Origin of the sequence: Streptomyces sp. NPDC018031 (assembly GCF_044327625.1) — a bacterium.
GTDB lineage: Bacteria > Actinomycetota > Actinomycetes > Streptomycetales > Streptomycetaceae > Streptomyces.
Genome location: NZ_JBIRFT010000007.1, coordinates 1 through 57,139 on the forward strand (window position 1 = coordinate 1; position 57,139 = coordinate 57,139).

Sequence of the window (57,139 nt, forward strand, 5' to 3'; positions counted from 1 at the left end):
ACACCGCGCCGGCACCATCAAGGACCTCGCCGCCGAGGTCGGCGCCTCCCTCACCTCCGGCGCCGTCATCTGCGAGATCAAGGACTGACCCGGCGGACGTCCGCCCGGAGGCGACCCCGGGGCGGCCCGGGGCCGCCTCCGGCAGGTCCGGCCCGGCCCCGCCGCCGCCGGCCGGGGCGAGTGGGGCGGCCGCCGTGCCGCCGCCCGGGCCCCGCAGGGGTACCGGGCTCAGCTCTTCAAGGTCCGCTGGAGGAAGTCCAGCACGGTGGCCGCGTACTCCTCCGGATGCGTCTTGACGCCCAGCAGGTGCGGGGTCCCGGGCAGCACCCGCACCTCGGCCAGCGGATAGCGCCGGGCCAGTTCCCGGACCCCGTCGGCCGGGATGATGGTGTCCCGCTCGCCGGTCAGGAACAGCAGCGGGGTGCTCCGGTACGCGCCCGAGACCGGCGGCGGCCAGCTCGCCCGCAGCATGGCGACCGCCAGCGAGGCGAACACCTTCCCCAGCACCCTGCCCGACGGTCCGCGGCGCAGCGGGCCGGGCACCGGCAACGCCCCGGAGGCGAGGAAGTTGCGCCACAGCGGCCGGAGGTCGGCGGCCGGCCCGCTGTCGAACAGCAGCGCGTCGACCGGGCACTCCGCCGCCCGGCGGAGCATGTACAGCGAGGGGAAGGTGGAGATGGAGAAGCCGTAGACGGCGACCCGGGCGGCGGCGTACTCGGGCCGCCCGCGCAGGTACCGGACCACCGCGATCACATCGTCGGTGTGCCGTTCGCTCATGTTCCAGAACGTCCGGTCGGCCAGGCTCCTGCCGTGGTTGCGGTGGTCGAAGAGGGCGACCGTGTACCCGGCCTGGTGGAGCAGTGCCGCCTGGGCGAGGCTGGCGGACTTGCTCAGTCCCAGTCCGTGCCCCATCACCACCACCCGCTCCGGGTCCCCGGGGCAGAGCCACAGATGGATGCCGCGCCCCTTGCCGCCCACCGGAACCATCACGTCCGTGCTGTCGATGCCCAGGTCCGAAGGCGTCTTGTGGTGCCGCTTACGGGGTGGGTGGAAGACGAAGTAGGAGAGGAAGGCGCCGTACAGCGGGGCCAGCGGCAGCGCCAGCACCGAGGCCACCGAGGTGAGCGGGGACTGCGCGGACGAGCCCGCCGAGCGCCCCTTGCGATCCGTCGCCATGTCGTCACGACCCCCATCGCGGTTGAGTCCGGACGCGCGTGATCGTAGCCGGGTGCTCACGGAAACGGAGCCGGAGCGACCGGAACGTGTTCCAGGTCACCGCCCCGCGGTGGCCACCTCCGTCCGTCCGGTGACCCGGCGGCGGCGCGTCGGATGGCCGCATCGCCCGGGGCCACCGGCCCCCGTCCGGCCGGGGCGGCGGCGCGTCGCGTGGCCGCACCGGCGGGGCCGGACCGCGCCACCCGGCAGGTTCCTGACGGGGCGGAGGGCTCGCCCGGCCGCGCGGTGCCGCTCTACGCTCGCTCCTGACGGGAACGGGAAAGCGGTACCGGAGAGTGCGGGGGTGGCCGAGTCGTGCCGTTCGACAGTCCGGCGGGTTCCTCCGGCACCATCCGCCCGGCCCCCGGCTCCTGGGGCCCGGCCGCCCCGCTGCCCGGCCCGCGCGCCCTGCCCGGCCCTGGCGAGGTCGCGGTCTGGCTGCTCCACATCCCCGGCTCGGTCCGCGCCGCGGCCGACCGGGACGGGGTGCTGGACGCCGAGGAGCGCGGCCGCGCCGCCCGGCTCCGCGACGGCACGCACCGCGAGCGCTACCGCGCCTCCCATGTGGGCCTGCGGATGCTGCTCGCGGGCTACCTGGGTGGCGATCCGGCGGACATCAGGTTCGTCCGGGAGCCGTGCGGGATGCCGGAATGCGACGAACCGCACGGCCGGCCCGCCGTGGCGGGCCACCCCGGGCTGCACTTCTCGATGTCGCACGCCGCGGACGCCGCGCTGTACGCCGTGGCCGCGGACGCGGTCGGCGCGGACATCGACGCCCTGCGGATCCGGCGCGGCGGCGCCGCTCTCCTCGGCCACCTGCACCCGCTGGAGCAGGCGGCCATCGCCGCCCTGCCGGAGGAGCTGCGGGAGGAGGCGTTCCTCGGCTGCTGGGTGCGGAAGGAGGCCTACCTCAAAGGCATCGGCACCGGGCTGCCCGGCGGTATCCGGAGCAACCACGTCGGCCTTCCCGCCGGGCTGGCTCCCGGTGGCCCGCCCGGCCCGGCGGGCTGGGCGATCACGGACGTCGAAGCGCCCGACGGCTACCGGGCGGCGGTCGCGGTCCGCACCCCGGAACCGGCCGCCGGCCCGCCGGTCGTCACCCTCGGCCGGATGCGACTGGCCTGAGCGGTGTTCCTGAGCGTTCGGCCGCCCGGCGGCCGCATCGGGCGGGGTACCGGCGCCGGAAGGCCCCCGAGGGCGCGCGGCCGGGCATGACGACAGTGGGCGTCCCCGGAAGACCGGGAACGCCCACTGTCGTTCTGCAAGGTGCGCCGCCAGGGACTCGAACCCCGGACCCGCTGATTAAGAGTCAGCTGCTCTAACCAACTGAGCTAGCGGCGCCGACTGCCGATTACCGCTTCGCGGCTTTCGACGAGGTAAATACTACCTGCTCTCCCAGAGTGCTCCTGACCGCCCGCCGCCCGCCGCCAGAGACCGGGCCGTCCGGCCCCGGCGGCCCGGTCTAGGGCGCCGGGCCGCCTCACGGGTCCTTGCCGATCCGCCCGGGCCGCCCTGCCGGGGCCCAGCTCCGGGCCATGCCGCACCCACCGGCGGGTCGTCTCCCGTCCCGGGCGGTCGTCTCCCGCCCCGGCGGATCGCCACCGTCCCGGGCGGTCGTCTCCCGTCCCGGGTGGGTCGTCTCCCGTCCCGGGTGGGCCGGGCGCTCCCCGGTGCCTCGTCGGTCGGCCCGCCGCGGTCACATGGCCAGCGACAGCAGCACCGGCCCGGCCTCCCGGTTCAGGGTGTGGGCGGCCTGGCGCAGCCGGTGCGCGTGCTCGACCGGCAGTGACAGGGCGAGGCAGCCCACCGACTTGCCCGCGGTGATCGGCACCGCGGCGCAGACGGTGCCCACCGCGTACTCCTGCAGGTCCAGCACCGGGACCGTGGCGGGCTGGCTGTCCAACTTGCTGAACAGCACCTTCTCGCTGGTCGTCGTCCGTGAGGTGAGCCGCACGGTCTTGTGCCGGGACAGGTGGTCGCGGCGGCTGTTGTGGTCGAGCTGGGTGAGCAGGCACTTCCCCGCCGCCATCGCGTGACCGGCGGAACGGAAGTCGAACCACTCGTTCACCTTGGGCGTGCGCGGGCTGTCGGCGTACTGCGTGATCTTGATTTCGCCGTCGATGTAGCGGCTGATGTAGACCGCCGCACCGAGGGAGTCACGCAGGGAGCCGAGGGTCTGCTGGAGCTTGTTCTCGATGGCGGCCTTGTGACCGGGGCCGCCGCCCAGCAGGGCGAGGGAGTCACCGCCCACGTAGGCGCCGTCCAGCACCTGCTCCACATAGCCCTCGCGGCGCAGCATCCGCAGCACCGGTGCCAGATGGGTCGCGGGCAGCCCGGTGCGCCGGGCGATCTGGGCGTCGGTCACCCCGCCGGGGTGGTCGGACACCGTCTCCAGTACGCGCAAGGCGTACTGCACCGAGTGGAGCGGCGCGGTCGGCTCTGGCTTGAGCGCCACGGTTTCCCCCTAAGAGGTTGTTACCGCTTGCGTCGTCGCCGGGGCCGTGGGGTCGCGGTCGGCGATTCGGCCGCTGCCACTCGGGACTACCCCGGCGTACTACCAAGGTAGCGGCCAACCGGGGCATCAGGCGCGGGTGTTGGACATATTGGGGACACGCTCCGGGCCTGTAACCAGGTACGCACCCCCTTGGCATATGCCAGAGTCACGAGACTATCGAAGCCCTGTCTACAGCACCGCCCCAAGGAACTCACGGGTGCGCTCGTGTTCGGGATCGGAGAAGATCTTTTCCGGCGTTCCGCTTTCGATCACCCGGCCCGCGTCGAACATCAGCACCTCGTCGGAGATGTCCCGGGCGAAGTTCATCTCATGGGTGACGCAGAGCATCGTGATGTCCGTGGTGCGCGCGATGTCCCGCAGCACATCGAGCACCCCCGCCACCAGCTCCGGGTCCAGCGCCGAGGTCACCTCGTCCAGCAGCAGCACCTTGGGCCGCATGGCCAGCGCCCGGGCGATCGCCACCCGCTGCTGCTGCCCGCCGGACAGCCGGGTCGGGTAGTCGTTGCACTTCGACCCGAGCCCCACCAGGTCCAGCAGCTCCCGGGCCCGCTCCTCCGCCTCGTCCTTGTCCATGCCCAGGACGTTCACCGGGGCCTCGGTGACGTTGCGCAGCACCCGCATGTTGGGGAAGAGGTTGAACTGCTGGAAGACCATGCCGATCTTCTTCCGCACCTCCCGGTTGTGCTTCTCGCTCGCCGGCACCAGCTTGCCGCGCCGGTACTCGTGGGTCAGGCACTCCCCGTCCACCGCGATGGTGCCCTCGTCCGGCTTGATCAGCGTCATCAGCAGCCGCAGGATCGTGGTCTTGCCGGAGCCGGACGGCCCGATCAGGGTCACGTGCTTTCCCGGCGAGACCGAGAAGCACAGGTCGTCCAGCACGGTGTTCCCACCGAAACGCTTGGTCACCTGGTCGAAGCGGATCAGCTCCGGCTCGGCTGCCTCCGGGTCGGTGCCGGTCCGGTGGCCGGTGAGCGGGGCCGGACCGGACCGGGCGGCCGGCTCGGCGGCGGGCGGGGTGCCGGGACCGGCGGGGGTATCCGGGCCGGTCGGCATTTCAGGGCGAATGGGCTGGTCAGTGGCCAAGACGACGCTCCAGGACTCGCAGCAGAAGGGATGCCGGATAGGCGATGAGGATGAAGGCGACGCCGACCATCGTGTACGGCTCGACGTACTGGAACGACGACGCGCCCTCGGCGCGCGCCGTCTGCAGCATGTCGACGACGCCGATCAGCGCGAGCAGGGGTGAATCCTTGAGCATCGCGATGACGTAGTTGCCGAGGGCGGGCACGACCCGGCGGATGGCCTGCGGCAGGATCACCGCGAACCAGGTGCGGTGCTTCGGGAGGCTGAGCGCGATGGCCGCCTCCCACTGCCCCTGCGGCACCCCGTCGATTCCCGCCCGGTACACCTCGGCGGTGTAGGTCGAGTAGTGCAGCCCGAGCGCGATCACCCCGGTGGTCAGCGCGGAGAAGGTGATGTCCCAGGTCGGCAGCACGTAGTAGAAGAAGAACAGCTGCACCAGCAGCGGGGTGTTGCGGATGAACTCCACCACCCCGGCCACCGGCCAGCGCACCAGCCGGGTCGGCGAGCGCAGGGCCATCGCCCACACCAGCCCCAGCGTGAAGGAGAGCAGCGAACCGAGCGCGGTCGCCTCCAGTGTGATCAGCAGCCCGTCGAGCAGCTCGGGGAGGAAGTCCCGAGCGACGTCCCAGTTCCAGTTCACCGGCCACCTCCACGGGCCTGGACCGCTCCGGCGGGGACCCGGGCCGGGCGCCGACCGGGTACCTTCCGCTCACCGGAGGCCCGCTTCCTTTCGGGTGCCTGCCCGATGCCGGCCTTGGCCCGGCGCTCCAGCAGGCGCATCAGCCGGGTGAGGACGAAGGCGAGCACGAAGTACAGGCCGAGCACGATCGCGTAGATCTGCAGGCTCTCGCCGGTCGCCAGCCGGGAGAGCTGGGCCGCGAAGGTGATGTCCGCGACGCTGACCGCGGAGACCAGCGACGTCGCCTTGAGCAGCTCGATCAGCAGATTGTTGAACGGCGGGAGCATCTCCGGTACGGCCTGCGGCAGCAGCACCCGGCGCATCCGCTGGGCGGGGGAGAAGCTCAACGCGATGGCCGCCTCGTGCTGGGCCGGAGCGACGGCACGGAGGGCACCGCGGACGATTTCCGCGCCGTACGCGCCGTAGGCCAGGCCGAGTGCCAGCACCGCCGCCCACATCGGCAGCAGCTGCGTCTCGAAGGCGAGCGGCATGACGAAGAACAGCCAGAACATCAGCACCAGGGCCGAGGTGCCGCGGAAGACCTCCACATAGAAACCGGAGAGAAAGCGGACGATCCACAGCCGCGAGGTGCGGGCCATACCGACCCCGAACGCGACCACGGCCGCGAAGACCGCGCTGAACACGGTCAGCTGAATGGTGATCCAGATGCCGGGAAGAAGCCAGTGTTCCCACAATCCGACGGTCATGACCTACACAGCTCCTCGGCGGTGAGATCGGTCATCTCGGTCTCGGCGAAGCCGAACGGACGCACGATGCGCAGCAGCTCGCCGCTCTTCTTCAGCTTGCGCAGTTCGACGTTGAAGGCATCCCGCAGCGCGGTCTCCTCCGGCCTGAACGCGAAACCACCGGCCCCGATGTCCGGCTTTCCGTCGACCATCGCCTGGAAGGGCTCGGTGGGCTCGGTCTTCCGGCTGCCGGTCTGCTTGATCACGTTGTGCACGGTCACCCTGGTGCCGGCGAACACGTCGACCCGGCCCTGCTCCACCGCGAGCAGTCCGGCCAGCTGATCAGGGAGGACGGCGATCTCGTCGCGCTTCACCCCGGCGTTGACCGCGTAGTCGATCTGGGCGTAGGCGGTGCCGCTCGCCATCTTGGCCCCGGTCCGCACGATGTCCTTGTAGGTGCGCAGACCCTTGGGATTCCCCTTGGCCACGATGAACGCGTCCAGCATCTTGTAATCCGGATCGGAGAAGATCACCTGCCGGCAGCGCTCCGGATTGATGTACATCCCGGCCGACACCACGTCGAACTGCTGGGAGCGCAGTCCGGGAATGAGTGAGCCGAACTCGGTGGGCACCGGCTGCACACTCTCCACGCCCAGCCGCTTGAAGATGACCCTGGCGATCTCCGGCGCCTCACCGGTGAACTCGCCGTTCTCGTCGATGTACCCGAAGGGAATCTCTCCGGCGATTCCCAGCCGTACCGTGCCCTGCGACCGCAGCCGCTCCAGCAGATTGCCCCCGTCCTTGGCGTCGGCGCTGGACACCCGGGTGCACCCGGCCATACCCAGCACCCCCAGGGCCGCGCCGCCGGCCAGCAGCGACCGGCGGTGTATCCCGAATCCGTCTTTCCCTCGTGGTGGAGCCATGGGCGCGCGGCTACCCGGGTTCCTGGAAGTTATGCGGATGGATTCCAGCCCCGTGCGCCGAACGGCTCTGCCCGCGCCGTCGCGTCGGGTGGCAGCGCCTCCCGGGCGGCTTCGGCCCGTCAGGTGCCCGCGGCGGGGCCCCGCTCGGGCCCGGCGACACCGGATCGGCGGCCGCGGAACGGGGATCGGAGCGGCCCGGGGGGCCAGGGCCCGTCCGGGTCTCGCCCTCGGCGAGGCGCACCGGAGGAGGGGGCAGGCCGAAATCCTTCGTCCGAGTGTCCGCCGCACGGGTGTCCGCCGACCGGGTGTCCGGCCGCCGCCCGGATGTCCGCCCCGGGACTGCCGACCGGGTGTCCGCCCCGCCGCTGCCGACCGGGTGTCTGCCGCCTGGGTGTCTGCCCCGTGGCTGCCGACTGGGCGCCTGCCGCCTGGTGTCCGGCCCGCGGTTGCCGATCGGGTGTTGCTGCCTGGGTGTCCGGCCGCGGCTGCCGATCGGGCGCCGCGGCCGGTGGCGGCCGAGCGGGCGTGCCGGCTTCGGCGGGCGCGGGGAGCGCTTCCCGCGACCGCTGCCGCCGACCGGTCGGTACCGCGGGGCGTCGGCCCGTGCTCGGGTTCGAACAGTGGCTGACCGCCATGCGCGGCCCGGACCCGGCGGCCCGGGAGGTGTACGTGCTTCGGACCCGGTGGCCAGGGGGCGCGTCGCGGCCCGTACGCGGCGCCCGGCGCCCGGCCCGCGCGCCGCGACGCGCCGCTTTCGCCACCGCACCGGACCGGCGACCGGGTTCACCCGTTGGAGCACGCCGTCATGTTGACGCCGGTGCCGCGCCCGCCCCGGGGTCCGGCGAGGCACGGCCGGTCGGGTGGCCCCCACCGCGTACGGGGGACACCCGCCGGGCCGCCGGGTTCGAGGACCCCCGCCGGGCCACCGGTCCGGCGGCACCCATCGGCCCGGCGCGCGCGGTGGCACCCGCCCAGGCCACCGGGTTCGGCGGCAGCCGCCGGCCCGGCGCGAACGGCGTCGCCCGCCGCGCCACCCGGGCGGCGCCAACTGCCGGTTTGGCGCATCCGGTTGCCGACCGACGGGACACCTGATCAGAGCAGTAGAGTGCGACTGTGGCCAGAGTCGTCGAACTGATCTCCTACCCGGTCAAGGGGTGCGCCGGAGCACCGCTGACCGAAGCGATGCTGACCCCGGCCGGACTGGCGCACGACCGCAGCTTCATGGCGATCGGCGACGACGGGGTCTTCCGCAGCCAGCGCAAGGACCCCCGGCTCGCGGTGATCCGCCCGGTGGTCGACCCGGCCGGTGACCGGCTCACCCTCCGGGCGCCCGGCATGGAGGAGCTGACCGTTCCCGTCGACCAGGACTCCCCCCGGCGGGACGTCGTGCTCTTCGGCAGCCCGTACCAGGGCATCGACCAGGGCCAGGCCGCCGCCGACTGGCTCTCCGAAGTGCTCGGCGCGTCGAGCAGACTGGTCCGGGTGCCGCCGGAGCACGACCGGCGAACCGACGGCCTCACCCCCGGCACCTGCGGCTACGCCGACAGCGGCGCGGTCCACGTCATCTCCCGCGCGTCCCTGGACGAGCTGAACCGGCGGTTCGCCGAGAACGGCGACGACGTCCTCCCGATGACCCGCTTCCGGCCGAACATCGTGCTCGACGGCTGGGACGAGCCGCACCGCGAGGATCTGGTCCGCAGGGTCGGCATCGGCAACACCGAGCTGGGCTACACCAAGCTCGCCATCCGCTGCGCCGTGACCCTGGTCGACCAGGACAGTGGCGCCAGGACGGGCCCGGAGCCGCTGCGCACGCTCGCCCGCTACCGGCGCGCCGCCCAGGGCGGGGTGGCGTTCGGAACGAAGTTCGCCGTGTTGCGCACCGGAAAACTGGCGCTGGGGGACGAGGCCCAGGTCACCTCCTGGGGCGTCTCGGAACTGCGGCCCCCGGACGCCTGAGCCACACCAGCCGCCCGCCCGGCCTGGGCACCCGCCGAACCGGGCCCCGGCGTCCATGCCGCCGAGGGCCCGGACCGGGCGCCGGCCGAACCGGGCCCCGGCGTCCATGCCGCCGAGGGCCCGGACCGGGCGCCGGCCGACCCGGGTTCGCCCTGACCCGGGTTCGCCCTGACCCGGGTTCGCCCTGACCCGGGCGGGCGCTGATCCGGGCCCGCTCTGACCGGGCGTGCTCGACCCGGGCGCGGATCCCGGATGTGGGCGCTCCCGGATGCGGGCGCGGGACCCCGGCTCGGAGCGGCCGGGCCGGAGCGGGCGGGCCGCTGGGGGCGCCGGGGCGGCCGGGCCCGCCGGGGCTGGGGCCACCGAGGCCCCGGGGCGGGGGAGAATGGATCCCGACCCGGGCAGCGCGAACGGCGAGCGGTGCCCCACCCGCCTCGCAGGAGTCCTCGTACGGTGTCCCAGAACCGCCAGTCCCTTTCCATCGAAGCGGTCCGGTCCGGGCTGCGGGCCGACTGTGCGCAGTGCTTCGGGCTGTGCTGTGTGGCACTGCCCTTCGCCGCGTCGGCCGATTTCGCGGTCGACAAGGACGCCGGGCGCCCGTGCGCCAACCTGCGGGAGGACTTCCGCTGCGGGATCCACGCCCGACTGCGTGAGGAAGGGTTCTCCGGCTGCACGGTCTTCGACTGCTTCGGTGCCGGACAGAAGGTGTCCCGCACCACCTTCGACGGGCGGGACTGGCGGCAGGACCCGGCGACCGCCCGCCGGATGTTCCAGGTGTTCCCGCTGATGCGGCAGCTCCACGAACTGCTCTGGTACGTGACCGAGGCGCTGGCCCTGCCCGCCGCCCGCCCCGTCCACGGCGAGCTGCGCCGCGCACTGGACCGGCTGGAACGGCTCACCGGCGGCAGCGCCGAGACCATCCTGGCGACCGACGTGGCGGAGATCCGGCACGAGGTCAACACCCTGCTGCTGCGCGCCAGCGAGCTGGTGCGGGCGGGCGTCCCCGGGCGCCGGAAGAACCACCGGGGCGCGGACCTCATCGGTGCCTCCCTCAAGGGCGCCGACCTGCGCGGGGCCAGCCTGCGCGGGGCGTATCTCATCGCCGCCGACCTCACCGGCGCCGACCTGCGCTCGGCCGATGTGATCGGCGCGGACTTCCGGGACGCCCGGCTGGGCGGCGCCGATCTCACCGGCAGTCTCTTCCTCACCCAGGCCCAGCTGAACGCGGCCAAGGGCGACGCGGCCACCCGGCTGCCCGAGGCACTCACCCGCCCCGCGCACTGGTAGTGCCGCCGCCTCGCCCCGCGCCGCGCACCTCGGTGGTGCCACCACCCGGGCCCGCGGCCGGACAGCGGCAGCGCCCGGGCCCGCGGCCCCGGACAGCGGCAGCGCCCGGGCGCATGTACGGGTGGCGAGCCGGCCCGGGCCGGGAGGCGGCACCGCCCGGCTCAGGTACGCCGGCGGCACCCTCCCGGCTCGCATACGGACAGCGGCACCCTCTCCCGGCCCCCGTACGGACAGCGGCACGCCCGGCCCGGGTGCAGGTGGCGGCCCGTCCGGTGCCTGCGCACGGGTGCGCCGGGCGACCCCGCCCCGCGCCGGGCGGCCCCGCCCCGCGCCGGTCGTCGTCCGCCCGGGGCCGGCCGGACACCGGCCTCGGCACCCGTGCCGTCCTTTCCCCTCCGGACCAGGCGGCGGGTCCGGGAATAACCGGAGTGCTACTCCGGTTGGCAAGCTCCGTCATGCTTCAGATGCGCGCGCGCCCGGGTGGGAAGCGCGCCAGGACGTGAGGAGGCGGGCCGCCGTGGCCGACCAGCAGGACGACGCCATCCGGGCCGAACCCATCGGCAGCGCACCCGTACCCCTGTCGGTACTCGACCTGGCCACGGTCGGCGCCGGGGTGACCGCGGCGCAGGCGCTGCGGACCACCACCGCGCTGGCCGGACTGGCCGAGCGGCGCGGTTTCCACCGGTTCTGGGTCGCCGAGCACCACTCCATGCCCGGTGTGGCCAGCTCCTCGCCGGCCGTCCTGCTGGCGCACCTCGCCGCCCACACCGACCGCATCCGGCTCGGCTCCGGCGGCGTGATGCTGCCCAACCACGCCCCGCTGGTGATCGCGGAACAGTTCGGCACGCTGGAGGCCCTGGCGCCCGGCCGGATCGACCTGGGACTGGGGCGGGCGCCCGGCACGGACGGTGCCACGGCCGCCGCGCTGCGCCGGACCGACAGGCTGAACGAGAGCGCCGACGACTTCCCGCAGCAACTCGCCGAGCTGACCCGGTTCCTCGACGACGACTTCCCGGACGGCCACCCCTACGCACGGATCCACGCGGTGCCCGGCCCGGTGCAGGGCCGGGTGCCCGGCGGGGTGCAGTCCGCCGGGCGGCCGCCCGTCTGGCTCCTGGGATCCAGCGGGTTCAGTGCGCGGCTGGCCGGGGTGCTCGGACTGCCGTTCTCCTTCGCCCACCACTTCTCGGCCGCCCACACCGTCCCCGCGCTCGACCTCTACCGTCAGCACTTCCGGCCCTCGGCGGTGCTCGACCGGCCCTACGCCTCCATCGGGGTGTCCGCCTTCGCCGCCGACGACGAGCGCGAGGCCCGGCGGCAGGTCCTCACCGGTGCGCTGTCCATGCTGCGGCTGCGCACGGGCCGGCCCGGGCTCATCCCCACCCCGGAGGAGGCCGAGGCGTACCCCTTCAGCCCCGTCGAACGGGACTTCGTGGACAGCTGGCTGGTGAACGTGGAGTTCGGCACCCCCGACGCGGTACGGGACGGCCTGAACGACCTGATCAAGCGCACCGGGGTGGACGAAATCAAGATCACTACCACCGGCCACGGCCGGGAGGCGCGACTGCGCTCGTATGAGCTGATCGCGGACGCCTACGGGTTCCCGGCAGCCGTCTGACACACGGTTACGCGCAGGTCGCACCGCGGAACCGGGGCCGGCGGTGCGACCCGCGCGGCCCGGGCTCCGCACCCGGGAGCCAGGCGCCACCCCTCGGACGCCGGGCGCCGGCGCCGGGGGAGCGGCGGCGGTGACGACCCGACCACCGCGCCGGCGATGGAGAACCCGGTCGCCCAGGCGGCGGCCCGGAGCACCCGATGGCCCGGAGAACCCGGTCGCCGAGGCGGTGGTGGGGAGCACCTGCCGTCGCGGTGGCCCGCCCGCCGTGGCGGCCGGAGGTCAGTTGCCGCCGACCGCCGCCGCGTATCCGCCGATCATCGCCGAGATCTCCTCCGCGGGCACCGCCCGGGAGTAGAACCAGCCCTGCCCGGTGTCACAGCCGATCCGCGCCAGCCGCTCGGCCTGCGCCGCGCTCTCCACACACTCCGCGGTGACCGTCAGACCCAGCCGGTGCGCCAGTTCCACCAGGGCCTCCACGATCGTCTCGTCCGCGGGGTTGGGCGGCTCCTCCGGCCGGAAACCGCGTACGAAGGAGCCGTCGAGCTTGAGCGTCGAGACCGGCAGCCTGCTCAGATAGGCCAGGTTGGAGTAGCCGGTACCGAAATCGTCGATGGCGATCGCCACCCCCATGTCGCTCAACTGCTGCAACGCCTCCAGCGGCCGGCCCGCCGACCCCATCACGGCGGACTCGGTGAGCTCCAGTTGCAGCAGCCGCGGCGGCAGGCCGGTCCGCCGCAGGATCGCGCCGACGTCCGCTACCAGGTCGGAGTCCCACACCTGGCGCACCGCCACGTTGACGCTCACCACCAGGGGTGCCCGCGGATGCTCCAGCATCCAGCGGCGACCCTGGCGGCACGCCGTCTCCAGTACCCACCGGCCGAGCGGCACGATGGCACCGTTCTCCTCCGCCAGTGAGATGAACCGATTCGGTGACAGCCTGCCGAACCGCGGGTGCTGCCAGCGCACCAGCGCCTCGACTCCGTGGACGACCCCGTCGACCAGGCCCACCAGCGGCTGGTACTCCAGTACGAACTCCTCGCGCTCGACCCCCGGGCGGAGCGTGCTGGACAGCGCCTGCCGGGTCATCCGGTGCGCGTTCCGCTCCGGGTCGAAGAGGGTCCAGCGGGCCTTGCCGTCCGCCTTGGCCCAGTACAGCGTGGTGTCGGCGGCCTGCATCAGCCAGGTGGCGTGGGTCTCGGCGGCGGGCCGCTCCACCAGCCCGATGCTCGCCGACACCGACAGCCGCTGGCCGCCGACGTCGAACGGGCGCTGGAGCGCGGCGAGCACCGACCGGGCCAGGTCGCACAGCTGCTCGGTGCCCCGGGAGTCCTCGACCAGCAGCGCGAACTCGTCCCCGCCCAGCCGCGCCACCAGGTGGCCGTCCGGCGCCGCGCACTCGGTGAGCCGCTGGGCGACCGCGCCCAGCAGCCGGTCGCCCACCCGGTGGCCGAGCGTGTCGTTGATCGCCTTGAAGCCGTCGAGGTCCAGGTAGCACACGCCGATGCGACCGGTGCCGTCCTCCGCCGCGGACGCCTCCCGCAGTACCGCGGCGAGCCGTTCGAAGAAGAGACTGCGGTTGGGCAGCAGGGTCACCGGGTCGTGCATCTGCAGATGACGCAGCCGGGCCTGCAGATCCCGCCGCTCGGTGACGTCGACCAGGGTGAGCAGCAGCACGTCCCGGCCGTCCGGCACCGGCTCGATCCGCACCTCGGCCCATCTGCCCTCCCCGCCTGCCGACCCCAGCAGGCGGGTACAGGACAGCTGCCGCCGCTGCCCCAGCAGCACCTCGCGGTACTCGCTCCACAACACCGGATCGTCCCGCAGTCCGGCCAGTTCGGCCGCGCCACGGGCGACCAGATCGGCGGCGTCGGTGCCGAGAAGCCGACCGAGCGCCGCGTTGGCGTCCAGGACCAGGCCGTCGCGGCCGACGACGGCCATGGCCAGGCGTGCGGCATGGAACACCGCACGGTAATCACCGGGGGCCGCCCCACCGCCTTCGACGCCGGGCTCAGTATGACGTTGAGTGATCGTCGGCGGCATAGTGCGGGGCGCGCGACCCTGACCGTCAGGGGATCCGCTCACCGTTCGCTCCCGCGTGGTGCTCGTCTCGTACAGGTCGTCTGGGTATCTCACACCGGGCGTCGGACGGATGGTGGCGTGCCACCCGAATAGGGAAACCCGCTGGAAATGTGGCGATCATAGAGGCTCTTACTCCGGCCGTTCCAGCAACGCAACCGGAGCCCTTGGCATCGTGATCATGTGTCTGGCCGTTTCTGCTCGACTCTGCACGGACCGGCTGTCCCGATGACCGACTGTGACCGTCAGTTACGTACCCGGCTGCCGATGCTTTCACTCGACCGGCGCAGTGGAACAGGACGTGACATCTCCGTCCGCCCCAGGGTGGATGCGGTGCCCCGATGCAGTCCGGGAGGTCGATGTGGCGCGTCCGCAGGTACCCGCGCGAGCGGACCGGCCGTCACGGCTGCGCCGCGTCGGTGCGGTGCTGACCTCACTCACCGCGGTGGTCGCCACCACCGTCGTCGCCGGCCCGGCCCGCGCCCTCGCGGAGGGCGGCCCCTGTGCCCTGCCGCGGGACGGAGTGCACCACTCCGAAGGGCTGGACACCTGGAACACCAGCTATCCCCGGCCCGTCCGGTCGCTCGACGCTCTGATGATCTTCCTCTCCTTTCCCGACTCGGAGCCCTACACCACCCCCGAGGAGCTCGTCTCCGATCACTTCCCGGCGACCGCCGACTTCTTCCGCCGGGCCTCCTACGGGCAGTTCGACCTGCGGGTCCACCCCGCGAAGCGGTGGATCACCATGCCCGAGGACTCGACCGCCTACGCCATACAGCGCGACTGGCCGGCGGACCGCCGCACCGACTATCTGCGCGACGCCGTCGAGGTGGCCGACCCCCGGGTCGACTTCGCCCGCTACGACCTGGTCTATCTGGTCGCCGACCCCGATGCCCCCGGTATCGACGCCGACGCGACCAAGGTGGTCAACTTCGAGCGGCCCCTGCGCGCGGACGGCACCGCACTGCGACGGCTGGTGACGGTGTTCGAGAACCATCCCCCCGACCAGCACGTTCTGGCGCATGAGACCGGTCACGTCTTCGACCTGCCCGACCTGTACCGGCGTCCGACCGGGGCCGGTGGCGATGGCGGTGGGGACTGGGACACCCGTGTCGGCGACTGGGACCTGATGGGCAGCCAGTTCGGTCTCGCTCCGGATCCGTTCGGCTGGCACAAGTGGAAGCTGGGCTGGATCGGGGAGCGTCAGATCGACTGTGTGCACACCGCCGGGACGACGCTGCACACCCTCGAGCCCATCGGCGCGCCCATGACGCGTGGTGTGCCGGGCACCGACACCCGCACCCGGCTGATCGTGGTTCGCACCGGCCCCAGAACGGCGCTGGTGGTCGAGGCCCGGGGCACCTACGGCAACGACGCGGGGATCTGCGCGGAAGGCGTGCTGGTCTACCGCGTGCGCAGCGATGTCGCCTCCGGGGACGGGCCGGTGACCGTGCTCGACGGGCACCCGGACAGCGAAGGCTGCCCCGACGAGTCGGTCTATCCGAAGCTGGCGGACGCCCCGCTCGGAGCCGGCGAGAGCCTCGACGTCTCCGCCGACGGCGTGCGCGTGGAGGTGCGCGCCCGGACCACCAGCGGTGCCTGGACCGTCCGGATCACCCAGGGGGACCGGCGCTAGGATCCTCCGGCGCGGAAGCTCCGCAGCCGGGGACGGACCCCGCTCCTCGCGTAGGCCCGCTACGCAGGATGGCGCGACCGGTCCGCCATCGCCCGGCGAACCGCGTATGGCGAATACGCCGGTTGTGTCAGCGGAGGAACGCCACCGAGGCGCTTCCGCTACGCCGTGCGGCCCGCCTTCGTCCAGCGGGTCGCTCCCGTCCGGCCGCCGGCCGCGGCCGTCCCGGACCCGCCCCGTCCCGCTCGCCGCCACCCGGCCCCGCGGCCGACGCCGCCGGGGCTCCGTACTCCGTGTCGTGCCCGTGATGTCCTTCATGACATCGACACTACGCAGAGTCACCGAGTGGGTGCAGTGACAGATGTCAGTGGATCACCGTGAAGCCGTCAGGTCCTCTCCCGGCCCGCGGTCCCACGGTGAATCGAGTCGTACCCGAGTCCCGTCGTCCACACTCGGATCACAGGTGTCTTCTGCCGACGCCGGGCCGCGTCGCAGGCCCTGGTCGAACGTCCCGAAAACCCGGTCCCGGGGAAATCGCCCCTATGGGGATGTAGCGGAAAGTCGATGCGTACACCTATCGCATATTCGAACTGGCATTCATGAATCAGGTGGTCGAAGGGTGGCGGGAAGCCCTCAGCGATGGCGGATTCAGCCAGGTGAGGTGCGCCAGGCGAAAGGATTTGGGAATAATCGTATGCGGGACGTCAGTCGGGCCTGCTGTGTCCTGCCGGGGGACGACTCCCTGATCGCCGGCGGACGGAAACCCGGGTCGGCGGGGCGGTCCGGAAAGTCGGTGCGTGGCGAACCAGAGTGACGCTCGGGGGACGATGTGGTCAGAGTTCTCATCGCTGAGGACATGCGGATGCTGCGGCAAGCGCTGGTCGCATTGCTGGAACTCGAACCGGACATCGAAATCGTCGCCGAACTGTCCAACGGCTCGGACATCCTGCCCCGCACCAAGGAACTGCGCCCCGACGTCGCGGTGCTCGACATCGACCTGCCCGGCACGGACGGCCTGTCCGCCGCCGCGGCCCTGCACACCGCGGTGCCGGAGTGCCGCACGATGATACTGACCAGCCTGGGCAGGCCGGGGAACCTCCGCCGGGCGCTGGCCGCCCATGTCTCCGGATTCCTGCTGAAGGACAGCAGCCCGGAGACGCTCAGCCACGCCATCCGGTCGGTCGCCAAGGGCGAGCGGGTGATGGACCCGCAACTCGTCCTCGCCGCACTGGACGACGAGCCGCAGCCGCTGACGCCACGCGAGCTGGAGGTCCTGCTGCACGCCTCCAAAGGGGAGAACGCCGCGCAGATCGCGGCCCGGCTGTACCTGTCGGCGGGGACCGTGCGGAACTACCTGACCTCGGTGGTGACCAAGCTCAACGCCCGCAACCGGGTCGACGCCATCCGGATCGCCCGCGAGTCCGGCTGGCTCTGAGCGCGGTCAGGCGGTGATCGCCGAGCCGTGCTCCTCCTCCGTGCCCCGGCCGGGTCCGCGCCGCCCGGACTTCCGGGCCACATCGAGTTCGGCGGTGAGCACGAACCAGCCGTCGGCCGGCCGCACCCCGGCGTTCAGCCGCCCGCCGAGCTGCCCCACCCGCACGCCGAGGTTCCCCAGGCCGCTGCCGCCGTCGGCGCCGTCGTCGCGGTCCGTGGAGAGGATGGTGGACGGCTTCCCCACCCCGTCGTTGGCCAGGACCAGCCGCACCGTGCCGCCGGCGTCGAACGCCTCGATGGCGCAGTGCTCCGCCTTGCTGTGCCGCAGCACGTTCGTGAGCCCCTCCCGCAACACGCTGGCCAGCACCGTGTCCACCAGCTCGGGCAGTTCCGCGCACTCCAGCCGGACCGTGGCGCGGATGCCGACCGCGGCGAGCATGGACCGCGCGGTGCGCGCCTCGGCCGCCAGCGACATCCGGCGGTAGCCGCGCGCCACCGACCGCACGTCGGCCAGGGCCTGCCGGGAGGTCTCCAGGATCTCCTTGAGTTCCTGCTGGGCCCGGGAGTTCTCCTCCGGCAGCAGCCGGTGGACCAGTTCGCACTTGAGGGTGACCGTGGAGAGGCTGTAACCGAGCAGGTCGTGGAGGTCGCGGGAGAACCGCAGCCGCTCCTGGTCGACGGCGAGCCGGGCCAGTTCGGCGCGCGACCGGTAGACCTCGGAGACCAGCCCGGTCAGCCGGGAGAGGCCGTAGACCACCAGGCCGGTGAGGGCCGTGGAGACCGAGGTGTACGCGACTTCGCCCCAGCCGAACCCGACCTGGAACAGCAGCACATCGGTGCACACCATGATCGCGCCGAAGGCCAGCCAGGACAGCGGGGCCCGCAGCACGAGCAGGGCCGACCCGGCGAGGAAGCCGGGCATGCCCAGCCAGGCGTGCTTGAACACGGCGAACGGGAGGAAGGTCAGCAGCGCCTGGAGGGCCAGCGTCCAGTGCCGCACCCCGCTCAGCCGTGGGACCAGCCCCGGGAAGGAGTGAGCCAGTTGGAGGGCGAGCAGGATGATGAGGGCGGGCAGCAGGGCGAGGGTCATCAGCGCGGCGTCGATCAGCTGCGCCGAGGGGCGCGCGTCGACGGCGTAGGTGATCGCGACGCTGAAATAGCCGAGGAGAACGACCGCGGTGATGGCCACGGCCATACGCGGTGCGAGATCGTCGTGATTCTTCTCGGCCCGGAACGACTCCGTGTCACGCCCGGCCTCGTCGGGCAAGGAAATGCCCTGCACTAACCCTCCGGATTCTCGAACCGTATGAGGTGGCTTGCCCGAGAGTATCCGATCTCCAGATGGATGGAGGGAGAATCGAGGCAGGCTTGAGTATCAGAGGAACAGTGGCACAGGATTGATGTCCTGGTATGCCGTGGGAACGGAAATCCGGCCCAGTTGGACGGGGGTGTCGAAGAGCCGTCCGGGTGCGAACCGGGCCCAGTGCGGGCGTAGTCCGGGAACGACGACCTTCATCACCGGCAGCCCCGCATCCGGCCGTGTCTGGTCAAGTACGAGCAATTCCATTCCAAGCCGCCGCACCAAATCCCCGACGGCGGCCAGCTGTTGCGCGGATCCGTCGAATGGCCGAAACGGTGCGCTGCCCGCCGCGCCGGCGGTCCTGATGTGCACTGCCGCCGGATCGGCGGTGAGGTAGGGCAGACCGGCCACGGTCGCGGTGCGGTACCAGTGCAGTGCGTGCCGGTCCGCGACGTCGTACCCGGCCGCCCCGGCCGCCACGCGGTGTTCCGGGGCGGATCCGCGCCCCGAGTGGCCCGGTGGTGCGTTCTCCTCGGCTCGGACCCCGACCAGCGGGGGCAGCATCTGGTTGAGTTCGGCCAGCGCCCGCAGCAGCGCGGTGCCCCGGTGGAAGTGGGCGCCGAAACCCATGACGACGTCCTCCGCGGCTCCGTCGGTGCGCCGGGAGAGCGCGACCACGACCGGGATGCCGAGGTCCGTGGTGAGGTCCAGGGCCCACACCTCGCGGTGCAGTCCGGCGTGGAGGTCGCGCACCCGGTCGATCCAGCGCCGGTCGGACTCCCCGAGCGCACCCGGCGCCGCCGAGTCGCCGTACGCCGGGTCGGCGGGGTCCAGCGGCAGCCCCGGCTGGCGGGTGCGGTTGTACCACCAGAGCGCCACCGCGTCCCGCTCCACCAGTTCCAGGAAGCCGCGCACCACCGCGTCGGCCGGACTGCCGCCCGCCGCCGCGCCGTTGGAGTTCGCCACGCAGTACCGTCGGCCGGGTGGCTGCGGCACGTCGTAGTAGAGCAGCGCGGTCGGCAGCAGCCGGTGCCTGCCCGCGGTCAGCGACCACACCGGTGTCCAGTCGATCTCCGCGGTCTCGTCGAACGGGTCGCACACCCGGTGCCGCGGGGCGTGTTCGGCGTTCCAGCGGTCCCGGTCGGCGAACTGCCGCGGATCGTAGAGCTGGACCGCGTCCGGGTGCACGGCCTCCTCCGGACCCAGGTCGCGGTAGCGGGCGCGCTGCCGCGGCTCGTCGCCGTGGTGGTGTCCGCTGTGGTGCTCCAGCGCCTCGCACAGCGCGGCGGCGGTGGCCTGTTCGGCGCTCATCCCCTTGCCGTGCGCGGCGGCGCGCAGTCCGGCCCGCACGCCGTCGAGGCCGCCGGTGCCGGACGGGGGGCTCGGCTCGGCACCGGCCGGAGCGGACGGCACCAGCGGCGGCGGACGGTACCGGGCGTGGAAGCAGTTGAGCGCCTCCGGGCCGCGGGGGTCCCGGCGGATCTCGGTCACCAGCCCCGTCACCGGGCTCACCAGATGCGCGTAGCGGTCCAGCAACTGCCGCGGCGTCAGGGCCGGTCCGGCGGCCGCACCGCCGGGGGAGAGGTCCAGCGGTGACCGCACCCGCCGGGCGACCAGGTCCGGGTCCCCGCACACCGGGCACTGGGGGCGGCGGCGCACCGGGTGCCGTCGCCCGTCCGGGGCGAGGCAGTCCAGCACCCGCAGCGCGGCCTGGTCCGGGTGCCGGTGGCCGGCGAGCCAGCCGGCCGCCTGGAGGGCGGCGAGGTGGAGGGCCGCGGCGCGGCTCGCCGGTAACGCGGCGACCGGGCGCGCCACCGGCGCCGGCCGGCCCAGCCGGGTCAGCAGGTGCGCCTCCGCCCGGCGGCCCCGCCACAGCCGGTCGGCCAGGCAGGACCAGCACGGTCCGGCCGGATCGCCCAGGAACGGGCCGAGCCAGATCTCGGTGCCGACCGGCTTGACGGGCAGCCAACGGCGGCCGGCGGCGCGCTGCCCGGCGTCGAGGTCCGCCAGCCGCGGGTCCAGGTAGTCGTCGCAGACGACGAGGGTCAGCGCGGCGCCCGCGGGGTCCGGAACCGGACGGAGGCCGGCCGCGCCCAGCGCGGCGCGGGCGTCCGCCGGGTCGGTGGAGCCCAGGACGACCGTGGCCACGGCATCCGGCCGGGCGGCCGCGGGGGACCGGTCGCCGGCACCGGCCGCGCGGCCCGGTGTCCCGCCGGGGGACGCCGTGGTGGTGGGGCCCGGCATCGCACCGGGGGGAGCGGCACGGGTGCCGGCCGGCGGTGGGGAGCCGGCGGGGGGCGCGCAGTGGGCGGAGGGCTCCGGGGGAAGGGCGCGCGCGCCGGCGGGGGTGGCGGACACGGCGCCGGTGCGGGGCGTGCGGTCGGCGTGCGCCGTGCCGGGCGCCGGTGGCGCGGCGGGCGGGGCCAGGCCGGCCAGCGACCAGAAGGCCTCCGGCGGTCCGGGGGCGGGCCCGTCGGCGGTCTCGGTCTCCTGGACCAGGCCGGCGGCCCGGAGCCGCGCGATGACCTGGGCGGCCGTGCCGGGGGGCACCTCGGGGGCCGCGGCGGCGAGCACCTCGGCCGGCTCGCGGGTGCCGTCCAGCAGCGGCGCGAGAACCGCCACCGGACGGCCGTGCAGTGCGGTGACGCCGCGCTCCGACACCAGGTACACGGCCTCTCCCGGTACCGGTTCCACCCTCAGGTGCGGCGCGAAGCGCAGCGTACCCACCGGCGGCGCCTCAGCGGGCCGCGACGGTGCAGATACAGATGCCCGGCGGGGGTACCCGCAGCGATTCCTCGGAGAGGTCTTCGATCAGCAGTCCGTCAAGTGCCGTTGACATCTCTGGTTCGGTCACCTGCGCGGGGTGGCCCATGGTGGTCGGTCGGTCCGCTGCGCCCGGCCCGGCGGTCGGGAAGGTGATGGCGCTGCTCATGGGGGTTCTCCTCGACGTGCACGGTGAGTCTGGCCAGGAGTCTGCGGTGATGAACACACCTCAGGCCAGTGACCCTGTCATAACCAGGGTGTGAGCTCGTCATGGGGTCCGCCACCCAGGATTCATGGGGAGATCGGGAATCCGGCACTGGCCCGATACACCACCCTCGCGCGAGGCTCGTAGGTGCCTCGTTGGCGTGGACCGCCGCCAGGGGTATCCGACGGATGTGTGACGGGTGACGGAGGTACGGAACCATGGACATCAAGCTGTTGGGGCCGCTGAGCGTCGAGGCCTGCGGTCAGTCGATCGTGCCCACCGCGGGCAAGCCGCGGCAGATCCTCGCGCTCCTCTCCGTATACGCCAACCAGATGCTGCCGGTTCCCACCCTGATGGAGGAGATCTGGGGCAGCGACATGCCCCGCAGCGCGCTCACCACCCTCCAGACCTACATCCTGCAACTGCGCCGCAGGCTGGCCGCGGCCTACGGCCCCCAGGCCCCCCAGGCGTCCAAGGACGTCCTCGCCACCCGCTACGGCGGATACCTGCTGGAGGCCGAGCCGGGGTCGGTGGACGTACAGGAGTACGACCGGCTGGTGGCGGCCGGGAGCGACGCGCTGGACGCCGGTGACGACGCGCAGGCGTCCCTGCTGTTCCGCCAGGCGCTCGGCGTCTGGCGCGGGCCCGCCCTGGTGGACGTGCGGGTGGGGCCCATCCTGGAGATCGAGGTGGCCCGGCTGGAGGAGAGCCGGCTCGGGGTGCTGGAACGCCGCATCGAGGCCGATCTAAGGCTGGGCCGGCACGCCGCACTGCTGACCGAGCTGACCGAGCTGACCGCCCGGCACCCCCTGCACGAGGGCCTGCACGCCCAGTGCATGGCCGCGCTCTACCGGGCCGGGCGCCCGTGGCAGGCCCTCGAGGTGTACCAGGGACTGCGGGCCCGGCTGGTCGAGGACCTCGGGCTGGAGCCCTCCCCTCGGCTGCAGAAGCTCCAGCAGGCCGTACTCGCCTCCGACCCGGCGCTCGACTTCGAGCTCGGCGGTGGCTGGCGGCGGCCCGTCCTCGACCTCTTCGCCGCGTGATCCCCGTCCCCTCGCACCCCCCACCGCAAGAACCACGGTGAAGCGTCCCGGTCACCCCCTCCCCGCCGGGTCGCCCTCGGCTCCGCTTCCTGCCCAGGCCCGGCCCGGGAAGCGGAGCCGAGCAGTTTCCGGCAGCGCCCGGCCGGACCGCCCCACCGCCCGCCCCCGCCCGACGGGAAGCGCCCGGGCCCGGGCCGGTGGGCGCCGGTCCCGCGCCGCTCGGTCGCCGGCGAGCGCCTGCCCGGCACCGAGCCTCCGGCGGCACTGGCTCCGGGCCCTCGTCCGCCCGTCGGCCGTGCTGCTTCCGGGCCGTCGTCCACCCGCCGGGAGCACCGGCTCCGGGCCTTCGTCCGCCTATTGGCGGCCGTCGGCGGGGCCGGTCCCGGGCCCCGGGCCTTCGCCCGCCCGTCGGGGGAGGCCGGACGCCCCCGGGGACACGAAGAAGGCCCTCCACCGTGGTGGAGGGCCTTCTTCTGTCGGTGCGCCGCCAGGGACTCGAACCCCGGACCCGCTGATTAAGAGTCAGCTGCTCTAACCAACTGAGCTAGCGGCGCCTGCTGACGTAGAAGACCTTAGCACCCGCATCCGGCGAAACGAAAATCGATACTTCCGGTCCCCCGCGGCGCCCCCGGCGGGCCCCTGCCTCAATGCGGTGAGAGCACGCCTTCCCTGGTCACAGCAGTGCCGGCGGTGACCCTCGACATGCTGCGGGCGGCCCGCACACAGGCCCACAGCAGGACGTCCGCGCCGGGCAGCCAGGGGTGGCGGACATCCGGGGCGACCAGCCAGCGGGACGCGGCCAGGGTGTCCGGCTCGGCGGCCTCGTCCGGGCGCAGCGGCGGCACCGTCACCGCGTCCCCGGCTCCGTGGCACAGCAGGGCCGGGGCCTCGTCGCCCCACTCCTCCCAGCGGAGCAGGGCCGGCAGCCGCTGGGCGGTGCCCGGCGCCGCGAACATCAGCACCCGGCCGCGCTGCGCCCCCACCGGCCCCGTCCCGGGGCCGTCGGCCCATAACCGGCTGACCATCCGGCGGCCGAAGAGCGCGGGGGCGCTGATGATGTCGAACACGTCACCGCAGGGCAGGACGATCGGAGCGGTGGGGCGCTCGGCCCACAGGGCGTGGACACTGCGCGGGAAGGGACTGGCCGAGGCGAGCCAGGCGGCTCCCGCGGTGGTGACGTACGCGGCAGTCTGAGATTCCCGAGGCCATCTGCTCATGGCTCCACATTCGCGGCCACTCCACCCTCGGTTTCCCTGAACAGGGAAAACCGGGACATGCGCGAGCGGGGCGGAGTATCTTGCCCCGAACGCACATGCCATTGGCCCATGAACCGCGGGGTTGCGGTCCCTCCGGCGGCCTCCGGCGATCATCGGCCACTCGACCACGACGGGTCGTGCACCGCTTCCCGACGGTCCGGGTTCCGGCCCCCGTCGGGCCCGGCCCGACCCTCCGCGTTCCGGCCCGGCGTCAGGACCGCGCCGGGCCGGTGTCAGGACCGCGCCGGGCCGGTGTCAGGACCGCGCCGGGCCGGGCGGTCGCGCGGGTCCGGGGTGCCGGGCCGGCCGCGGGGCGCGGCTCACTCAGGCCGGGCCTCGTCGCGCATCAGCTCCTCGCCGAACTCCACCATCTTCCTGGCGTAGTCCTCGGTCCACTCCGCCCGCTCCGCGATGAGCGCGGGCGGCAGCCGGTCGAAACGACGGGGGTCGGCGAGCTGTGCGGCCGCGATGGCCTGGAACTCCACCGCCCGGTCGGTGGCGGCGCGGAAGGCCAGCGCCAGCTCGGTGGAGCGTTCCAGCAGCTGGAGCGGATCCTCGATCGACTCCAGGTCGAAGAAGTGCTCGGGGTCGGACGCGGCCTCGGTCGGCTCGAAGAGCAGTGGCGCGGGCTTCAGGCGTCGCTCGGTGCCCCCGGTGCGTTGGCGGGGAGCCGACTGCGGCTCGGTCATGTACGTACCTCCCGGTTCGTGTGCCGCATTCCATTGTCCCGCCGTGCGCAAGTGGCCCCTGGCATCTGCCCCGGGCGGTGGCCGACGCGGGTCCGGCCCGGCGCCGCCGGACCGCCGCGCGGTCACCGACGCCTCGCCGAGCAGGCATGCCGCACCGCCCCGGCCGGCCCCGCCGGCCGCACGCCCGGTCACCGCCGCACCACCGCACCGTTCGCCACCCCGGTGACGGGATCACGGGCCGGTGGCGGGATCACCGGCCGGCGGCGGGATCACGGGCGCCACGCCACCCGGTGCTCGGCGAGCCGGGCCAGCACGGCCTGGTGCGCCTCCCAGCCGTCCGGGAACCGCACCGGCACCCCCAGCTGCACCGGCTCGGCCGACGGGTGCTCGTCCAGCAGCTCGCTCACCCCGGCCCGGCACACCACCACACAGGCGTGCCGGTGGCGTGACGCCAGTACGCACAGCCGTCCGGTCTCCAGGTGGAACGCGGTCGCGTCGGGCCGCCCGGACAGCGGATGGAGCACCACCGTGACGTCGAACTCCCGGCCCTGGAGCCGGTTCGCCGTGTCCACCGTCACACCGTCGGCCCCCAGCCCGGCCAGTTCCGCCCGCACCGCCGCGGCCTGGTCCCGGTGCGCGGTGCCCACCGCGATCCGGTCCGCCGTCACCGGTACCGGCTCCGGCCCCCGCTCGCTGGTCGCGGCCGCCCCCCGGTCCAGCAGCCGCCGCACCACCGCGGCCACCGCCCGGACCGCCTCCGGGTCGGTGCGGGGGGTGCGGCGCGCGGGCAGTTCCAGGAGTCCCCAGCCCGCCTCGGCCGCCTCGTCCAGCACCCGGTCCGGGCCCGAACCGTCCGAGGCCACCGCGAAGGACAGCCGCCGGTCGCCGTGGCCGGTGCCGCTGCGGAACGGCGTGTACGGATAGAACGCGGCCGACACCAGCGGCGCCGCCGACGCGGGAAGCCGCCAGGACACCGGCAGCCGGTGCTGCGGCAGCTGCGGATTGTGCGCCAGCAGCGTGGACACCGCGCTCGCCGACGGGTCGTACGACAGCCCCGCCCACTGCTCGGTGGCCACCGCGCTGAACGGGTCGAGCTGTCCGGGGTCGCCGACGAACAGCGCCCGCTCGAAGAGCCCGGCGACGGTCAGCAGGGCGTCCGAGCGCATCTGGTACGCCTCGTCGACGATCGCGTGCCGCCACGGCTCGACGTTCCTGGTGTGCGCCCACTTGGCGGCGGTGGAGATCACCACGTCCAGCCCGGCCAGCTCGGCGGGCTTGGCGGAGGTGACCACCCGCGGGTGCCGGTCGAGAACCGGGTCGTAGGCGTGCGGATCGCTGCTGTGCAGCCGCCCGATCGGCAGCTCCGGATCCTCCCGGGCCAGCCGGTCCACCAGGTCGTCCACCTGCGCGTTGGTCTGGGCGACGACCATCAGCGGGCGGCCCGCGGCGGCCAGCTCGCGGGCCGCCCGCACCACCAGGGTCGACTTGCCCGCGCCGGGCGGGGAGTCGACGACCACGCCGCGGTGCGCCCCGTGCAGGGTGTCGTGGAGGATCGCCTCGGTGGCCCGTGCGGCGGCGGCGCCCGGATCGAACACCGCCGGGGACCCGCCGGAGCGCGGCCCGCCCGAAGGTGCCGGCACCCGGCCCGCCGCGCCACCACCGGCGACCGTGCTCGGCCGGGTCACGGCGCTCCCTCCCGGGGTGCGCGCGGTACCGGAGGGCCCGGCGGGGTGGTCGGGCAGCTCACAGGAAGTCCTCCTCGGTCACGGGGTCCGGGGCCGCTGCCCGGGCTGCCTCCTCGGCGGCCGGCGGCGGGCCGCCGTGGGTCCACGGGGTGCGCTCCGGGTCGGGCAGTTCCGGGCCGCCGCGCGGCGCGTGCTCGAACAGCGTCCAGCAGACCTGGTCGCCCGGGGCGGGGACGGTGCCCGGGTCCGGCTCCTTGCCGCGGCCCATGCCGCCGGTCAGCCGCACCACCAGCCCGCCGTCCGGGGCGTAACCGGCGAACTCACCGCTCTGGGTCCGGCCGTCCGGCAGCGCCCGGTACAGCTTCGACTCGCCGGTCAGATGCGGCTGGTCCGCGGTGACCACCGTCACCAGCGGCCGGGGCCGCGGCACCTTCGCCTCCGACCAGGCCATCACCACCTCGCCGACCGTCCCGGCGAACGCCTCCCCGGCGAGCCGCCGCTCCGCCATGACCAGCGGATCGTCCAGTGCCTCCTGGGCGTCCAGCTGCGCCTGGGCGGTCTCCCGGGCGAGCAGCTTCCGCGCCGCGGTGACCGCGTCGTCCCGCCTGGGCTGGGGCGGCTCACCGGCCCGGATCCGGTCCCGGTGGCCGGTGTAGGACCAGCGGTCGCGCTTCCAGCGCTCGGCCACCCGCGCCCCGGGCGGCAGCGCGGCCAGCAGGTCCACCGCCCGCCACACCGCGTCCCAGGTCGGCCGCAGCTGCGAGCCGACCAGTTCGCGCACCTCCCGCTCGGCGCGCCGCAGCAGCGCGGCGGCGCCCGGCCGCCCGTCGGCGACGGCCGCCCGGGCCGCGTCGTACCGGGTGATCGCCGGCGCCAGCCGGAGGTTGTCGAAGACCGGATCGGTGGCCGGACCGGCGGGCGGGCACTCCAGCAGCCCCTCGGCGGTGCGCGCGGTCTCCGCCCGGAGCGCGGCCTCGGCGCCGGTGGTGCCGGCCGGCGGTTCGAGCCAGCCCAGCAGCGCCCCCAGGTGCTGGTCCTCCAGCACGCTCTGCCCGGTCGCCCAGTGCCGGCCCAGCAGCCCGGTCACCGGCAGCAGCAGCGAGGAGCCGGGGACCCGGGACCGTTCGCCGTAGTGCGTCAGCCAGCGGCCGAGCAGCGGCACCCGAGGGGGCGCCGGGAACGGTGCGCCGGGCTCCTGCTCGGCCGTGCGGCGGAAGCGCATCGACCGGCCGAGCAGCCGTACGTACGCCACGCCGGGGCCGCTGGGCACCAGCAGCTGCGGGGCGTCCCGGCACAGCTCCACCTCGACCGGGACCTTCTTCCCGGTCTCCGGGTCCGTCTCCTTGCGGGTCTCCGCCTCGACGTCGTCGGCGCACCCCTCCAGGTACGGCAGCATCTCCTCGGCCAGCTCGGCGAGGAACGCGAACCGCAGGTCACGGTCGCGCGGCTGCGCCACCACGAGCAGCCGCGGCGCGTCCCGGTCGGTGCCCACCAGGGCTCCCAGCGGCGCGCCCGCCTCGCCCGCGGTGGTCAGCGGGACGAAGACCATGGGGCGGTCGGAGAGGTGGCGGTGCCGCACCGTGGCCGTGGGCCGGGCCCGCCCGTCCCGGGCGGCCTCCATCCGGGCGAGCGTGGTCAGCAGGGACATGGCGTCTCCCCGGCGGACGGAGGGGCGGAAACGGGTGCTGCGGCCGCCTCGCAGACCGGGGCGGCTGCGCCGAGCGCGCTCCCCGGGGCGGAACCGGGCGCGGCGGCCGCGCTGCCCGCGCTGGAACCGGGCGCGCTGCCCGGGGCGGAACCGGGTGCGGCGGAGGGCGGGGTGGCCGCCGGGGCCGGCCGGCGGCCGTGGGCGGGCCGGTGGCCGTGGGCGGGCCGGGTCGGTCCTGCCGTGGTCAGTCGCATGCGGCGGTTCCTCGGTCCGGAAGGGCGGCGTGGCCCGCCGTCAGGGCCTCCGCGCGCAGGGCCGCCGCCCGCCGCAGCGCCTGCACCGTGGGGTCGTCGGGGCGGAGGCCGTCCGGGGCGCCGGAGTCGGCCGGCACCGGCCGGCGGTCCGGTCCGGGGGGCGGGACCGGGCCCGGGGAGCCGGCGGTGGGGGCCCCGGTGCCCGGGCCGTCCGCCGGGCGGTCGGCGGGGCACGTCCCCGAGGCGGCCGCGAGCACCGCCGCCACCGTGGTCAGCCCGCCCAGCTCGCCCCGCACGCCTCGGCCCAGTGCCTCCACCGAGCCCGCAGCACGGGCCCGCTCGCGGCAGTGGAACGCGAGCTCGCAGGCGGCCAGGCACTCCGGCGCGTACGCCGCGTCGACCGCGTCGACGGCGGCCGCGAGTTCGGCGGCCGGGCGGGTCGGGGTGCGGCCGTCGTCGGCCGGGCGCAGGTCGAAGGTGAGGTCCGCGGGGAGCGCCGCGGTGATCTCCTCGACCCGGGTCAGCCGGGTCAGCTGCCGCCGGGTCACCGAGAGCTGCTTGCGGACGTCCACCAGCTCGGCGGTGGGGAGGTTGGAGAAGTCCTTGGGGCACACCAGCAGCACCCGGTGGCGCACCCGCCGGGCGGCGGGGGGCGCCCCGGCGTCCGCGGAGTCCATGGGCCGGGGCTCCGGCGGGTCGTCCGTCCCGCCGCCCGGCGCGGCCTGGGCGGCCGGCCGGACCACGGTCAGCGCCGGACGGCCCGCCGGGGCCGCGGCGTCCGGGCCGGCGTCCGGGCCCAGCCGTTCCGCGACCCGCTCCAGGCCCAGCACGTAGACCGCCGCCTGCCGGGCGGCCGCCCCCACCTTGGCGGGGTCGGCCGCGCCGTCCACCACCGGAAAGGACTTGATCTCCACCACGGTCCAGCTGCCGTCCGGGTGGACCACCACCGCGTCCGGCTCCAGGAAGGACGGGGACCCGGCCACGTCCAGGCTGACCATGGGGTGGTCCAGCAGCGCCCAGCGGCCGGCCGCGGTCGCCTCCCGCAGGGCGAGGGCGGTACGCGCGGTGCGGCCCTCCGGTCCGAGCGCGGACAGGTCCGGGGTGTCGATCGCGCCCGGGACCGGGGCGGGCAGCCCGGCGGCCGCGCCGCCGAGGCGCTCGTAGAGCAGGTTCAGCAGCTCCGCGCCGCCGTCCGCCTTCACCCGGGCCTCGAACATGTTGCCCCGCTGGTGCGCGAACTGGGACTGCCCGAAGGTCGCCGGGGATCCCATGGCCCCGGCCAGCGCGCGCTTGTCCACCCCCGCGCCGTCCAGCAGGGTGCGGCGGCGGCAGCCGGGGTTGGCGGCCAGCGCGGCGAGCGCCCGGGCGTCCAGCGGGCGCGGTGCGACCGCGGGGCCGCGCAGCTCAGCGAGCCGCTGCCGCAGCCCCGTCACCGGCCTCGGCACCGGCCGGGAGGGCGGCTTCGGGGTCGTCGCCCCCTCGGTCGTGTCCGGCACGCTCGCCGCCGTGCTGTCGAGGGATGCGTTCGCGTTCACGCGCCGAAGTCTCGCATCCGGCACCGACAGAAGCGGTGCGGGTGGCGTTGCGCGGGGTGCCGGACCCGTCGTTGTCGGCCACCGCGGCCGGGGAGTCCGTGGTGCTCTGGGCCGGGATCCAGGCCCCTTCCGCCGCCGGTGCGGCCGCGTTCCGGTCCGCGGAGCGGTACCGGGCGAGCGCCCGGTCGGCGAGCCGCAGCGCGGGCCGCGCCAGCAGGGCGCCGACGCCCATCACGGCCATGCCCGCGACACCGTCCAGGAAGTAGTGGTTCGCGGTGCCCATCACCACGATGAGGATGGCGAGCGGGTACGCGACCGCGAGCGCCTTCGTCCACACCGACCGCCCGTACAGCCAGAGCGCCACACCGCACCACAGTGCCCACCCCACATGGAGGCTGGGCATGGCGGCGTACTGGTTGGTGAAGCCGCCCATGCCGCGGGGCGCGCTCGCCTCACCGCCCCACCAGCCGTACGAGGCGTACTGCGCCATGGTGTCGACGAAGCCGTGGCTGGCGTCGAGCAGCCGGGGCGGGCAGGTCGGCATCAGGGTGAAACCGATCAGGCCCATCATGGTGGACACCAGCAGCCAGGTCCGCATCAGGCGGTAGTGCGCCGGGCGGCGCCGCCACAGCCACACCAGGATCGCCGGCGTGAGCAGATAGTGCAGCGAGGCGTACACGAAGTCTGCCGGCACCCCGATCGAGGCGTGCTTGGTGAACAGGTCGTTGAGCGGCGTCTCGAAGTCCATGTTGACCGCCCGCTCGATGCGCAGGAGGCCCAGGCCGTGGTCGACCGCGGCGTCGACGTCGTCGCGGGCCAGCAGTCGGCCCGCCGAGTACGCGGCGTACACCACAGCGATCAGCGGCAGTTCGGTCCACCATCGTGGCCGACTGCCCGGCGCTGCTCCGGTCTGGGTCACGGTGTGGGGCATCCGGACGCTCTCCCAATTGATCAGGCGGGCCACATTTGGCGCGCATCAAACCGTACGGCGTAAGCGATGCGCTCCGTGCACCGCCCCCGGGGCTCCGCCGCTCGCGGCTGCCCGGATCGGGTGGTCGAAACCCTGGAAAAGGGCATGTTCCGCCGCACCTGAAATCTTCGGCACAGCCGTTCCACCGTGCACAAAGACGTCACGCCCGCCCCCGAGGTTGCATCTCGATCAGGTGAGCGATGATGGTGGGGCGACGTGGCGGATCTGTCGCCTCTGTCATGAATTTGTCGCGAAAATCACCTGAACCCGAAAGGCCCCTCCATGGCACCGCGCATCCTGCTGGCCCGGCACGGGCAGACGCAGTGGTCGCTGGCCGGCAAGCACACCGGTCGTACCGACATCCCGCTCCTCGACGAGGGGCGGCGCGGCGCCGGACTGCTGGGTGAGCGGCTGCGCCGGACCCCGTGGGACGGGCTGCCCGGCGTCGAGGTGCGGACCAGCCCGCTGGCGCGGGCCAAGGAGACGAGCGAACTGGCCGGGTTCGGGGACCGGGCGCAGGACTGGGACGCGCTGATGGAGTGGGACTACGGCGCGTACGAGGGCATGACGCCCGCGGAGATAGCCGCCGCCCGGCCGGGCTGGCTGATCTGGCGGGACGGGGTCCCGGAGGGGGAGACGCTGGCACAGGTCTCGGACCGCGCGGACGAGGTGGTGGCGTGGGCCCGCTCGGCCGACCGTGACGTCCTGGTCTTCGCCCACGGCCACATCCTGCGCACCCTCGCGGCCCGCTGGCTGGGTCTGGACGCGTCCTTCGCGGCCCGGCTGCGGCTGGAGCCGACCTCGCTGTCGATCCTCGGCTGGGCCTACGGCGACCCGGCGATCGAGCGCTGGAACGACACCGGCCACCTGGGCTGACCCCGGGCACCCGGGTCGCTGCCCGGCCCGCGGCCCGGAGCCGGCCGGCGCCGCCGGTCGTGCGCATCGGGGCCGCGGCCGCGCGGTCAGGCCGGCCGGGCGGCGAGCGAGGCCGGGCGCCCCAGGGCGGCGTGCCGGCTGAGGAAGTCCGCGACGGCGGCGCTGCGCCGGTGCGGCCGCAGCAGGTGGGCGGCGCCGTCGAGCATCGCCCGGACCCGCCCGGACCGCACCTGGCCCAGCAGGTCCACGGTGCGCCCCCCGGCGGCGGCGGCCTCGTCCGGGCGGCCGCCGCCGGCCAGGTCGCGGGCGAGCTCCACGGTGAACAGCGCGATGTTCCGGGTGAAGTGCGGGTCCTGCAGGGCCACCGCGCGCCGGGCGTGTTCGGCCGCGCGCGGCCAGTCGCCCAGCGCCGCCCAGCACTGCGCCTCCAGTCCGGCCAGCTCCGCCTCGCCGTAGAAGCTCATCCACTCCGGGTCGGCCGCCGAGGGCCCGCGGCCGAACAGCGACTCCGCCCGCAGCAGGGCGTTCTGGCAGGCGGCGCGGTCCGCGAGCCCGGCCCAGCCGCCCGCCTCACGGAGCGCGAGCAGCGACAGCAGCCGGGGTGAGGCGAGCCGCCGCGCGGCCTCCTGCGCGGCCTGCGCGGCGCGTACGGCTTCGCGGGGGCGGCCGGCGTCCCGGGCCAGGAAGGCGATGTTGGAGAAGGCGTGTGCCTCCAGCGGGCGGTCGTCGGCGACCCGGGCGGTGGCCAGCGCCTCGGCGTAGTAGGAGCGGGCGTCGCCGAACCGGCCGCAGTCGTGTGCCAGCCAGCCCACCGAGATGGCCAGTTCTCCGGCGCCGGTCTGGAGCCGCTCGGTGATGCCGGGGCGGTGGGTGCCGGAGTCGAGCAGCGCGTAGGCGGTGCGCAGCGGCCGGGCCGCCCGGGCGTACAGCCCGTCCGCGCCGAACCGGTCGTCGAAGAGCCGGATGTGGCGGACGGCCTCCTCGACGGCGGCGGCCTCCGGCTCGCCGACGCGGCGCCGGGAGCGGGCCGGCCCGCCGCCCCAGGTCGGGGCGGTCACGGCGGCCGGGCCGCCGGTCATGAACGCGCGGCGCAGCACGTCGCTCTCCTTGCACGGCTCTGAGGGGTACGGGGCGGGGGGACACGGGCCGGTCGGGTACGGGCCCGCGGGGAGCGGGTCCCAGGGCGGCGCGTCCGGCCGGGACGGCCGGGACGGCCGGAGTGGGGCGGAATCCGGCCACCGGCCGGACGGTGGCGGCGGGGTGGGCGCGGGGTCCGCCGCCGGGGGGCCGTCCGGTGCGGGCGGGGGCGCCGCCGTGCGGGGCCGGGGGCCGGGCGTGGCGGGCGGCGGGGGTGCCGGGGGCCGGCCGCCGGACCGGGCCGCGTGCCCGCGCACCGCCTCCCGCGGCACGAAGCCGAGGTCGGTCAGTGTGTGTCCGGGGAACATGTGCCGGAACACCCGCTCGTAGGCGTAGTTGGGGCAGCGGATGGCGCCGGATTCCACGCGCCCGATGTAGCGCGCGTCGCACGAGACCTGTTCGCCGATCTCGCGTGCGGCGCGCCGGACGGTCGCGGCGAACTCCGCCGCGGAGAGCTGTCCGCGCAGCCGCCGGAATGCCGTGTTGGGCCGTTGCGGCCCGGTCGAGGACCCGGGAAGCGGCGTCATGGCCCGGCCCTCTCCCTGCGGTGATGCCGTGTCGGCGGTGATGAACGGTACCGTCCACCTCTCCCGCAATAGCGGGAGTTTTGGCTACAAAACGGATATCTCGCCCTTGATCTGCCATGAACTGCCATCCTTTGTGGCGGCATTGCGCCGTAGCCGTTGACGTGGACGGGCGTTGGACTCCGTGACGAACGGGGCACGGCGGAGGAGGGGTTTCCCTTGATGAAGGCCGGAGTGCACAGCAGCGGAACCAGACCGGCGGACCGGTGTCCACCCGGCACCGAGCACGGTGCCCGCCCGGAGGGCGGCGCCGTCCGGCGATGCGATCTGGTCACGGTGCCCGCCCGCCAGGGGCTGGAGGCGGTGGACATCCTGCGGCTGCGGGTCGGCGTCGGCCCGGTGCTGCACGACGGCAGCCGCGACACCCTCGGCTTCCTGGTGCCGCCGGGCACCGCGGACCGCTGGGACCTGCCCGGCAGCGCCTGCACCGCGACGCACGGACTCCACGCCTGCCCGGAGGACCCGTACGCCGTCGCGCCGCCGGTGACCGGCACCGGGTGGCTGGTGCCGCCGGACGCCGCGGTCGCCGCGGCCACCGACCCCGAGGTGCTGCGCCAGGCCCTGGGCGAGGCGGCCCGCACCATCGAAGCCGTCGACCGCTGCCGGTGACCCGGGCCGTGCCGCCGGCGACCCGCCGGTGAAAGCCACCGGGCGCCGCGGGCGATACTGGACGGATGGCGAAGGAACGGCGGCGGAGCGGACGCGGGCGCGCCCCCGAACCGGTGACCGCGCCGGTCGGCGGCGGGCACGCCGAGCTGGTGCCCGACCGCGACCGGCCGCGCGGCTGGACCCTGCTGCTGGACGGCGCCCCGCAGTCCCATGTGGACCTGGACGACCCGTCGTACCTCGACTTCGCCTACCAGCGCCGGCTCGGGCACATCGCGGACCTCGCGGCCCCGCCCGGCCGGCCGGTCCACGCCGTCCACCTGGGCGGCGGGGCCTTCACCCTCGCCCGCTACATCGCGGCCACCCGGCCCCGCTCCACCCAGCAGGTCATCGAGGTGGACACCGAGCTGATCGGGTTCGTGCGCGGCGCGCTGCCGCTGGACCGCGGCTGGCGGATCCGGGTGCGCGGCGAGGACGCCCGGGCCGGCCTGCGCAAGGTGCCCGACGGATGGGCCGACCTGATCATCGCCGACGTCTTCAGCGGCGCCCGGACCCCGGCCCACCTCGGCAGCACCGAGTTCATGGGTGAGGTGCGGCGGGCGCTGCGGCCCGGCGGGCTGTACGCCGCCAACATCGCCGACGGCCCGCCGCTGGCGTACCTGCGGGCCCAGATCGCCACCGTCGGCACCGTCCTCCCCGAACTGTGCCTGACCGCCGACCCGGCCGTGCTCCGCGGCCGGCGCTTCGGGAACGCGGTGCTGCTCGCCTCCGACCGGGCGCTGCCGGTCGCCGAACTCACCCGCCGGTCGGCGAGCGACCCGCACCCCGCCCGGGTGGAACACGGCCGTCCGCTGGCCGACTTCACCGGCGGCGCGGCCCCGGTCACCGACGCCACCGCGGCCGCCTCCCCGGCCCCGCCGCCGGACGCCTTCCGCTGACCCCTCGCCACCGGCCGCCCCGGGCCCCGCCGCGGCGCCGCCCCCCGCGGTGCGGCCGGAGGGAACCGGCACGACAACTTCCGGCAACCGTGCTGCTGTTGAATGTCCCGGGCAACGGTCCGCCCGCACGGCGCGGCTGCCTCGCCCGTACGTACCACTGGAGGCGGAGAATGGCAGGTACCCGGCAGCGCGGCGGGGGGCGCCGCGGCAGGCCCACCCTGGAAGAGGTGGCCGCCCGGGCGGGGGTCGGACGGGGCACCGTATCCCGCGTGATCAACGGTTCCCCGAAGGTCAGCGACCGCACCCGCACCGCCGTCCAGCGGGCCGTCGCGGAACTCGGCTACGTGCCCAACCTGGCCGCCCGCGCGCTCGCCGGGAACCGCGCCGACGCGGTCGCCCTGGTCATCCCCGAACCGGAGACCCGGCTCTTCGCCGAGCCCTACTTCTCCGACATCATCCGCGGCGTGGGCGCCGCGCTCGCCGACACCGACCTGCAACTGCTGCTCACCCTCGTGCGCACCACCAAGGAACGGCAGCGGCTCGCCGACTACCTGCGCGCGCACCGGGTCGACGGGGTGTTGCTGGCCTCGGTGCACGCCGACGACCCGCTGCCCGACCTGCTGGACCGGATCGGCATGCCGGCGGTGCTCAGCGGGCGGCGCTCCGCGGACGAACCGGTGCCCTACGTGGACGCGGACAACCTCGGCGGGGCCCGCGCCGCGGTGGCCCACCTGCTCGCCCGCGGCCGCCGGACCGTGGCCACCATCACCGGGCCGCCGACCCTGTACGCCGCCCGGTGCCGGCTGGACGGCTACCGCGACGCGCTCCGGGCGGCCGGCCGGGAACCGGCGCCGGACCTGGTGGAGGCCGCCGACTTCACCGAGGAGGGCGGCCGCCGCGCCATGCGCGCGCTGCTCGACCGGCGCCCCGGCCTGGACGCGGTCTTCGCCGCGTCCGACGTGATGGCGGCGGGCGCCCGGCGGGCGCTGCGCGAGACCGGCCGCCGGGTCCCCGAGGACGTCGCGCTGGTGGGCTTCGACGACTCGGTCATCGCCCGGCACATGGACCCGCCGCTCACCAGCGTGCGGCAGCCGACCGAGGAGATGGGGCGGGTGATGGCCCGCTCCCTGGTGGAGCAGATCGAGGGCGGTCGCACCGGGTGCGGACGCCCGGCGCCCCGGCCGCAACTGGTCCTCCCCACCGAGCTGGTGGAGCGCCGGTCCACGTCCTGACCGGCCGCCGGCCGGCCCCCGCGACGGGCGCCCGGCCAGGGTTCAGGACCCGTCCGGCGCAGCCCGGGGCAGCTCCTGCTCCGCCCAGATGAGCTTGCCGCCCGGGATGTAGCGGGTGCCCCAGCGCCGGGTCAGCTGGGCCACCAGGAACAGACCGCGCCCGCCCTCGTCGGTGGTGCGGGCGTGCCGCAGCCGCGGCGAGGTGCTGCTGGCGTCGAAGACCTCGCAGATCAGCACCGACTGGCGGATCAGCCGCAGCCGGATCGGGCCGGTGGCGTGCCGGATCGCGTTGGTGACCAGCTCGCTGACCACCAGTTCGGTGGTGATCGCCAGCTCCTCCAGCCCCCACTCGGCGAGCCGCCGGTGGGCCATCGCCCGGGCGCCGCTGACCACCGCCGGGTCGCAGGCCAGCTCCCAGGAGGCCACCCGGTCCGCCGCCAGGCCCTGGGTCCGGGCCACCAGCAGCGCCACGTCGTCGGTCGGCGGGCCCGGCAGCATCTCGTCCACCACGGAGGTGCACAGGTCGTCCAGCGACCGGTGCGGCCGCGCCAGCGCCCGGCCGAACCGGCGCAGCCCGGCGTCCACGTCGTCCCCCGCGGAGGCGATCAGCCCGTCGGTGTAGAGGACGATCAGGCTGCCCTCGGCCGGCTCCAGCACGGCGGACTCGAACGGCATGCCGCCCAGCCCCAGGGGCGGCCCGGCGGGCAGCGCGGGGAACGTCACCGCTCCGCCGGGGTCCACGATCGCCGGCGCCGGGTGCCCGGCGCGGGCCATGGTGCACTGCCGGGTCACCGGGTCGTAGACCACGTACAGGCAGCCGGCGCCCAGTACGGCGTTGGCCACCGACTCGTCCTTCTCCTCCTCGGTCAGCCGGATGACCAGGTCGTCGAGGTGCGCCAGGAGTTCGTCGGGGGGCAGGTCCATGTCGGCGAGGGTGTGCACGGCGGTGCGGAGCCGGCCCATGGTCGCCGCCGCGGTGAGGCCGTGCCCGACCACGTCGCCCACCACCAGCGCCACCCGCGCCCCGGACAGCGGGATCACGTCGAACCAGTCCCCGCCGACGCCGCCCACCCCGCCCTGCGTCGCCGTCGGCAGATAGCGGGTGGCGACCTCCAGCGCGGTGCCGCCGGACAGTCCCTGCGGCAGCAGACTGCGCTGCAGGGCCAGCGCGGCGGCGTGCTCCCGGGTGTACCGGCGGGCGTTGTCCAGGGACATCGCGGCCCGGGCGACGAGTTCCTGCGCCAGCAGCAGGTCGTCGTCCTCGAACGGCTCCGGGGTCCTGGACCGGGCGAAGGTCACCACGCCCAGGACCGTGCCGCGGGCCCGCAGCGGCACCCAGATGCCCGAGTGCACCCCGTGCCGGCGGGTGCTCGCGGACCGCGCCGGGTCGTCCCGGAGCCAGGTGGGGCTGGAGTTCCGCGGGTCGATCGACTCGCGGTAGGAGCGCCCGTCGGCCACGCAGCGCTCGTACGGGGCGGTCTCCGGCGCGTCGATCGGGTCGCCGATGGCGACCACCGACTCCGGGCAGCCCTCGTGGATGGAGAGCTGGGCGGCGCGCCGCAGCTGCCCGCGGATGCCGGCCGGGCCGGGGGCGGGTTCGTCCCCGCGCAGCACCGCCTCCAGCAGGTCGACGGTGACGAAGTCGGCGATCCTCGGCACGGCGACCGCGGCCACCTCCTGTGCGGTGCGCAGCACGTCCAGGGTGGTGCCGAAGCGGGCGCCCGCCTCGTTCAGCAGGGCCAGCCGCTGCCGCGCCCGCCACCGGTCGGTGACGTCCATGACCAGGTAGTAGACGCCCATCACCTGGCCGTCGCCGTCGTGCAGCCGGAAGAACGAGGTGGAGTACACCCGCTGCCGGTCCGGGTCGGCGGGGGACCAGCCCTGGTACTCGTAGTCGACCACCGGTTCGCCGGTGGCCAGCACCCGGCGCATCTTCCCCTCGAGGGTCTCGGTGTCCAGGCCGGGCAGCGTCTCGCTCATCCGGCGCCCCAGCCGCTCCCGGCGGGGCACGCCGCCGAACCGCTCCAGCGTGTCGTTGAGCCAGACGTACCGCAGCTCGGGGTCGAGCACCGCCATGCCCAGCGGCGAGCTGGTCAGGAACCTCTCCAGCACGGCGCCGCTCACCGCCCAGGAGGGGGTGCTGGCCAGGTCGATCGCCGACACCAGCCACCGGCCGCGGCCGTCCGCCTCGGCCACCGCCGAGACCCGCACCCCGACGTCGACGCGGTGCCCGTCCCGGTGCCGGGCGGCGACGAGCCCGGCCCAGCTGCCGTTCGTCCGGCACTCCTCGGCCACGGCCCGGATCGCGGCGGCCTCTCCGGGGGAGGCCAGCAGCAGGGTCGCGGGCCGGCCGAGGACCTCGGACGGGGCATGGCCCAGCAGCCGCTGGGCGGCGCTCGTCCAGCCCACCACGGCGCCTGCGCCGTCGACCATCACCCAGGCTGCGGGCGCCATGTCGAACGGCGCGTACATCGACGCGACTGCGCCGGGACCGGCCATCGCGGAGTCCAATCGTGCGGCCTCGCTGCCTTTCATGCTAGGCCGCCGAGGTGCGAGACCGCATGGGCGGCGGGTACGGCGGCCCCCCCCGGCGTCCCCGATGCCCCGGTACCTCCGGCGTCCCGGAGTCCCCAGCGCCCCCAGCGCCCCCAGCGCCCCCAGCGCCCCCAGCGCCCCCGGCGCCTCCGGCGTCTCCGGCGCCTCCGGAGTCCCCGGCGCCTCCGGCGTCCCCGGCGTGCCGCGGCGGCCCTGGCGTCCGTGCCGCGGCCGCCGTCCCGGAGCCCGCCCGCCCGGGGCCGGGCTCCGGACCGGGCCGGCGGGGTGCCCGGAGCGGGCCGCCGGGCGGCCGCGGGGAGGCGGCGCGGCCCGGGCGGCCCGTCGCGGGTCAGCCCTCGGCGGGCACGGTCACGTCGACCGTGGCGCCGACGTACAGCGCGCCGTCCTCCTCGCCGACCTCGTAGCCGATGTCGACGTGGCGCACCACCAGCGGGCCGTGGCCGTGCAGATGGACGGTCTGGCCGACCTGCGGGATCGGCACCGGGGTCCGGGCGCCGAACCGGGCGATGGTGCCGGCGCCCTTGCCGTCGTGGTCGTAGGTGAATTCGATGTCGTACCGGGCCGGGCCGGTCGGCCTGCCGAGGTCCAGCCGGTCCAGTTCGCCGCGAGTGGCCTGCTTCTCGGCCTCGGCGACTTCTGAGATCACGTGGGGCAGCTCATGGGTCATGCCGTTCATCCTGCCCGCCCCGGGCACCGGGCGCGGCGCGCGGGGTCCCCCGGCGGCCCGGGGCGGCGCCCCCCGGCCCCGGGCGGCGCGTTCCCGGCCCGGTCCGCCGCGGGTGCCCGGGCCCGGCCCGCCCCGCGGGGGAGGACCAGGCCCGGAAAGCAATCAAGCTCCCGAACCGCTTGCGCGGTTCGGGAGCTTGATCCTTCAGGGTGAGTAACGGGACTCGAACCCGCGACATCCTGGACCACAACCAGGTGCTCTACCAGCTGAGCTATACCCACCATGACCGGTGCTTCGGTCTTTCTCCGCACCGGCCGAGAAAAAGTGTACAGGGTCTGAAGGGGTGCTCGCTCCCGGCTTTCCGGCCGCCGGGAGCGAGCACCCGTTCACCGCCCTCCGGCGGGCACCACGTACTTCGCCGCGATCTTCTTGGCGGTGTCCGAGTCCGGGCCGGGCTGCGGCTGGAAGACCGCCTCCCGGTAGTAGCGCAGCTCCGCGATGGATTCCCGGATGTCGGCCAGCGCCCGGTGGTTGCCGCTCTTCGGCGGACTGTTGAAGTACGCCCGCGGGTACCAGCGGCGGGCGAGCTCCTTGATCGAGGACACGTCCACGATCCGGTAGTGGAGATGCGCCTCCAGTTCCGGCATGTCGCGCAGCAGGAAGCCGCGGTCGGTGCCGACGGAGTTCCCGCACAGCGGGGCCTTGCCGGGCTCCGGGATGTGGGCGCGGACGTAGTCCAGGACCTGCCGCTGGGCGTCCGCCAGCGTCGTCCCGCCATCCAGCTCGGCGAGCAGCCCGGAGGCGGTGTGCATCTCGCGCACCACCTCCGGCATGGTGACCAGGGCCTCGGCCGGCGGACGTATCACGATGTCCACACCGTCACCCAGGATGTTCAGCTCCGAGTCGGTGACGAGTGCGGCCACCTCGATGAGCGCGTCGTCGGACAGCGAGAGCCCGGTCATCTCGCAGTCGATCCACACCATGCGATCGTTCATGCGTCTCACCCTACGGGGCGTTCTCGCTGCCCCGGCAGGGCCGGACGTCCCGACCCGCGCCCGGCCGCCTGTTCCGGCAGCCGGGAGGCGTACGCGTCCGACTCCGGCTTGCCCGGTTCCTGGCAGCCGCCGTGCCCGCCGTGCCCGCCGTGGCCCGGGTGCCCGCCCGGTCCGCCGTGCCCGCCGCCGTGCTGCGGATGGCCCGGCGGGGACAGCGGCCCGCCCGGACGCCGCAGCGGCGCCTGGGCCTCCGCCGGGCGCTGCTCACCGTGCTCCGCCCGGTCGACGGCGCCGCCCTGCGGACGACGCGCCCGGTACGCGGCCCGGTAGGCGGCGGGGGAGGACCCCAGCTGCCGCCGGAAGTGGCCGCGCAGCGCCACCGGCGACCGGAACCCGCACCGGCCGGCGACCTCGTCGACCGAGTAGTCGGAGGTCTCCAGCAGCCGCTGGGCCTGCAGCACCCGCTGAGTGATCAGCCACTGCAGTGGAGCGCTCCCAGTGAGCGAGCGGAACCGCCGGTCGAACGTACGGCGGCTCATGTAGGCACGGGCGGCCAGCGCCTCGACGTCGAACTGCTCGTGGAGGTGCTCCAGCGCCCAGGCGACGACCTCGGCGAGCGGGTCGGCGCCGATCTCCTCCGGTAAAGACCTGTCCAGGTAGCGCTCCTGCCCGCCGGTGCGGCGCGGCGGCACGACGAGCCGGCGGGCCAGGGCCCCCGCGGCGTCGGCGCCGTGGTCGGTGCGCACGATGTGCAGGCACAGGTCGATCCCGGCGGCGGTCCCCGCCGAGGTCAGCACGTCGCCGTCGTCCACGAACAGTTCCCGCGGGTCCACATGGACCGACGGGTACCGCTTGGCGAGCGTGGGCGCGTACATCCAGTGTGTGGTCGCCGGGCGCCCGTCCAGCAGCCCGGCCGCCGCCAGCACGAAGGCCCCGGTGCACAGCCCGACGATGCGCGCGCCTTCCTCGTGCGCACGCCGCAGCGCGTCCAGCGCGGCGGTCGGTGGTGGCTGTGTGATGGAGCGCCACGCCGGTACGACGACGGTGCCGGCCCGGGAGAGTGCCTCCAGGCCGTACGGGGCGGTCAGTTCCAGTCCGCCGGTCGTTCGCAGTGGCACATCTTCACCCGCGCACACGAGCAATCGGTAGCGCGGCACTCCCGCGTCCTGGCGGTCGATGCCGAAGACGGAGAGCGGGATGGAGCTCTCGAATATAGGGCCGCCGCTGAAGAGCAGCACGGCGACGATTTCTCGTCGTCGGCGCCCGGAGAGCTTACGCGAGGTCTCCGGTACGGTTGTGGAGTCCTGGCTCATGGATCTAAGCCCCCCTCGGTGGTCGCGTCCTCTCGGTCCTGCACGTTTCCCCTCGGTCCTGAACGGTTCCCCCGCCGGTCATCGCCAAGATCGAATCTACTGTGTCGCGTGTGGTCGCCGTGACCAGTTCACCACCCGCTACTAAGTCGACATGACAACTTGGCGCGAAGCATTCGATCACGAAGCGTTGCACTCGTGGGCCCCGCTGGGAAGTGCGCCTATGGCCGGCGCCCACTCCGCGTAGGGGGCCAGCTCGGCCCAGACCCCTTTCCTCGCTGGTGGGAGCGGGGGTGAGCGGGGTGTTTGCCAAGGGAAGAAGTCTGGCGCGAAGTTGGCCGAAAAGAAGTGGAAGCACACGGGGGCTCGGATGGCCTGCCCGGCGCACGCCCGCTTCCTGGTCGAGTCGTGGAACGCGCCCCCGGAGCGCTGTGAGCGGCCGTGGCGGCCCCGGGGCGGGCACGGAAGGTCGCCGTGCGGGTGCGGAGTGCGATCGGCCGTCAGGCGGCCGTCCGCCCCCTCCTGAGGGGCGTCCGGGCGGCCCGGGGGCGGGTCGGGGCGACCGGTGGGCCGGAACCACCGGGCTTCGGCCCGGTTCCTCGGCGGTGGCGGCTACCCGGTCGGGCCGAACCTCGGAGGACGGCTCGACGGCCGCTCGGCGTACGCCAGCGGGACACTCGGGGGCATTGCGCTCCGGGGCCGCCCTCCGGCATGCTCCGGGGAACGCCCCGGGCGTCCCACCCCCATGGGGCGGCGTCTGGGCGGGCGGGGAGTGGAGCCGTACCCTTGGGGGTATGGGCTTGAAAAGATGAATCCCGGACGGATTCCTCCGTTCGAACGCGATTCATCGAACCGCCAGAGCCCGCAGACCGTCGACAACTTCAACCAGAGCCCACCGCCGTTCCCTCCGCAAGAGGACTTTCTTCGCCGAGACACCGATGGCCGGTTACGAATTCCCCGAACCCGCGGACCGCAAGAGGGTCGCCGATCACGACGCGCACCCCGAAGCGGCGGAAGAATCACGCCATTCCTGCGATCCGGCGTTCCAGCACGGCGTCGTGGTCGGATTCGACGGTTCCACATCGAGCGAACGCGCCCTCGCGTACGCGATCGGGATGGCCCGGCGCTCCCGCTCCGGACTGATCATCGTGCATGTCGCCAACCGGCTCCCGACGACCGTGTGGGCCGGCTGCGAACCGCCGGTCTTCGTCGATGTGCCGGACCACCGCACCGAGGTGCTGGGCCTCGAACTCGCCTGCGCGGACCACCTCGCGGAGGTGCCGTGGATCCTCGTGGAGCGGGGCGGCGACATCTGCCACGAACTGGAGGAGGTCGGCCGGGAGTACGAGGCCGACGCCATCGTGGTGGGCTCCACGCACGGTCTGGTGGGGCGCATCTTCGGCTCGGTGGCGGGGCGGCTGGCGCGCCGCGCCCAGCGTCCGGTCGTCGTCATCCCGTAGCGGCCCGGCTCCCGCCCGGCTCGCCGGCCTGTCGTCCGGTGTCCGGGTTTTCCGGCAGGTGGGCGGAGTGTGCCGGGGAATCAGAGTCGACAAATCTACCCGCGCGTAGAGGTGGATCGCGGGCCGGTGACGGGTACACCTCCGTCACCGTTCCTGTGTGCCGCCCGTCGTCCGGGGCTGACGGACCCCGGACGGGCGGCCATCGGCCGGCGGAGGGCGACGCCGGCAACGGAGGCGGGCCCCGCGTGCGTGGTGGCACATGCGGGGCCCGCCTCCGTCGTCGTACCGGGCCGGCGCGGCCGGTGCCGGGGCACGGCCGCGGACGGGCCGGGCACCGGCGGCCGCCCGGCCCGGGTGCCGCGGCCGTCCGGCCGGACCGGGTGCCGCCGGCCCGCGGCGACTACTCGACGGTGACGGACTTCGCCAGGTTGCGCGGCTTGTCGATGTCCCGGCCGAGCGCCAACGCCGTGTGGTAGGCGAGGAGTTGCAGCGGAATACCCATCAGGATCGGGTCCAGCTCGACCTCGTTCTTCGGCACCAGGATGGTGTGGTCGGCCTTCTCCTGCTCCTGGTGCGCGACCGCGACGATCCTGCCGCTGCGGGCCTTGATCTCCTCCAGCGCCGCGCGGTTCTTCTCCAGCAGGTCGTCGTCCGGGACGATCGCCACCGTCGGCAGCGCGGGCTCGATGAGCGCGAGCGGACCGTGCTTCAGCTCGGAGGCCGGGTACGCCTCGGCGTGGATGTAGGAGATCTCCTTGAGCTTCAGGGACGCCTCCAGCGCCACCGGGTAGCCGCGCACCCGCCCGATGAACATCATGCTCTTCGCGTCCGCATACTCATGGGCGAGCTTCTCGATCTCCGGCTCCTGCGCCAGGATCTCCGAGATCTGCTCCGGCAGCCTGCGCAGGCCCGCGATGAGCCGCTTGCCGTCGGCCACCGACAGGTCGCGGATCCGGCCGAGGTGCAGGGCGAGCAGGGCGAAGGCGACCACCGTGTTGGTGAAGCACTTGGTGGAGACCACGCAGACCTCGGGGCCCGCGTGGACGTACACGCCGCCGTCGGTCTCGCGGGCGATCGCCGATCCCACCACGTTGACCACGCCCAGCACCCGGGCGCCCTTGCGCTTGAGCTCCTGCACGGCCGCCAGCACGTCGTAGGTCTCACCGGACTGGGAGACCGCCACGTAGAGCGTGTCGGGGTCCACCACCGGGTTGCGGTAGCGGAACTCCGAGGCGGGCTCGGCGTCGGCGGGGATCCGGGCCAGCTCCTCGATCAGCTGAGCCCCGATCAGCCCGGCGTGGTAGGAGGTGCCGCAGCCGAGGATCTTGACCCGGCGCACCCCGCGGGCCTCCCGCGCGTCCAGGTTGAGGCCGCCCAGGCGGACGGTGGAGAACCGGTCGTCGATCCGGCCGCGCAGCACCCGGTCGACGGCGTCCGGCTGCTCGCTGATCTCCTTGTGCATGTACGTGTCGTGGCCGCCCATGTCGTACGACTCGGCCTCCCACTCCACGGTGGTCGGCGTCGCGGAGGTGCGGGAGCCCTCGGTGGTGTACGTGCGGAAGTCGTCGGCCTTGAGGGTGGCCATCTCGCCGTCGTCCAGGGTCACCACCTGGCGGGTGTGGCTGATCAGCGCGGCGACGTCGGAGGCGACGAACATCTCCTTCTCGCCGATGCCCAGCACCACGGGGGAGCCGTTGCGGGCCACCACGATGCGGTCCGGGAAGTCGGCGTGCAGCACGGCGATGCCGTACGTGCCCTCGATCAGGGCGAGGGCGGTGCGGACCTTCTCCTCCAGCGTCTCGGCCTGCGAGCGGCCGATGAGGTGGGCGAGCACCTCGGAGTCGGTCTCGGAGACCATCTCCACGCCGTCGGCGACCAGCTTGGCGCGCAGCTCGGAGGCGTTGTCGATGATCCCGTTGTGGACGATCGCGACCTTGCCGTCCGCGTCCAGGTGCGGGTGGGCGTTGACGTCGTTGGGCGCGCCGTGGGTGGCCCAGCGGGTGTGCGCGATGCCCACGGTGCCGGCGAACCGCTTGGGGAGCCTGCTCTCCAGCTCGCGGACCCGGCCCTTGGCCTTGGCGGTCTTCAGCCCGCCCGACTTGCCGTGGATGACCACGCCGGCGGAGTCGTAGCCGCGGTACTCCAGGCGCTGCAGCCCCTCCAGCAGCAGCGGAGCGACATCACGCTTCCCGATATATCCGACGATCCCGCACATGCGTATCGACCCTCCCAGATCGTTCGTTCCCTGAACCGTCCGGCCACCGCCCGGCTCCCGTGTCCCGGCCGGACCTCCCGGTCCGTCCGGCCTCCCGGTCCGGCCGCCGGCCGCGGTCAGCCGTAGACCATGCGGCGCAGCTGCCGGAGCGAGAGCTCGGGCGGTGCCACCGCGCGGTGCGGCAGCTCCGCCGCGATCCGCTCGAAGATGTCCGTGTTGGTGAGCCCGCCGGACTGCAGCTCGCGGTGGCGGCGGCGGACGAATTCCTCGGTCGTCTCGTCGAAGTACGCCAGTACGTCCAGCACCACCCGGGCGGCCTCGCCGCGGCTGAGCGGCGTGCTGCGCACCAGGTGGTCGAGGAGATCCTCGTGGGACGAGGGCGTACGGCGTTCGAGCACCCGTTGATACTGAGGGGAAACGCAGAGTTTCGCAAGAATCCTGCCCGATTTCGGGCAGGCGGGTGATGGAAGATGTACCCGGGGGCGACGAAGGGGGCGGGAACACCGGCCAACGGGCGGGGCGGGCGGGCGCCCGTGCCGGAGGCCCAGGGGGCTAGAAGCGGCGCAGTACGGCCTGCTTGGCGGCGGTGAACTCCTCCTCGGTCAGCACCCCGCCCTGCCGCAGCTCCCCCAGCTCCCGGAGCCTGCGCAGCAGCGCGTCATGATCGTCCTGGCCGCCCCCGGTGCCGCCGTCGGCCGCGGACCCCCCGGCGGCGCCCACCGCCGGGGCCGCCACGGCGGGCGCGGCGGGATGCGGCAGCCGGGCGATCACCGCCGCCCCGACCAGGGCCATCACCGGGTCCTTGCGGAAGCCGTACAGCTCCACGGCGTGCGGGTCGTACTTCGCCGGGGCCTTCGTCGACGCCTTGCCGACGACGAACCGGAGGTACCCGTTCTCCAGCCCCATGGCCGGCAGCCACTCCACCGCGTCGACGTCCGCCACCGAGAAGGTGCGGGTCCCCGCCGACTTCTTCGACTCCTCGGTCTTCCAGTTCCACTCCAGCCGGATCCGGTCGCCGTCGAAGGAGGCGGTGCCGTCGCCCGCCGACACGGTCAGCGGAACGGCCGGGCCGGGCAGCAGGAAGCGGTCGCACGGCCCGGCGGGCACCTGATCGAGCAGCAGCGCGTTCCGCACCTCGTCCACGAAGTACTCGGCCACCCCGGTACGGTCCGGCTCCACGCTCAGCTGGTACGGATCGGCGGCGTCCGGCAGCTTGCCCCGGGTGGCCAGCAGCAGCGGGTCGGCCCCCTCGCGCAGCCGCAGCCGCAGCCGCCCCGACTTCCGGCCCGGTTCGTACGCGACGCCCGCCAGGGCCGCCAGGGGCACCGTCAGCTCACCGAGCGTCTGCCGGGTCAGGTGCACGCCCTTGTCCCGGCCGGGCACGATGCGCACCGTCTCCCCGTCGAAGGTCCACGTGCCGTCGCGCTGGATGATCTCCGCCATGGAGTGAATTCTGACAGCCGGATGGCGGGTCTGCGGGCGCGGGCCGGGCAGTGCCTTGACCCTCCGAGGGGCACGCGGTACCCAGGGGCGGTCGGACGCTTCATCCCCTCACCCCCGCACGCAGTTCCTTGAAGGGACCGCTCATGCCACGACGTCGCGCCCCACACCATTCCACCCGCCCCCGGGCCCGGCTGCCCCGCCTGCTCGGCGCCCTGCTGCTGGCCGCCTCCGGGGTCGGTGCCGCGGCCGCCGAGGCGGCGCCCGCCCCGCCCGGGCCGCGGGCCGCCGCCGACCCGCTGAAGCGGGTGGTGCCCGCCCCGGCCTCGGTCACCAGCGGCAAGAACCCGTACACCATCGGCGGCGGCACCCGGATCCGGGTGCCGCGGGACTCGGCCGCCGCCCGGCGGGTCGGGGACCAGCTGGCGGCGCTGCTCCGCCCGTCCACCGGGCACCCGCTGCCGGTCACCACGGCGGACGGCCCGGACGGCATCCGGCTGCGGCTGGCCACCACCGGACCCGAGGCGCGAGGCCTGGGCGCCGAGGGCTACCGGCTGCGGACCGACGCCCGCTCGGTCACCCTCACCGCCCGCGCCTCCGCCGGGCTCTTCCACGGGATGCAGACGCTCCGGCAACTGCTCCCCGCCACCGTGGAGAGCCGCACCCGGCAGTCCGGGCCCTGGCAGGTACCCGGCGGCACCATCACCGATGTGCCGCGCTACGCCTACCGCGGCGCCATGCTCGACGTGTCCCGCCACTTCTTCACCGTCGAGCAGGTCAAGCGCTACATCGACCAGCTCGCCCTGTACAAGATCAACAAGCTTCATCTCCACCTCTCCGACGACCAGGGCTGGCGGATCGCCGTCGACTCCTGGCCCCGGCTGGCGACCTACGGCGGAAGCACCCAGGTCGGCGGCGGCCGCGGCGGCCACTACACCAAGGACGACTACCGCGAGATCGTGCGGTACGCGCAGAGCCGCTATCTGACCGTGGTGCCCGAGATCGACATGCCCGGCCACACCAACGCGGCCCTCGCCTCCTACGCCAAGCTCAACTGCGACGGCGTCGCCCCGCCGCTGTACACCGGCACCCAGGTCGGCTTCAGCTCGCTGTGCGTGGCCAAGGAGGTGACGTACGACTTCGTGGACGACGTCATCAGGGAACTCGCCGAGCTGACTCCGGGGCCGTATCTGCACATCGGCGGCGACGAGGCCCACTCCACCAGCCACGCCGACTACGTCGCCTTCATGGACCGGGTACAGCCGGTCGTGGCCAAGTACGGCAAGACGGTCATCGGCTGGCACCAGCTGACCGGGGCACGGCCCGCCAAGGGCGCGATCGCCCAGTACTGGGGCCTGACCGGCCGGGAGAAGGAGGTCACCGAAGCGGCCAGGGCGGGCACCAGGATCATCCTCTCGCCCGCCAACCGCGCCTACCTGGACATGAAGTACACCAAGGACACCCCGCTGGGCCTGGACTGGGCGGGGCTGGTCGAGGTGCGGCAGTCCTACGGCTGGGACCCGGGCAACTATCTCAAGGACGCGCCGTCCACCGCGATCCTGGGCGTCGAGGCGCCCCTGTGGTCGGAGACCATCTCGACCAGCGACCACATCGAGTACCTGGCCTTCCCCCGGCTGGCGGGCATCGCCGAACTCGGCTGGTCCCCGGCGGCCCGGCACGACTGGGACGCCTTCCGGGAACGGCTGGGTGCCCAGGGCCCGCGCTGGTCCGTGCTGGGCATCGACTACTACCGCTCCCCGCAGATCCCCTGGGCCGGGCGCTGACCCGCAGCCGGTCCGGGCGGGGGAGTGGCCGGGGCCGGCCGACGGCCTCCGGCTCCGCGGCCGACCGGGGGCGCCGGCCGGCGCCTGAGCCGGCTGCGCCCGCCGCCCGCTCGACGGCCGGCCCCGCCCGCACCGGGCCGGGGCCGGCCGCAGTCCGCCGCGCGGCTGCCTGTGCCGGGCGGAGCCTTGCCCGCCCGGCATGGGGACGCGGTGCGGGGGCCAGCCCCCGGCGAGGGCTCCCTCGTTGGGGGCCCCTGGGCGTCCTCATGCATGCGTGTGACGTCGCGTCCCCGCGCGAGGGCGGACGGGGTGACGGGCTCCGAGGCCCACGGGGTCGTCCCCACGCCGGCAGGCGGCCGGAACCCCTGTCAGGGCGTCAACGGTGCCGGCATCCCGGGGTGCCGATACCCGACCCAGCGGAGCCGCGGCGCGCGGTGCGCCGCCTCCTGCCCCCGCGGCCACCCCCGGCCCCGCGGCCGCCCCTGAGCCCATCCGGCGCAGGGGCGGCCGCGGGTCGGGTGCTCAGAAGCCCAGCTCGCGGGCGATCAGCATCCGCTGGACCTCGCTGGTGCCCTCGCCGATCTCCAGGATCTTGGAGTCGCGCCACATGCGGGCCACCGGGTACTCGTTCATGAAGCCGTATCCGCCGTGGATCTGGGTGGCCTCACGGGCGTTGTCCACCGCGATGGTGGACGAGTAGAGCTTGGCGAGCGCAGCCTCCTTCTTGAACGGCTCGCCGCTGACCAGCCGGGAAGCGGCGTCCCGCCAGGACAGGCGGGCGGTGTGGGCGCGCATCTCCATGTCCGCGAGCTTGAACTGGATCGCCTGGTTGGTACCGATGGCGCGGCCGAAGGCGTGGCGCTCCTTGGCGTACTTCACGGACTCGTCCACACAGCCCTGGGCGAGGCCGGTCGCCAGGGCCGAGATCGCCACCCGCCCCTCGTCCAGTATCCGCAGGAACTGGGCGTAACCGCGGCCCTCCTCGCCCAGCAGGTTGGCCAGCGGCACCCGGACGTCGGAGAAGGACAGTTCACGGGTGTCGGAGGCGTTCCAGCCGACCTTGGAGTAGGGGGCGGCGACGGTGAAGCCGGGGGTGCCGGAGGGCACGATGATGGACGAGATCAGCGGGGCGCCGTCCGCCTTGCGGCCGGTGACCGCGGTGACCGTGACCAGCCCGGTGATGTCGGTGCCGGAGTTGGTGATGAAGCACTTGCTGCCGTTGATCACCCACTCGTCACCGTCCCGCACGGCGGTGGTCCGGGTGCCGCCGGCGTCCGAGCCGCACTCGGGCTCGGTCAGCCCGAAGGCACCGAGGATCTCGCCGGAACACATCCGGGGCAGCCACTCCCGCTTCTGCTCCTCGGTGCCGAACCGGAAGACCGGCATCGCGCCGAGCGAGACCCCGGCCTCCAGGGTGATCGCCACCGAGGAGTCCACCCGGGCGAGTTCCTCCAGGGCGATACCGAGGGCGAGGTAGTCGCCGCCCATGCCGCCGTACTCCTCCGGGAACGGCAGCCCGAACAGACCCATCCGGCCCATCTCGCGGACGATCTCGTAGGGGAACTCGTGCCGCTCGTAGAAGTCGCCGATCTTGGGCGCGACGACGTCGTGCGCGAACGCCTCGACGGTGCGGCGGAGTTCTTCGTGTTCGGCGGAGAGCCGGTGGTCCAGCGACATGGCTCAGGACTCCTTCTGGGAGAGTGCACGGACGGTCCGCGAAGGGCTGGGTCGGCCCAGATGTCCGGCCATCCACACGGTGGTGGCGGTGAGACGGCCGAGATCGACCCCGGTCTCGATACCGAGGCCGTCGAGCATCCACACCAGGTCCTCGGTCGCGAGGTTGCCGGTGGCGCTCTTGGCGTAGGGGCAGCCGCCGAGCCCGCCCGCGGAGGCGTCGACGGTGGTCACGCCGTGCTCCAGCGCGGCGAGGGTGTTGGCCAGTGCCTGGCCGTAGGTGTCGTGGAAGTGCACGGCGACGCGGTCCACCGGCACGCCGCGCTCCCCGAGGCGGGTGAGCAGCTGACGCACATGGCCCGGGGTGGCGACGCCGATGGTGTCCCCCAGGCTCAGCTCGTCGCAGCCCAGCTCCATCAGCCGCCCGGCGACCGAGGCCACCTGGTCGACCGGGACCGGGCCCTCCCACGGGTCGCCGAAGCACATGGAGAGATAGCCGCGGACGTGCATCCCGGCGTTCCGGGCGCGGGCGACCACCGGCCGGAACATCTCCAGCGACTCGTCCACCGTGCGGTTGAGGTTGCGCTTGGCGAAGGTCTCGGTGGCGCTGCCGAACACGGCGATCCGGCGGAGGCCGAGGGCGATCGCCCGGTCCAGCCCGCGCTCGTTGGGGACCAGCACCGGCAGCTCGGCGTCCACCCCGTCCAGCAGCGGGACCAGCTGCTCGGCGTCGGCGAGCTGGGGCACCCACTCCGGGCGGACGAAGCTGGTCGCCTCCACGGTGCGCAGCCCGGCGTCGGCCAGCCGCCGGATGAACTCGGCCTTCACCTCCACCGGGACCACGGTCTTCTCGTTCTGCAGGCCGTCGCGCGCGCCCACCTCGTGGATCCGCACCCGGCTCGGCAGGCCGGCCTTCGGCACGGCCATCGGCAGTCCGTCGGGCAGGGACATCACTCACCCTCCTCACTGTCGTGCGGGGTGACCACGGCCAGCACCTGGTCCATGGCGACGGTGCTGCCGGCGGTCACGTCCAGCTCGGTGACGGTGCCGTCGTACGGCGCGGAGATCAGGTGCTCCATCTTCATCGCCTCGACCACCAGCAGTCCTTGACCGGCCGTCACCCGGTCGCCGACGGCGGCCTTGACCACGGTGACGGTGCCGGGCATGGGCGCGGTGAGCGCGCCGGCGTGACCCGCCGCGCCGCCGCCGCGCAGCGCGGCCTCCACCGGGTCGTGGTGGAGCAGGTGCCAGGTGTCCCCATCCCGGCCCAGCCAGATGCCCTCGGGGCCCCGGGCCACCACGAACGGGTGGGTGATCCCGCCCCATTCGACGGTGATCCGGTCCGCGCCCGCGGTCAGCAGGCGGGCGGGCACGGGCTCCGGCGCCCCGGCGGCGTCCTCGGCGGTGTCCTCCGGGCGCTCCAGGCGGATCTCGGCGTCGTGGGCCAGGCCCCGCACCCGGACGGTCACCGGAGGCTGCCCCGGCAGTCGCAGATGGTGGACGGTCCAGGCGCGCTCCCCGCCCAGCCGCCATCCGGTCGGGACCGAGAACGGGTCCACCCAGCCGGACGGCGTCCCCGCGGGGTCGGCCGGCCCCGAGCCTTCCGCCCCCGCATCGGTGACACCCGGTTCCAGCGCCGCCTGACGCAGCAGCGCGGCCGCCGCGAACACCTCCGCGGGCACCTCGGCCGGCACCAGCGCCGGGGCGTCCCGGTCGACGAGCCCGGTGTCCAGGTCCCCGGAGACCACCGCGGGGTGGGCCAGCAGCCTGCGGAGGAAGCCGACGTTGGTGTCCAGTCCCAGCACCGTGGTGCGGGCCAGGGCGCCGCTGAGCCGGCGCAGTGCGGTGGCCCGGTCCGGGCCGTAGGCGATGACCTTGGCGAGCATCGGGTCGTAGACCGTGCCGACCTCGGTGCCCTCGGTCAGTCCGGAGTCGACCCGAACCCCTTCGCCGTCCGGCTCGCGCAGGATCCGCACGGTGCCGGCGGACGGCAGGAAGTCCACCCGGCCGTCTCCCGGGCGGGCGGTCTCCGCGCAGACCCGGGCCTCCACGGCGTGGCCGGCGAAGCCGATGTCGGGCTGGTCGAACGGCAGCCGCTCACCGGCCGCGGTGCGCACCTGCCACTCCACCAGGTCCAGGGCGCCGTGGCCGGCGACCGAGACGGCGAGTTCGGTGACCGGGTGCTCGACCTGGAGCCGGGTGTTCATCTCCATGAAGTAGTACGCGGAGGGGTCGTCGCCGGGGACGATGAACTCCACCGTGCCCGCTCCGGTGTAGCCGCAGGACCGCGCGGCCTGGACCGCGGCCTCGCCCATCGCGGCCCGGGTGGCGGCGTCCAGCAGCGGACTGGGCGCCTCCTCGATGATCTTCTGGTGGCGGCGCTGCAGCGAGCACTCGCGTTCGCCGAGGTGGACGACGCGCCCGTGGGCGTCGGCGAGCACCTGGATCTCGATGTGGCGCGGGCGGTCGATCCACCGCTCGACCAGCAGGGTGTCGTCGCCGAAGGAGCCCCGCGCCTCGCGCCGGGCCGCGGCGATCTCCTCGGCCAGTACCGCTTCGTCCCGGACCAGCCGCATGCCCTTGCCGCCACCGCCGGCCGAGGGCTTGAGCAGCACCGGCATGCCGATCTCGCGGGCCGCGTCGGCCAGCTGCGAGTCGGTCAGTCCGCTGCCGGAGGACCCCGGCACCACCGGCACCCCGGCCGCCCGCACCGTCTCCTTGGCGCGGATCTTGTCGCCCATCAGCTCGATCGCCTCGGCCGGCGGCCCGATGAACACCAGCCCGGCGTCCGCGCAGGCCCGCGCGAAGGCGGCGTTCTCGGCGAGGAATCCGTAACCGGGGTGGACGGCCCGGGCGCCGGTGCGCCGTGCGGCGTCCAGCAGCCGGTCGACGGAGAGGTAGCTCTGGGCGGCGGGGGCCGGACCGATGCGGACCGCGGTGTCGGCCTCCCGGACGTGCCGGGCGTCGGCGTCGGCGTCGCTGAACACCGCGATCGAACGGATGCCGAGCTGCCGCAGGGTGCGGATGACCCGGACCGCGATCTCGCCCCGGTTGGCGACCAGCACGCCGCCCGCACCGGCCGGGGCCGGGCCGGCGCCGGACGCCGCCGTCCGGCCCGCCGCCTCGGCGTCCGCCGGGAACGCCGTATCTGCCGTGAACATCGTCTGCATCCCCTCGTCACATCCGGAAGACGCCGTAGCCGGGCGCCGCGGGGTCCTTCTCGGGCAGCGGCGCGTTGGCGCAGGCGGTGAGCGCCAGCCCGAGCACCGTCCGGGTCTCCAGCGGATCGATCACGCCGTCGTCCCACAGCCGGGCGGTCGCGTAGTAGGCGCTGCCCTGGGTCTCGTACTGCTCCCGGATCGGGGCCCGGAACCCGGCCTCCGCCTCCTGGCTCCACTCCTCGCCGCGCGCTTCCAGCTGGTCGCGCTTGACCGTGGCGAGCACCGAGGCGGCCTGCTCGCCGCCCATCACCGAGATCTTGGCGTTCGGCCACATCCACATGAAGCGCGGCGAATAGGCGCGGCCGCACATGGAGTAGTTGCCCGCCCCGTACGAGCCGCCGATGACGACCGTCAGCTTGGGGACCCGGGTGCAGGCCACCGCAGTGACCATCTTGGCGCCGTGCTTGGCGATGCCGCCCGCCTCGTAGCTCCGGCCGACCATGAACCCGGAGATGTTCTGCAGGAAGACCAGCGGGATGCCGCGCTGGTCGCACAGTTCGATGAAGTGGGCGCCCTTCTGGGCGGATTCGGCGAACAGGATGCCGTTGTTGGCCACGATGCCCACCGGGTGGCCCTGGATCCGGGCGAACCCGGTCACCAGGGTGGTCCCGAACTCGGCCTTGAACTCCGCGAACCGCGAGCCGTCCACCACCCGGGCGATCACCTCGCGCACGTCGTACGGGGTGCGCGAGTCCACCGGGACCGCGCCGTACAGCCCGGCGGGGTCGACCGCGGGCTCCTCGGCGGCGGTCACCTGCCACGGCAGCCGGCCGCGGCGGGCGAGCGACGCGGGCAGGGTCGAGACGATGGACCGGACGATCCGCAGCGCGTGCGCGTCGTCCTCCGCGAGGTGGTCGGTTACCCCGGACACCTTGGAGTGCACCTCGCCACCGCCCAGCTCCTCGGCGGTGACCACCTCACCGGTGGCGGCCTTCACCAGCGGTGGGCCGCCCAGGAAGATGGTGCCCTGCTCGCGGACGATCACCGCTTCGTCGCTCATCGCCGGGACGTACGCCCCGCCCGCGGTACACGACCCGAGCACCGCCGCGACCTGCGGGATGCCGGCGCCGGACATCCGCGCCTGGTTGTAGAAGATGCGGCCGAAGTGCTCGCGGTCCGGGAAGACCTCGTCCTGCATCGGCAGGAACGCGCCGCCGGAGTCCACCAGGTAGACGCAGGGCAGCCGGTTCTCCAGCGCCACCTCCTGGGCGCGCAGGTGCTTCTTCACCGTCATCGGGTAGTAGGTGCCGCCCTTGACGGTGGCGTCGTTGGCGACCACCACCACCTCGCGGCCGGCCACCCGCCCGATCCCGGCGATCACGCCGGCCGCGGGGGCCTGGTCCCCGTACATCCCGTCCGCCGCCAGTGGCGCCAGTTCCAGGAAGGGCGATCCCGGATCCAGCAGCGTGTCCACCCGGTCGCGCGGCAGCAGCTTGCCGCGCGCGGTGTGCCGCGCCCGCGCCTTCTCGCCGCCGCCCAGCCGCGCCGCCGCGAGCTTCTCGCGCAGCCGCGCCGCCAGCTCGCGGTGCGCGCTCTCGTTGGCGCGCCAGGCGTCGGACGCCGGATCGGCGCCGCTTGTCAGCACCGGTGCCTGCTCCATTGGCTACGAGCCCCCTTGCCCGAATCCGCTCCGACCGATCCCCTGCCGGGGCCGCCGGTCCTGCGGGGGAGGGCCGTTCCGACCCGTCCGCCCGGCCCTCCGGTCGGTTAATGAGCGTTAACCTGTTGCCAATAGGTTAACGACCACTAACGCCGCTGTCTAGAATCAATTTCATGAGCACCCACGCGCCCGCCCCCACCCGCCGTGACCAGATCCTGCGCGAGGCCGCCCGGCTCTTCGCGGAGCGCGGCTTCCACGGTGTCGGTGTCGACGAGATAGGCGCCGCGGTGGGCATCAGCGGCCCCGGTCTCTACCGTCACTTCGCGGGCAAGGACGCGATGCTCGCCGAGCTGCTGGTGGGGATCAGCGGCCGGCTGCTCACCGGCGGCAAGCGGCGGGTCGCCGACGCCGCGGCGGAGGGGCTGCCGCCCGCCGCCGTCCTGGACTCGCTGGTCGAGGGCCATATCGACTTCGCCCTCGACGACCGCCCGCTGATCACCCTGCACGACCGGGAGCTGGACCGGCTCCGGGACAGCGACCGCAAGCTGGTGCGCCAGCTCCAGCGGCAGTACGTCGAGCTGTGGGTGGAGGTGGTGCGGAAGGTGTACCCGGGGCTGGCGGAGAGCCCGGCGCGGGCCGCCGTGCACGCCGTGTTCGGCCTGCTCAACTCCACCCCGCACCTGGGCCGGCCGGGTGCGCTGCCGGGCCGGGACGCCACCGCCGCGCTGCTGCACCGGCTGGCGCTGGGCGCCTTCGGTGCGGCCGCTGCTACTGACTGAGCGCACCGCCCGGTCGCCGCGTCGGCCGCGCCCCCGGCCATCGTGTCGGCCGCGCCCCCGGCCATCGTGTCGGCCGCACCCCCCGGCCGCCGCGTCGGCCGCGCCGGACGGTTGCGGGGCCGGTCCCGCTCGGACGGCTCCGGGCCGGTCCCGCCGCCGAGTGGTGCGCCGGGGGCGTGCGGCGGGGGAGCCGGGTGGGGACGGGCTCCTCGGCGAGCCCCGTGGGAGGAGCCGGCCGGGGCGCGTCCGCCGGGCGGGCAGCCGGACCGGGGGCGGTCCGGCCGGGACAACCGCGCCGGGGCAACCGCGCCGGGACGGCCGGGCCGGGACGGTCTCGGCGGGCCATCGGGCGGGGCACGGGTACGGCGGCCGGTGGTGCGGCCCGGGGCGTCCGGTCCCTCTGGACAGCCGACTGACCGGCGGGTAGCTTTTCGGCCAGGGAACTGAGCAAGCGCTTAGACAGAAGCGTCCCGGTCGCGCCCAGTGGAGGGTTCCAGCATGCGTCGCACGGTGTTCAACGAGGACCACGAGGCGTTCCGCGAGACGATCCGGGACTTCATCGCCGCCGAGGTCGTGCCCCACTACGAGGAGTGGCGGGAGGCCGGCCAGGCCCCGCGCTCCTTCTACAAGAAGCTGGGTGAGCTGGGTGTCTTCGGCATCGAGGTGCCGGAGGAGTACGGCGGGGCGGGCGAGACCAGCTTCAAGTTCAACGCCGTCATCACCGAGGAGATCGCGCGCGCCGGGGTCAGCTTCGGCGGCAGCGGCGTGCACACCGCACTCTGCCTCCCGTACCTGCTCAAGTACGCCAACGAGGAGCAGAAGCGGCGCTGGCTGCCGCCCTTCGTCACCGGCGACATGATGACCGCCATCGCCATGACCGAGCCCGGCACCGGCTCCGACCTGGCCGGCATGAAGACCACCGCCAAGCTCTCCGAGGACGGCACCCACTACGTCCTCAACGGCGCCAAGACCTTCATCACCGGCGGAGTCCTCGCCGACCGGGTGCTGGTCTGCGCGCGTACCGCCCCGCCCACCCCCGAGGACCGCCGGGCCGGCATCTCCATCCTCGTCGTCGACACCCGCAGCGAGGGCTACGCGGTCGGCCGCAAGCTGGAGAAGCTGGGTCTGAAGACCTCCGACACCGCGGAACTCTCCTTCACCGACGTCAAGGTGCCGGTCGAGGACCTGCTGGGCGAGGAGGGCAAGGCGTTCGGCTACCTCGGGCAGAACCTGCCGCAGGAGCGGCTGGGCATCGCGGTGGGCGCCTACGCGCAGGCCGCCGCGGCGGTCGAGTTCGCCAAGGCGTACGTGCGGGACCGCTCGGTCTTCGGCACGTCGGTGGCGTCCTTCCAGAACACCAAGTTCGTGCTCGCCGACTGCAAGTCCGAGGTGGACGCCATGCAGGCGGTGGTCGACCGGGCGCTGGACGCGCACGACGCGGGCGAGCTGACCGCGGCCGACGCGGCCTCCGCCAAGCTGTTCACCACCGAGCGGGCGGCGGTCGTCATCGACAAGTGCCTCCAGCTGCACGGCGGTTACGGCTACATGATGGAGTACCCCATCGCCCGGCTGTACGCGGACACCCGGGTCACCCGCATCTACGGCGGCACCA

Annotated in this window: 43 protein-coding genes and 3 tRNA genes (1 of these 46 cut by a window edge); 15 read left to right on the forward strand and 31 right to left on the reverse strand. The window is 74.3% G+C overall.

The window, feature by feature from the left end; translation table 11 throughout:
* Positions 1-228: 228 nt before the first annotated feature.
* A complete protein-coding gene (locus tag ACH4B3_RS18070; RefSeq protein ID WP_398463856.1) occupies positions 229-1,176 on the reverse strand; it encodes an alpha/beta hydrolase in 948 nt (315 codons plus the stop codon).
* A gap of 354 nt (positions 1,177-1,530) precedes the next feature.
* On the opposite strand from ACH4B3_RS18070, the gene ACH4B3_RS18075 reads away from it, so the two are divergent.
* Positions 1,531-2,340 (forward strand): 4'-phosphopantetheinyl transferase family protein, encoded by an 810-nt coding sequence (locus ACH4B3_RS18075; RefSeq protein ID WP_398463857.1) that lies wholly within the window; start codon positions 1,531-1,533, stop codon positions 2,338-2,340.
* A 142-nt stretch (positions 2,341-2,482) separates the two neighbouring features.
* Here ACH4B3_RS18075 and ACH4B3_RS18080 read toward each other — a convergent pair.
* The 6 genes from ACH4B3_RS18080 to ehuB all read right to left on the reverse strand — a co-directional run bounded on the left by ACH4B3_RS18080 (position 2,483) and on the right by ehuB (position 7,101).
* Positions 2,483-2,556 (reverse strand) — tRNA-Lys (locus tag ACH4B3_RS18080).
* A 355-nt stretch (positions 2,557-2,911) separates the two neighbouring features.
* Entirely contained in the window at positions 2,912-3,670 is a 759-nt protein-coding gene (locus ACH4B3_RS18085) for an IclR family transcriptional regulator C-terminal domain-containing protein (protein ID WP_398463858.1), read from the reverse strand.
* 228 nt (positions 3,671-3,898) lie between these two features.
* Entirely contained in the window at positions 3,899-4,783 is an 885-nt protein-coding gene (gene ehuA / locus ACH4B3_RS18090; RefSeq protein ID WP_398463859.1) for an ectoine/hydroxyectoine ABC transporter ATP-binding protein EhuA, read from the reverse strand.
* Between the two features lie 19 nt (positions 4,784-4,802).
* Positions 4,803-5,453 (reverse strand): ectoine/hydroxyectoine ABC transporter permease subunit EhuD, encoded by a 651-nt coding sequence (gene ehuD, locus ACH4B3_RS18095; RefSeq protein WP_398463860.1) that lies wholly within the window; start codon positions 5,451-5,453, stop codon positions 4,803-4,805.
* Entirely contained in the window at positions 5,450-6,199 is a 750-nt protein-coding gene (gene ehuC, locus ACH4B3_RS18100) for an ectoine/hydroxyectoine ABC transporter permease subunit EhuC (RefSeq protein ID WP_398463861.1), read from the reverse strand. Before ehuC ends, ehuD begins: the two co-directional genes overlap by 4 nt.
* On the reverse strand, positions 6,196-7,101 hold the full coding sequence (ehuB, locus tag ACH4B3_RS18105; protein ID WP_398463862.1) for an ectoine/hydroxyectoine ABC transporter substrate-binding protein EhuB: 906 nt from the start codon (positions 7,099-7,101) through the stop codon (positions 6,196-6,198). The genes ehuC and ehuB overlap by 4 nt, the downstream gene beginning before the upstream one ends.
* A 1,113-nt stretch (positions 7,102-8,214) precedes the next feature.
* Here ehuB and ACH4B3_RS18110 point away from each other — a divergent pair.
* From ACH4B3_RS18110 to ACH4B3_RS18120, 3 genes are all read left to right on the forward strand, one after another.
* Complete coding sequence (locus ACH4B3_RS18110) at positions 8,215-9,057, forward strand: MOSC domain-containing protein (RefSeq protein WP_398463863.1); 843 nt, start codon at positions 8,215-8,217, stop codon at positions 9,055-9,057.
* 453 nt (positions 9,058-9,510) lie between these two features.
* Positions 9,511-10,344, forward strand: a complete 834-nt coding sequence (locus ACH4B3_RS18115) for a pentapeptide repeat-containing protein (protein ID WP_398463864.1) — start codon at positions 9,511-9,513, stop codon at positions 10,342-10,344.
* 517 nt (positions 10,345-10,861) lie between these two features.
* On the forward strand, positions 10,862-11,962 hold the full coding sequence (locus ACH4B3_RS18120; protein ID WP_398463865.1) for an LLM class flavin-dependent oxidoreductase: 1,101 nt from the start codon (positions 10,862-10,864) through the stop codon (positions 11,960-11,962).
* 279 nt (positions 11,963-12,241) lie between these two features.
* Here ACH4B3_RS18120 and ACH4B3_RS18125 read toward each other — a convergent pair whose 3' ends face one another.
* Positions 12,242-14,002, reverse strand: a complete 1,761-nt coding sequence (locus ACH4B3_RS18125) for a putative bifunctional diguanylate cyclase/phosphodiesterase (protein WP_398463866.1) — start codon at positions 14,000-14,002, stop codon at positions 12,242-12,244.
* A 364-nt stretch (positions 14,003-14,366) separates the two neighbouring features.
* On the opposite strand from ACH4B3_RS18125, the gene ACH4B3_RS18130 reads away from it, so the two are divergent.
* Together ACH4B3_RS18130 and ACH4B3_RS18135 are read left to right on the forward strand one after the other, a co-directional pair.
* Positions 14,367-15,674, forward strand: a complete 1,308-nt coding sequence (locus tag ACH4B3_RS18130) for a M6 family metalloprotease domain-containing protein (protein WP_398464146.1) — start codon at positions 14,367-14,369, stop codon at positions 15,672-15,674.
* Between the two features lie 826 nt (positions 15,675-16,500).
* Positions 16,501-17,106, forward strand: a complete 606-nt coding sequence (locus ACH4B3_RS18135; RefSeq protein WP_398463867.1) for a DNA-binding response regulator — start codon at positions 16,501-16,503, stop codon at positions 17,104-17,106.
* 6 nt (positions 17,107-17,112) lie between these two features.
* Here the strand turns inward: ACH4B3_RS18135 and ACH4B3_RS18140 are convergent, their stop codons facing one another.
* The 3 genes from ACH4B3_RS18140 to ACH4B3_RS18150 form a co-directional block, all read right to left on the reverse strand.
* Positions 17,113-18,300 carry a sensor histidine kinase gene (locus tag ACH4B3_RS18140; RefSeq protein WP_398463868.1) on the reverse strand — a complete coding sequence of 396 codons (1,188 nt, stop codon included), beginning with the start codon at positions 18,298-18,300 and terminating at the stop codon, positions 17,113-17,115.
* Between the two features lie 180 nt (positions 18,301-18,480).
* Positions 18,481-21,132, reverse strand: a complete 2,652-nt coding sequence (locus ACH4B3_RS18145; protein WP_398463869.1) for a TOMM precursor leader peptide-binding protein — start codon at positions 21,130-21,132, stop codon at positions 18,481-18,483.
* A gap of 10 nt (positions 21,133-21,142) precedes the next feature.
* The gene (locus ACH4B3_RS18150) at positions 21,143-21,337 is read right to left on the reverse strand and encodes a hypothetical protein (RefSeq protein WP_398463870.1); all 195 of its coding nucleotides are present in this window, start codon (positions 21,335-21,337) and stop codon (positions 21,143-21,145) included.
* Positions 21,338-21,591: 254 nt separating this feature from the next.
* Between ACH4B3_RS18150 and ACH4B3_RS18155 the strand changes: the two genes are divergently transcribed.
* A complete protein-coding gene (locus tag ACH4B3_RS18155) occupies positions 21,592-22,416 on the forward strand; it encodes a BTAD domain-containing putative transcriptional regulator (protein ID WP_398463871.1) in 825 nt (274 codons plus the stop codon).
* Between the two features lie 480 nt (positions 22,417-22,896).
* Here the strand turns inward: ACH4B3_RS18155 and ACH4B3_RS18160 are convergent.
* From ACH4B3_RS18160 to ACH4B3_RS18190, 7 genes are all read right to left on the reverse strand, one after another.
* Positions 22,897-22,970: transfer RNA gene (locus ACH4B3_RS18160), tRNA-Lys, on the reverse strand.
* A gap of 90 nt (positions 22,971-23,060) precedes the next feature.
* The gene (locus ACH4B3_RS18165; protein ID WP_398464148.1) at positions 23,061-23,786 is read right to left on the reverse strand and encodes a bifunctional DNA primase/polymerase; all 726 of its coding nucleotides are present in this window, start codon (positions 23,784-23,786) and stop codon (positions 23,061-23,063) included.
* Positions 23,787-23,992: 206 nt separating this feature from the next.
* Positions 23,993-24,361 carry a hypothetical protein gene (locus ACH4B3_RS18170; RefSeq protein WP_398463872.1) on the reverse strand — a complete coding sequence of 123 codons (369 nt, stop codon included), beginning with the start codon at positions 24,359-24,361 and terminating at the stop codon, positions 23,993-23,995.
* 269 nt (positions 24,362-24,630) lie between these two features.
* A complete protein-coding gene (locus tag ACH4B3_RS18175; RefSeq protein WP_398464150.1) occupies positions 24,631-26,001 on the reverse strand; it encodes an AAA domain-containing protein in 1,371 nt (456 codons plus the stop codon).
* A 103-nt stretch (positions 26,002-26,104) separates the two neighbouring features.
* Positions 26,105-27,694, reverse strand: a complete 1,590-nt coding sequence (locus ACH4B3_RS18180; RefSeq protein ID WP_398463873.1) for a hypothetical protein — start codon at positions 27,692-27,694, stop codon at positions 26,105-26,107.
* A gap of 244 nt (positions 27,695-27,938) precedes the next feature.
* On the reverse strand, positions 27,939-29,393 hold the full coding sequence (locus ACH4B3_RS18185) for a hypothetical protein (RefSeq protein ID WP_398464152.1): 1,455 nt from the start codon (positions 29,391-29,393) through the stop codon (positions 27,939-27,941).
* Complete coding sequence (locus ACH4B3_RS18190) at positions 29,353-30,414, reverse strand: phosphatase PAP2 family protein (protein ID WP_398463874.1); 1,062 nt, start codon at positions 30,412-30,414, stop codon at positions 29,353-29,355. Before ACH4B3_RS18190 ends, ACH4B3_RS18185 begins: the two co-directional genes overlap by 41 nt.
* Positions 30,415-30,735: 321 nt before the next feature.
* Here ACH4B3_RS18190 and ACH4B3_RS18195 point away from each other — a divergent pair, with 321 nt between their 5' ends.
* Positions 30,736-31,329 (forward strand): histidine phosphatase family protein, encoded by a 594-nt coding sequence (locus ACH4B3_RS18195; RefSeq protein WP_398463875.1) that lies wholly within the window; start codon positions 30,736-30,738, stop codon positions 31,327-31,329.
* A gap of 86 nt (positions 31,330-31,415) precedes the next feature.
* On the opposite strand, the gene ACH4B3_RS18200 is transcribed toward ACH4B3_RS18195, so the two are convergent.
* Positions 31,416-32,993 carry a tetratricopeptide repeat protein gene (locus ACH4B3_RS18200; RefSeq protein WP_398463876.1) on the reverse strand — a complete coding sequence of 526 codons (1,578 nt, stop codon included), beginning with the start codon at positions 32,991-32,993 and terminating at the stop codon, positions 31,416-31,418.
* A gap of 219 nt (positions 32,994-33,212) precedes the next feature.
* Between ACH4B3_RS18200 and ACH4B3_RS18205 the strand changes: the two genes are divergently transcribed.
* From ACH4B3_RS18205 to ACH4B3_RS18215, 3 genes are all read left to right on the forward strand, one after another.
* Positions 33,213-33,659 carry a hypothetical protein gene (locus ACH4B3_RS18205; RefSeq protein ID WP_398464154.1) on the forward strand — a complete coding sequence of 149 codons (447 nt, stop codon included), beginning with the start codon at positions 33,213-33,215 and terminating at the stop codon, positions 33,657-33,659.
* Between the two features lie 65 nt (positions 33,660-33,724).
* Positions 33,725-34,594, forward strand: a complete 870-nt coding sequence (locus tag ACH4B3_RS18210) for a spermidine synthase (RefSeq protein WP_398463877.1) — start codon at positions 33,725-33,727, stop codon at positions 34,592-34,594.
* Positions 34,595-34,764: 170 nt separating this feature from the next.
* Positions 34,765-35,826, forward strand: coding sequence for a LacI family DNA-binding transcriptional regulator (locus ACH4B3_RS18215; protein WP_398463878.1), 1,062 nt, complete (start codon positions 34,765-34,767; stop codon positions 35,824-35,826).
* A gap of 42 nt (positions 35,827-35,868) precedes the next feature.
* Here the strand turns inward: ACH4B3_RS18215 and ACH4B3_RS18220 are convergent, their stop codons facing one another.
* The 5 genes from ACH4B3_RS18220 to ACH4B3_RS18240 all read right to left on the reverse strand — a co-directional run bounded on the left by ACH4B3_RS18220 (position 35,869) and on the right by ACH4B3_RS18240 (position 41,357).
* Positions 35,869-38,325 carry a SpoIIE family protein phosphatase gene (locus ACH4B3_RS18220; protein WP_398464156.1) on the reverse strand — a complete coding sequence of 819 codons (2,457 nt, stop codon included), beginning with the start codon at positions 38,323-38,325 and terminating at the stop codon, positions 35,869-35,871.
* 385 nt (positions 38,326-38,710) lie between these two features.
* Positions 38,711-39,049, reverse strand: coding sequence for a hypothetical protein (locus tag ACH4B3_RS18225; RefSeq protein WP_398463879.1), 339 nt, complete (start codon positions 39,047-39,049; stop codon positions 38,711-38,713).
* 208 nt (positions 39,050-39,257) lie between these two features.
* A tRNA-His gene (locus ACH4B3_RS18230) sits at positions 39,258-39,330 on the reverse strand.
* A gap of 105 nt (positions 39,331-39,435) precedes the next feature.
* Complete coding sequence (gene orn / locus ACH4B3_RS18235) at positions 39,436-40,044, reverse strand: oligoribonuclease (protein WP_398463880.1); 609 nt, start codon at positions 40,042-40,044, stop codon at positions 39,436-39,438.
* A gap of 5 nt (positions 40,045-40,049) precedes the next feature.
* Positions 40,050-41,357: a helix-turn-helix domain-containing protein gene (locus ACH4B3_RS18240; protein WP_398463881.1), complete on the reverse strand. Its 1,308-nt coding sequence runs from the start codon at positions 41,355-41,357 to the stop codon at positions 40,050-40,052.
* 935 nt (positions 41,358-42,292) lie between these two features.
* Here ACH4B3_RS18240 and ACH4B3_RS18245 point away from each other — a divergent pair.
* Positions 42,293-42,814, forward strand: coding sequence for a universal stress protein (locus ACH4B3_RS18245; RefSeq protein ID WP_398463882.1), 522 nt, complete (start codon positions 42,293-42,295; stop codon positions 42,812-42,814).
* Positions 42,815-43,214: 400 nt separating this feature from the next.
* Here ACH4B3_RS18245 and glmS read toward each other — a convergent pair whose 3' ends face one another.
* The 3 genes from glmS to ACH4B3_RS18260 all read right to left on the reverse strand — a co-directional run bounded on the left by glmS (position 43,215) and on the right by ACH4B3_RS18260 (position 46,472).
* A complete protein-coding gene (glmS, locus tag ACH4B3_RS18250) occupies positions 43,215-45,029 on the reverse strand; it encodes a glutamine--fructose-6-phosphate transaminase (isomerizing) (RefSeq protein ID WP_398463883.1) in 1,815 nt (604 codons plus the stop codon).
* A gap of 116 nt (positions 45,030-45,145) precedes the next feature.
* On the reverse strand, positions 45,146-45,427 hold the full coding sequence (locus tag ACH4B3_RS18255; protein WP_398463884.1) for a hypothetical protein: 282 nt from the start codon (positions 45,425-45,427) through the stop codon (positions 45,146-45,148).
* Between the two features lie 154 nt (positions 45,428-45,581).
* The gene (locus ACH4B3_RS18260) at positions 45,582-46,472 is read right to left on the reverse strand and encodes a DUF4429 domain-containing protein (RefSeq protein ID WP_398463885.1); all 891 of its coding nucleotides are present in this window, start codon (positions 46,470-46,472) and stop codon (positions 45,582-45,584) included.
* Between the two features lie 143 nt (positions 46,473-46,615).
* On the opposite strand from ACH4B3_RS18260, the gene ACH4B3_RS18265 reads away from it, so the two are divergent.
* On the forward strand, positions 46,616-48,253 hold the full coding sequence (locus tag ACH4B3_RS18265) for a beta-N-acetylhexosaminidase (protein ID WP_398463886.1): 1,638 nt from the start codon (positions 46,616-46,618) through the stop codon (positions 48,251-48,253).
* A 522-nt stretch (positions 48,254-48,775) separates the two neighbouring features.
* On the opposite strand, the gene ACH4B3_RS18270 is transcribed toward ACH4B3_RS18265, so the two are convergent.
* The 4 genes from ACH4B3_RS18270 to ACH4B3_RS18285 are packed head-to-tail and all read right to left on the reverse strand — an operon-like array spanning position 48,776 to position 54,748.
* Entirely contained in the window at positions 48,776-49,930 is a 1,155-nt protein-coding gene (locus tag ACH4B3_RS18270) for an acyl-CoA dehydrogenase family protein (protein WP_398463887.1), read from the reverse strand.
* Positions 49,931-49,933: 3 nt separating this feature from the next.
* Positions 49,934-50,878, reverse strand: coding sequence for a hydroxymethylglutaryl-CoA lyase (locus ACH4B3_RS18275; protein ID WP_398463888.1), 945 nt, complete (start codon positions 50,876-50,878; stop codon positions 49,934-49,936).
* Positions 50,878-53,088 (reverse strand): acetyl/propionyl/methylcrotonyl-CoA carboxylase subunit alpha, encoded by a 2,211-nt coding sequence (locus ACH4B3_RS18280; RefSeq protein WP_398463889.1) that lies wholly within the window; start codon positions 53,086-53,088, stop codon positions 50,878-50,880. The genes ACH4B3_RS18275 and ACH4B3_RS18280 overlap by 1 nt, the downstream gene beginning before the upstream one ends.
* A gap of 16 nt (positions 53,089-53,104) precedes the next feature.
* Positions 53,105-54,748: a carboxyl transferase domain-containing protein gene (locus ACH4B3_RS18285; protein ID WP_398463890.1), complete on the reverse strand. Its 1,644-nt coding sequence runs from the start codon at positions 54,746-54,748 to the stop codon at positions 53,105-53,107.
* A gap of 173 nt (positions 54,749-54,921) precedes the next feature.
* Between ACH4B3_RS18285 and ACH4B3_RS18290 the strand changes: the two genes are divergently transcribed.
* Positions 54,922-55,527 carry a TetR/AcrR family transcriptional regulator gene (locus ACH4B3_RS18290; RefSeq protein WP_398463891.1) on the forward strand — a complete coding sequence of 202 codons (606 nt, stop codon included), beginning with the start codon at positions 54,922-54,924 and terminating at the stop codon, positions 55,525-55,527.
* Positions 55,528-56,025: 498 nt separating this feature from the next.
* Positions 56,026-57,139, forward strand: the 5' portion of a protein-coding gene (locus ACH4B3_RS18295) for an acyl-CoA dehydrogenase family protein (RefSeq protein ID WP_398463892.1). It continues 44 nt past the right edge of the window; 1,114 of the gene's 1,158 nt are visible here — the first part of the coding sequence; its start codon is at positions 56,026-56,028; its stop codon lies beyond the right edge, outside the window.

What these genes read in the sequence shown, in the direction of transcription:
- ACH4B3_RS18070 (WP_398463856.1), bottom strand. Translation starts at nt 1,176, where the DNA reads ATGGCGACGGATCGCAAGGGGCGCTCGGCGGGCTCGTCCGCGCAGTCC.
- ehuA (WP_398463859.1), bottom strand. Translation starts at nt 4,783, where the DNA reads ATGCCGACCGGCCCGGATACCCCCGCCGGTCCCGGCACCCCGCCCGCC.
- ehuC (WP_398463861.1), bottom strand. Translation starts at nt 6,199, where the DNA reads ATGACCGTCGGATTGTGGGAACACTGGCTTCTTCCCGGCATCTGGATC.
- ehuB (WP_398463862.1), bottom strand. Translation starts at nt 7,101, where the DNA reads ATGGCTCCACCACGAGGGAAAGACGGATTCGGGATACACCGCCGGTCG.
- ACH4B3_RS18125 (WP_398463866.1), bottom strand. Translation starts at nt 14,002, where the DNA reads ATGCCGCCGACGATCACTCAACGTCATACTGAGCCCGGCGTCGAAGGC.
- ACH4B3_RS18130 (WP_398464146.1), top strand. Translation starts at nt 14,367, where the DNA reads ATGCGGTGCCCCGATGCAGTCCGGGAGGTCGATGTGGCGCGTCCGCAG.
- ACH4B3_RS18140 (WP_398463868.1), bottom strand. Translation starts at nt 18,300, where the DNA reads ATGGCCGTGGCCATCACCGCGGTCGTTCTCCTCGGCTATTTCAGCGTC.
- ACH4B3_RS18150 (WP_398463870.1), bottom strand. Translation starts at nt 21,337, where the DNA reads ATGAGCAGCGCCATCACCTTCCCGACCGCCGGGCCGGGCGCAGCGGAC.
- ACH4B3_RS18155 (WP_398463871.1), top strand. Translation starts at nt 21,592, where the DNA reads ATGGACATCAAGCTGTTGGGGCCGCTGAGCGTCGAGGCCTGCGGTCAG.
- ACH4B3_RS18165 (WP_398464148.1), bottom strand. Translation starts at nt 23,786, where the DNA reads ATGATCGCCGGAGGCCGCCGGAGGGACCGCAACCCCGCGGTTCATGGG.
- ACH4B3_RS18170 (WP_398463872.1), bottom strand. Translation starts at nt 24,361, where the DNA reads ATGACCGAGCCGCAGTCGGCTCCCCGCCAACGCACCGGGGGCACCGAG.
- ACH4B3_RS18180 (WP_398463873.1), bottom strand. Translation starts at nt 27,694, where the DNA reads ATGTCCCTGCTGACCACGCTCGCCCGGATGGAGGCCGCCCGGGACGGG.
- ACH4B3_RS18190 (WP_398463874.1), bottom strand. Translation starts at nt 30,414, where the DNA reads ATGCCCCACACCGTGACCCAGACCGGAGCAGCGCCGGGCAGTCGGCCA.
- ACH4B3_RS18195 (WP_398463875.1), top strand. Translation starts at nt 30,736, where the DNA reads ATGGCACCGCGCATCCTGCTGGCCCGGCACGGGCAGACGCAGTGGTCG.
- ACH4B3_RS18200 (WP_398463876.1), bottom strand. Translation starts at nt 32,993, where the DNA reads ATGACGCCGCTTCCCGGGTCCTCGACCGGGCCGCAACGGCCCAACACG.
- ACH4B3_RS18205 (WP_398464154.1), top strand. Translation starts at nt 33,213, where the DNA reads ATGAAGGCCGGAGTGCACAGCAGCGGAACCAGACCGGCGGACCGGTGT.
- ACH4B3_RS18210 (WP_398463877.1), top strand. Translation starts at nt 33,725, where the DNA reads ATGGCGAAGGAACGGCGGCGGAGCGGACGCGGGCGCGCCCCCGAACCG.
- ACH4B3_RS18215 (WP_398463878.1), top strand. Translation starts at nt 34,765, where the DNA reads ATGGCAGGTACCCGGCAGCGCGGCGGGGGGCGCCGCGGCAGGCCCACC.
- ACH4B3_RS18220 (WP_398464156.1), bottom strand. Translation starts at nt 38,325, where the DNA reads ATGGCCGGTCCCGGCGCAGTCGCGTCGATGTACGCGCCGTTCGACATG.
- ACH4B3_RS18225 (WP_398463879.1), bottom strand. Translation starts at nt 39,049, where the DNA reads ATGACCCATGAGCTGCCCCACGTGATCTCAGAAGTCGCCGAGGCCGAG.
- orn (WP_398463880.1), bottom strand. Translation starts at nt 40,044, where the DNA reads ATGAACGATCGCATGGTGTGGATCGACTGCGAGATGACCGGGCTCTCG.
- ACH4B3_RS18240 (WP_398463881.1), bottom strand. Translation starts at nt 41,357, where the DNA reads ATGAGCCAGGACTCCACAACCGTACCGGAGACCTCGCGTAAGCTCTCC.
- ACH4B3_RS18245 (WP_398463882.1), top strand. Translation starts at nt 42,293, where the DNA reads ATGGCCGGTTACGAATTCCCCGAACCCGCGGACCGCAAGAGGGTCGCC.
- glmS (WP_398463883.1), bottom strand. Translation starts at nt 45,029, where the DNA reads ATGTGCGGGATCGTCGGATATATCGGGAAGCGTGATGTCGCTCCGCTG.
- ACH4B3_RS18260 (WP_398463885.1), bottom strand. Translation starts at nt 46,472, where the DNA reads ATGGCGGAGATCATCCAGCGCGACGGCACGTGGACCTTCGACGGGGAG.
- ACH4B3_RS18265 (WP_398463886.1), top strand. Translation starts at nt 46,616, where the DNA reads ATGCCACGACGTCGCGCCCCACACCATTCCACCCGCCCCCGGGCCCGG.
- ACH4B3_RS18270 (WP_398463887.1), bottom strand. Translation starts at nt 49,930, where the DNA reads ATGTCGCTGGACCACCGGCTCTCCGCCGAACACGAAGAACTCCGCCGC.
- ACH4B3_RS18275 (WP_398463888.1), bottom strand. Translation starts at nt 50,878, where the DNA reads ATGTCCCTGCCCGACGGACTGCCGATGGCCGTGCCGAAGGCCGGCCTG.
- ACH4B3_RS18280 (WP_398463889.1), bottom strand. Translation starts at nt 53,088, where the DNA reads ATGTTCACGGCAGATACGGCGTTCCCGGCGGACGCCGAGGCGGCGGGC.
- ACH4B3_RS18285 (WP_398463890.1), bottom strand. Translation starts at nt 54,748, where the DNA reads ATGGAGCAGGCACCGGTGCTGACAAGCGGCGCCGATCCGGCGTCCGAC.
- ACH4B3_RS18290 (WP_398463891.1), top strand. Translation starts at nt 54,922, where the DNA reads ATGAGCACCCACGCGCCCGCCCCCACCCGCCGTGACCAGATCCTGCGC.